The organism is Methyloversatilis discipulorum, from assembly GCF_000385375.1.
Lineage (GTDB): Bacteria > Pseudomonadota > Gammaproteobacteria > Burkholderiales > Rhodocyclaceae > Methyloversatilis > Methyloversatilis discipulorum_A.
Genome location: NZ_ARVV01000001.1, coordinates 2,128,768 through 2,183,241 on the forward strand (window position 1 = coordinate 2,128,768; position 54,474 = coordinate 2,183,241).

Annotated in this window: 60 protein-coding genes (1 of these 60 only partly in view); 44 read left to right on the forward strand and 16 right to left on the reverse strand. The window is 64.0% G+C overall.

From position 1 onward, the window contains the following. The 13 genes from METRZ18153_RS0110050 to METRZ18153_RS0110105 form a co-directional block, all read left to right on the forward strand. Positions 1 to 262, forward strand: partial view of a GspH/FimT family pseudopilin gene (locus tag METRZ18153_RS0110050; protein WP_020164620.1) — the 3' portion only. Its footprint begins 377 nt before the window's first position; the window shows 262 of its 639 coding nt (coding positions 378-639); its start codon lies beyond the left edge, outside the window; it ends in the stop codon at positions 260 to 262. Beyond that, a complete protein-coding gene (gene pilV / locus METRZ18153_RS0110055) occupies positions 259 to 714 on the forward strand; it encodes a type IV pilus modification protein PilV (RefSeq protein WP_020164621.1) in 456 nt (151 codons plus the stop codon). The genes METRZ18153_RS0110050 and pilV (METRZ18153_RS0110055) overlap by 4 nt, the downstream gene beginning before the upstream one ends. Next, on the forward strand, positions 711 to 1,784 hold the full coding sequence (locus METRZ18153_RS0110060; RefSeq protein ID WP_020164622.1) for a prepilin-type N-terminal cleavage/methylation domain-containing protein: 1,074 nt from the start codon (positions 711 to 713) through the stop codon (positions 1,782 to 1,784). The genes pilV (METRZ18153_RS0110055) and METRZ18153_RS0110060 overlap by 4 nt, the downstream gene beginning before the upstream one ends. After that, positions 1,781 to 2,392, forward strand: coding sequence for a pilus assembly PilX family protein (locus tag METRZ18153_RS0110065; protein ID WP_020164623.1), 612 nt, complete (start codon positions 1,781 to 1,783; stop codon positions 2,390 to 2,392). Before METRZ18153_RS0110060 ends, METRZ18153_RS0110065 begins: the two co-directional genes overlap by 4 nt. Before the next feature lie 20 nt (positions 2,393 to 2,412). After that, complete coding sequence (locus METRZ18153_RS0110070) at positions 2,413 to 5,976, forward strand: pilus assembly protein (protein WP_051091678.1); 3,564 nt, start codon at positions 2,413 to 2,415, stop codon at positions 5,974 to 5,976. Positions 5,977 to 5,992: 16 nt separating this feature from the next. Continuing rightward, on the forward strand, positions 5,993 to 6,451 hold the full coding sequence (locus METRZ18153_RS0110075) for a type IV pilin protein (protein WP_020164625.1): 459 nt from the start codon (positions 5,993 to 5,995) through the stop codon (positions 6,449 to 6,451). Between the two features lie 108 nt (positions 6,452 to 6,559). After that, entirely contained in the window at positions 6,560 to 7,180 is a 621-nt protein-coding gene (locus tag METRZ18153_RS0110080) for a GspH/FimT family pseudopilin (protein ID WP_020164626.1), read from the forward strand. Next, entirely contained in the window at positions 7,180 to 7,626 is a 447-nt protein-coding gene (gene pilV / locus METRZ18153_RS0110085; RefSeq protein ID WP_020164627.1) for a type IV pilus modification protein PilV, read from the forward strand. Before METRZ18153_RS0110080 ends, pilV (METRZ18153_RS0110085) begins: the two co-directional genes overlap by 1 nt. Further along, complete coding sequence (locus METRZ18153_RS0110090; RefSeq protein ID WP_020164628.1) at positions 7,623 to 8,615, forward strand: prepilin-type N-terminal cleavage/methylation domain-containing protein; 993 nt, start codon at positions 7,623 to 7,625, stop codon at positions 8,613 to 8,615. The genes pilV (METRZ18153_RS0110085) and METRZ18153_RS0110090 overlap by 4 nt, the downstream gene beginning before the upstream one ends. Then, positions 8,612 to 9,151, forward strand: coding sequence for a pilus assembly PilX family protein (locus METRZ18153_RS0110095; RefSeq protein ID WP_020164629.1), 540 nt, complete (start codon positions 8,612 to 8,614; stop codon positions 9,149 to 9,151). The genes METRZ18153_RS0110090 and METRZ18153_RS0110095 overlap by 4 nt, the downstream gene beginning before the upstream one ends. A gap of 2 nt (positions 9,152 to 9,153) precedes the next feature. Further along, a complete protein-coding gene (locus METRZ18153_RS21105) occupies positions 9,154 to 10,911 on the forward strand; it encodes a pilus assembly protein (protein ID WP_232416020.1) in 1,758 nt (585 codons plus the stop codon). A 122-nt stretch (positions 10,912 to 11,033) separates the two neighbouring features. Beyond that, positions 11,034 to 12,539 carry a pilus assembly protein gene (locus tag METRZ18153_RS21110; protein ID WP_232416108.1) on the forward strand — a complete coding sequence of 502 codons (1,506 nt, stop codon included), beginning with the start codon at positions 11,034 to 11,036 and terminating at the stop codon, positions 12,537 to 12,539. A gap of 14 nt (positions 12,540 to 12,553) precedes the next feature. Further along, the gene (locus METRZ18153_RS0110105; protein WP_020164630.1) at positions 12,554 to 12,874 is read left to right on the forward strand and encodes a hypothetical protein; all 321 of its coding nucleotides are present in this window, start codon (positions 12,554 to 12,556) and stop codon (positions 12,872 to 12,874) included. Between the two features lie 207 nt (positions 12,875 to 13,081). Here METRZ18153_RS0110105 and METRZ18153_RS0110110 read toward each other — a convergent pair whose 3' ends face one another. Next, entirely contained in the window at positions 13,082 to 13,453 is a 372-nt protein-coding gene (locus METRZ18153_RS0110110) for a YidH family protein (protein WP_020164631.1), read from the reverse strand. Positions 13,454 to 13,455: 2 nt separating this feature from the next. Next, a complete protein-coding gene (locus METRZ18153_RS0110115) occupies positions 13,456 to 14,214 on the reverse strand; it encodes a 2OG-Fe dioxygenase family protein (RefSeq protein WP_020164632.1) in 759 nt (252 codons plus the stop codon). Between the two features lie 109 nt (positions 14,215 to 14,323). Between METRZ18153_RS0110115 and hyi the strand changes: the two genes are divergently transcribed. Then, positions 14,324 to 15,094 carry a hydroxypyruvate isomerase gene (gene hyi / locus METRZ18153_RS0110120; protein ID WP_020164633.1) on the forward strand — a complete coding sequence of 257 codons (771 nt, stop codon included), beginning with the start codon at positions 14,324 to 14,326 and terminating at the stop codon, positions 15,092 to 15,094. A gap of 3 nt (positions 15,095 to 15,097) precedes the next feature. Here hyi and METRZ18153_RS0110125 read toward each other — a convergent pair whose 3' ends face one another. The 5 genes from METRZ18153_RS0110125 to METRZ18153_RS0110145 are packed head-to-tail and all read right to left on the reverse strand — an operon-like array spanning position 15,098 to position 18,644. Further along, complete coding sequence (locus tag METRZ18153_RS0110125; protein ID WP_232416021.1) at positions 15,098 to 15,883, reverse strand: molybdate ABC transporter substrate-binding protein; 786 nt, start codon at positions 15,881 to 15,883, stop codon at positions 15,098 to 15,100. Between the two features lie 2 nt (positions 15,884 to 15,885). After that, positions 15,886 to 16,716 (reverse strand): ABC transporter substrate-binding protein, encoded by an 831-nt coding sequence (locus METRZ18153_RS0110130; protein ID WP_020164635.1) that lies wholly within the window; start codon positions 16,714 to 16,716, stop codon positions 15,886 to 15,888. Continuing rightward, positions 16,707 to 17,414 (reverse strand): energy-coupling factor ABC transporter ATP-binding protein, encoded by a 708-nt coding sequence (locus METRZ18153_RS0110135; protein ID WP_020164636.1) that lies wholly within the window; start codon positions 17,412 to 17,414, stop codon positions 16,707 to 16,709. Before METRZ18153_RS0110135 ends, METRZ18153_RS0110130 begins: the two co-directional genes overlap by 10 nt. Next, positions 17,407 to 18,111, reverse strand: a complete 705-nt coding sequence (locus METRZ18153_RS0110140) for an ABC transporter permease (protein ID WP_020164637.1) — start codon at positions 18,109 to 18,111, stop codon at positions 17,407 to 17,409. Before METRZ18153_RS0110140 ends, METRZ18153_RS0110135 begins: the two co-directional genes overlap by 8 nt. Next, positions 18,108 to 18,644 (reverse strand): hypothetical protein, encoded by a 537-nt coding sequence (locus METRZ18153_RS0110145; RefSeq protein WP_043364154.1) that lies wholly within the window; start codon positions 18,642 to 18,644, stop codon positions 18,108 to 18,110. Before METRZ18153_RS0110145 ends, METRZ18153_RS0110140 begins: the two co-directional genes overlap by 4 nt. A gap of 193 nt (positions 18,645 to 18,837) precedes the next feature. Between METRZ18153_RS0110145 and METRZ18153_RS0110150 the strand changes: the two genes are divergently transcribed. The 3 genes from METRZ18153_RS0110150 to METRZ18153_RS0110160 all read left to right on the forward strand — a co-directional run bounded on the left by METRZ18153_RS0110150 (position 18,838) and on the right by METRZ18153_RS0110160 (position 22,801). Next, positions 18,838 to 19,905, forward strand: a complete 1,068-nt coding sequence (locus tag METRZ18153_RS0110150) for a substrate-binding domain-containing protein (RefSeq protein ID WP_020164639.1) — start codon at positions 18,838 to 18,840, stop codon at positions 19,903 to 19,905. 59 nt (positions 19,906 to 19,964) lie between these two features. Further along, positions 19,965 to 21,137: a DUF2863 family protein gene (locus METRZ18153_RS0110155; protein WP_020164640.1), complete on the forward strand. Its 1,173-nt coding sequence runs from the start codon at positions 19,965 to 19,967 to the stop codon at positions 21,135 to 21,137. A 62-nt stretch (positions 21,138 to 21,199) separates the two neighbouring features. Next, positions 21,200 to 22,801 (forward strand): peptide chain release factor 3, encoded by a 1,602-nt coding sequence (locus tag METRZ18153_RS0110160; protein WP_020164641.1) that lies wholly within the window; start codon positions 21,200 to 21,202, stop codon positions 22,799 to 22,801. A gap of 533 nt (positions 22,802 to 23,334) precedes the next feature. Here METRZ18153_RS0110160 and merR read toward each other — a convergent pair. Next, on the reverse strand, positions 23,335 to 23,790 hold the full coding sequence (gene merR, locus METRZ18153_RS0110170) for an Hg(II)-responsive transcriptional regulator (RefSeq protein ID WP_008063290.1): 456 nt from the start codon (positions 23,788 to 23,790) through the stop codon (positions 23,335 to 23,337). A gap of 72 nt (positions 23,791 to 23,862) precedes the next feature. On the opposite strand from merR, the gene merT reads away from it, so the two are divergent. The 7 genes from merT to METRZ18153_RS20110 are packed head-to-tail and all read left to right on the forward strand — an operon-like array spanning position 23,863 to position 27,383. After that, positions 23,863 to 24,213: a mercuric ion transporter MerT gene (gene merT, locus METRZ18153_RS0110175; RefSeq protein WP_008063289.1), complete on the forward strand. Its 351-nt coding sequence runs from the start codon at positions 23,863 to 23,865 to the stop codon at positions 24,211 to 24,213. A gap of 13 nt (positions 24,214 to 24,226) precedes the next feature. After that, positions 24,227 to 24,502, forward strand: coding sequence for a mercury resistance system periplasmic binding protein MerP (merP, locus tag METRZ18153_RS0110180; RefSeq protein ID WP_008063288.1), 276 nt, complete (start codon positions 24,227 to 24,229; stop codon positions 24,500 to 24,502). Positions 24,503 to 24,520: 18 nt separating this feature from the next. After that, positions 24,521 to 24,757, forward strand: a complete 237-nt coding sequence (merF, locus tag METRZ18153_RS0110185; RefSeq protein ID WP_008063286.1) for a mercury resistance system transport protein MerF — start codon at positions 24,521 to 24,523, stop codon at positions 24,755 to 24,757. Position 24,758: 1 nt separating this feature from the next. After that, a complete protein-coding gene (gene merA, locus METRZ18153_RS0110190) occupies positions 24,759 to 26,450 on the forward strand; it encodes a mercury(II) reductase (RefSeq protein ID WP_008063285.1) in 1,692 nt (563 codons plus the stop codon). 17 nt (positions 26,451 to 26,467) lie between these two features. Beyond that, complete coding sequence (merD, locus tag METRZ18153_RS0110195) at positions 26,468 to 26,824, forward strand: mercury resistance co-regulator MerD (protein WP_008063284.1); 357 nt, start codon at positions 26,468 to 26,470, stop codon at positions 26,822 to 26,824. Then, positions 26,821 to 27,057: a broad-spectrum mercury transporter MerE gene (gene merE, locus METRZ18153_RS0110200; protein ID WP_008063283.1), complete on the forward strand. Its 237-nt coding sequence runs from the start codon at positions 26,821 to 26,823 to the stop codon at positions 27,055 to 27,057. Before merD ends, merE begins: the two co-directional genes overlap by 4 nt. Further along, positions 27,054 to 27,383 (forward strand): EAL domain-containing protein, encoded by a 330-nt coding sequence (locus METRZ18153_RS20110; RefSeq protein ID WP_008063282.1) that lies wholly within the window; start codon positions 27,054 to 27,056, stop codon positions 27,381 to 27,383. Before merE ends, METRZ18153_RS20110 begins: the two co-directional genes overlap by 4 nt. Before the next feature lie 18 nt (positions 27,384 to 27,401). On the opposite strand, the gene cadR is transcribed toward METRZ18153_RS20110, so the two are convergent. Then, entirely contained in the window at positions 27,402 to 27,842 is a 441-nt protein-coding gene (gene cadR / locus METRZ18153_RS0110210; protein WP_008063281.1) for a Cd(II)/Pb(II)-responsive transcriptional regulator, read from the reverse strand. A 179-nt stretch (positions 27,843 to 28,021) separates the two neighbouring features. On the opposite strand from cadR, the gene METRZ18153_RS0110215 reads away from it, so the two are divergent. From METRZ18153_RS0110215 to METRZ18153_RS0110240, 6 genes are all read left to right on the forward strand, one after another. Beyond that, positions 28,022 to 30,331 carry a heavy metal translocating P-type ATPase gene (locus tag METRZ18153_RS0110215; RefSeq protein WP_020164644.1) on the forward strand — a complete coding sequence of 770 codons (2,310 nt, stop codon included), beginning with the start codon at positions 28,022 to 28,024 and terminating at the stop codon, positions 30,329 to 30,331. Continuing rightward, complete coding sequence (gene lspA, locus METRZ18153_RS0110220; protein WP_008063278.1) at positions 30,328 to 31,407, forward strand: signal peptidase II; 1,080 nt, start codon at positions 30,328 to 30,330, stop codon at positions 31,405 to 31,407. The genes METRZ18153_RS0110215 and lspA overlap by 4 nt, the downstream gene beginning before the upstream one ends. Before the next feature lie 130 nt (positions 31,408 to 31,537). After that, positions 31,538 to 32,098, forward strand: coding sequence for a recombinase family protein (locus METRZ18153_RS0110225; protein WP_008063271.1), 561 nt, complete (start codon positions 31,538 to 31,540; stop codon positions 32,096 to 32,098). Positions 32,099 to 32,100: 2 nt separating this feature from the next. After that, on the forward strand, positions 32,101 to 35,088 hold the full coding sequence (locus METRZ18153_RS0110230; RefSeq protein WP_008063270.1) for a Tn3 family transposase: 2,988 nt from the start codon (positions 32,101 to 32,103) through the stop codon (positions 35,086 to 35,088). Positions 35,089 to 35,112: 24 nt separating this feature from the next. Continuing rightward, positions 35,113 to 35,448 (forward strand): YnfA family protein, encoded by a 336-nt coding sequence (locus METRZ18153_RS0110235; protein WP_349255540.1) that lies wholly within the window; start codon positions 35,113 to 35,115, stop codon positions 35,446 to 35,448. Positions 35,449 to 35,481: 33 nt separating this feature from the next. Beyond that, complete coding sequence (locus tag METRZ18153_RS0110240) at positions 35,482 to 36,360, forward strand: IS110 family RNA-guided transposase (protein ID WP_051091679.1); 879 nt, start codon at positions 35,482 to 35,484, stop codon at positions 36,358 to 36,360. A 161-nt stretch (positions 36,361 to 36,521) separates the two neighbouring features. On the opposite strand, the gene METRZ18153_RS0110245 is transcribed toward METRZ18153_RS0110240, so the two are convergent. From METRZ18153_RS0110245 to METRZ18153_RS0110270, 6 genes are read right to left on the reverse strand one after another with little or no spacing between them, the layout of a single operon-like run. After that, positions 36,522 to 36,854 carry a Na+/H+ antiporter subunit G gene (locus tag METRZ18153_RS0110245; protein WP_020164646.1) on the reverse strand — a complete coding sequence of 111 codons (333 nt, stop codon included), beginning with the start codon at positions 36,852 to 36,854 and terminating at the stop codon, positions 36,522 to 36,524. Between the two features lie 9 nt (positions 36,855 to 36,863). After that, positions 36,864 to 37,133, reverse strand: a complete 270-nt coding sequence (locus tag METRZ18153_RS0110250) for a K+/H+ antiporter subunit F (protein WP_029143691.1) — start codon at positions 37,131 to 37,133, stop codon at positions 36,864 to 36,866. After that, entirely contained in the window at positions 37,130 to 37,639 is a 510-nt protein-coding gene (locus METRZ18153_RS0110255) for a Na+/H+ antiporter subunit E (protein ID WP_020164648.1), read from the reverse strand. The genes METRZ18153_RS0110250 and METRZ18153_RS0110255 overlap by 4 nt, the downstream gene beginning before the upstream one ends. Beyond that, a complete protein-coding gene (locus tag METRZ18153_RS20115) occupies positions 37,639 to 39,255 on the reverse strand; it encodes a monovalent cation/H+ antiporter subunit D (protein WP_081629087.1) in 1,617 nt (538 codons plus the stop codon). Before METRZ18153_RS20115 ends, METRZ18153_RS0110255 begins: the two co-directional genes overlap by 1 nt. Next, entirely contained in the window at positions 39,252 to 39,605 is a 354-nt protein-coding gene (locus METRZ18153_RS0110265) for a Na+/H+ antiporter subunit C (RefSeq protein WP_019918257.1), read from the reverse strand. The genes METRZ18153_RS20115 and METRZ18153_RS0110265 overlap by 4 nt, the downstream gene beginning before the upstream one ends. Beyond that, complete coding sequence (locus tag METRZ18153_RS0110270) at positions 39,602 to 42,418, reverse strand: monovalent cation/H+ antiporter subunit A (RefSeq protein WP_029143692.1); 2,817 nt, start codon at positions 42,416 to 42,418, stop codon at positions 39,602 to 39,604. The genes METRZ18153_RS0110265 and METRZ18153_RS0110270 overlap by 4 nt, the downstream gene beginning before the upstream one ends. A gap of 174 nt (positions 42,419 to 42,592) precedes the next feature. Between METRZ18153_RS0110270 and METRZ18153_RS0110275 the strand changes: the two genes are divergently transcribed. The 4 genes from METRZ18153_RS0110275 to METRZ18153_RS0110290 all read left to right on the forward strand — a co-directional run bounded on the left by METRZ18153_RS0110275 (position 42,593) and on the right by METRZ18153_RS0110290 (position 45,910). After that, positions 42,593 to 43,816 carry a tyrosine-type recombinase/integrase gene (locus tag METRZ18153_RS0110275; RefSeq protein WP_020164651.1) on the forward strand — a complete coding sequence of 408 codons (1,224 nt, stop codon included), beginning with the start codon at positions 42,593 to 42,595 and terminating at the stop codon, positions 43,814 to 43,816. A 128-nt stretch (positions 43,817 to 43,944) separates the two neighbouring features. Further along, positions 43,945 to 44,235, forward strand: coding sequence for a BufA2 family periplasmic bufferin-type metallophore (gene bufA2, locus METRZ18153_RS0110280; protein ID WP_020164652.1), 291 nt, complete (start codon positions 43,945 to 43,947; stop codon positions 44,233 to 44,235). A gap of 62 nt (positions 44,236 to 44,297) precedes the next feature. Then, positions 44,298 to 45,152: an MNIO family bufferin maturase gene (gene bufB / locus METRZ18153_RS0110285; protein WP_020164653.1), complete on the forward strand. Its 855-nt coding sequence runs from the start codon at positions 44,298 to 44,300 to the stop codon at positions 45,150 to 45,152. Continuing rightward, entirely contained in the window at positions 45,149 to 45,910 is a 762-nt protein-coding gene (locus tag METRZ18153_RS0110290) for an HvfC/BufC N-terminal domain-containing protein (protein ID WP_020164654.1), read from the forward strand. Before bufB ends, METRZ18153_RS0110290 begins: the two co-directional genes overlap by 4 nt. 1 nt (position 45,911) lies before the next feature. Here the strand turns inward: METRZ18153_RS0110290 and METRZ18153_RS0110295 are convergent, their stop codons facing one another. Continuing rightward, entirely contained in the window at positions 45,912 to 46,877 is a 966-nt protein-coding gene (locus METRZ18153_RS0110295) for an NAD(P)H-dependent flavin oxidoreductase (protein ID WP_020164655.1), read from the reverse strand. Between the two features lie 264 nt (positions 46,878 to 47,141). Between METRZ18153_RS0110295 and METRZ18153_RS20870 the strand changes: the two genes are divergently transcribed. The 10 genes from METRZ18153_RS20870 (at position 47,142) to METRZ18153_RS0110330 (ending at position 54,441) form a co-directional block, all read left to right on the forward strand. Then, entirely contained in the window at positions 47,142 to 47,849 is a 708-nt protein-coding gene (locus METRZ18153_RS20870) for a DUF5343 domain-containing protein (protein ID WP_157257225.1), read from the forward strand. Continuing rightward, positions 47,833 to 48,312: a TIGR02391 family protein gene (locus tag METRZ18153_RS20625; protein ID WP_081629088.1), complete on the forward strand. Its 480-nt coding sequence runs from the start codon at positions 47,833 to 47,835 to the stop codon at positions 48,310 to 48,312. Before METRZ18153_RS20870 ends, METRZ18153_RS20625 begins: the two co-directional genes overlap by 17 nt. A 137-nt stretch (positions 48,313 to 48,449) precedes the next feature. Beyond that, positions 48,450 to 49,121: a GIY-YIG nuclease family protein gene (locus tag METRZ18153_RS20875; RefSeq protein WP_198291212.1), complete on the forward strand. Its 672-nt coding sequence runs from the start codon at positions 48,450 to 48,452 to the stop codon at positions 49,119 to 49,121. 1,022 nt (positions 49,122 to 50,143) lie between these two features. Beyond that, entirely contained in the window at positions 50,144 to 50,566 is a 423-nt protein-coding gene (locus METRZ18153_RS0110305) for a hypothetical protein (protein ID WP_020164657.1), read from the forward strand. A 214-nt stretch (positions 50,567 to 50,780) separates the two neighbouring features. After that, on the forward strand, positions 50,781 to 51,191 hold the full coding sequence (locus tag METRZ18153_RS20880; protein WP_157257227.1) for a hypothetical protein: 411 nt from the start codon (positions 50,781 to 50,783) through the stop codon (positions 51,189 to 51,191). 186 nt (positions 51,192 to 51,377) lie between these two features. Further along, positions 51,378 to 52,067 carry a hypothetical protein gene (locus METRZ18153_RS20885; RefSeq protein ID WP_157257228.1) on the forward strand — a complete coding sequence of 230 codons (690 nt, stop codon included), beginning with the start codon at positions 51,378 to 51,380 and terminating at the stop codon, positions 52,065 to 52,067. A gap of 196 nt (positions 52,068 to 52,263) precedes the next feature. Continuing rightward, complete coding sequence (locus METRZ18153_RS0110315) at positions 52,264 to 52,692, forward strand: VOC family protein (RefSeq protein ID WP_020164659.1); 429 nt, start codon at positions 52,264 to 52,266, stop codon at positions 52,690 to 52,692. A 52-nt stretch (positions 52,693 to 52,744) separates the two neighbouring features. Then, entirely contained in the window at positions 52,745 to 53,245 is a 501-nt protein-coding gene (locus tag METRZ18153_RS0110320; RefSeq protein WP_020164660.1) for a hypothetical protein, read from the forward strand. A gap of 203 nt (positions 53,246 to 53,448) precedes the next feature. Continuing rightward, the gene (locus tag METRZ18153_RS0110325; RefSeq protein WP_020164661.1) at positions 53,449 to 53,916 is read left to right on the forward strand and encodes a YciI family protein; all 468 of its coding nucleotides are present in this window, start codon (positions 53,449 to 53,451) and stop codon (positions 53,914 to 53,916) included. Between the two features lie 39 nt (positions 53,917 to 53,955). After that, a complete protein-coding gene (locus METRZ18153_RS0110330) occupies positions 53,956 to 54,441 on the forward strand; it encodes a VOC family protein (RefSeq protein ID WP_020164662.1) in 486 nt (161 codons plus the stop codon). Positions 54,442 to 54,474 lie beyond the last annotated feature (33 nt).

Genomic DNA, 54,474 nt, shown 5'->3' on the forward strand with positions numbered 1-54,474 from the left:
GTCCGACGAGGCGCTGCGAGCGGCCGGCAACCAGATCGCCTTCCGCCCGGACGGTCTGGCGCGCGCACCGGGTTCGCTCGCGCTGCAGACCGCCGGGATCAGCGTATGCGACAGCAGCGGCTCGCTGCCGACGACCGCCAATGCACGCAACGTAAATCTGATTTCCGGCAGCCGCATGGCCGTGACGCGCGGCGGCAACGCGAGCTGTGGCGTCACGGCCGCAGTCGAGACGCCGACGGAAGAAGCGGAGGGAGGTACATGAGCATGTCTGTGAAAGCGCACCGGCAGGCCGGTGTGTCGCTGATCGAAGTGCTGGTTGCGCTGTTCGTGCTTGCCTTCGGCATGCTCGGCATCGCCGGCATGCAGACGATGGCGATGAAGGCCAACCAGAGCGCGTTCGAACGGAACGCAGCGGTGATTTCCGCCAATTCCATCGTCGAGCGCATACGCAGCAACCAGCGCTGGGAGCGTGACGGCAGCTATAACCGCGCGCTGCCCACGGGTGCCTGCACGGCGCCGGAAGGCACGGATCGCGTATCGGTGGATATTCAGCGCTGGCTGGGCGAATTGACGACAAATCTCGGGGATAACGCCTGCGGTGGCATTAACTGCACCGGTAGCCCGGTGTTCTGCCGGATTTCGGTGCGTTGGGACGACAGTCGGGTGCAGGGTGGCGCGGCGGCTCAGATTTTCGAAGTGGACGTGCGCATATGAGCCAGCAAATCAACAGCCAGAGCGGCATTTCGCTGGTCGAGGTGATGGTTGCGCTGGCGCTGGGTCTGATCGTGTCGGTCGGCGCAATGTCGCTGATGCTCGGCAACCGCCAGTCCTACCGCACGACAGAGTCGCTTGCGCGGGTGCAGGAGGCGACGCGCATCACCTTCGACCTGATGTCGCGCGACCTGCGCGCCGCCGGCATCAACGCGTGCAGTGGCGGCGTGCGGGTGATGAACCTGCTTGCCGATCCGGCGACCGCTCGCTGGTGGACGGACTGGAATGGTGGCCTGCGCGGGTTCAACGACAGCGACGTATCGACCGCGGTCGCATTCGGCTCGGCGGCGCAGAACCGGGTCGCCAACACGGACATGATAGAACTGATGCACGCATCAACCAATGCATTCCCGGTCAAGGTGCACAACGCCGCCGCGGCCGATGCAACACTCGCCGGGCTGACCGTGCCGGCCCGGTCCATCGCGTTGGAAAAGCCGGGCGGCCAGGGCCACAGCTTCGTTGCTGGCGACCTGCTCGTGGTCTGCGACTACGAGGACACGACCCTGTTTCAGGTGACCGGCGTGAATGCTGATGCGAACTCCGTTTCACACGCGTCGCGCGCAGACGTGGCCGTAACTCCCGGCAATTGCGCCAACACGCTGGGTTTCCGCCCCCTGTGCACTGCCACGGTCACGCGATCCTTCCAGCCGGGTTCGCAAGTGATGCGCTTCGAGCCTGTTGCCTGGTTCGTCGGCAACAACGGACGCACCGGCAGCGAAAGCAGTCCAACCTCGTTGTACCGCATCCGCGTTGTAAACGACGGTGCGGGCAATGCAGGTCCGGTGATCGAAGAAGTGGTCGAAGGCGTGCGTGGCATGCAGCTGCGCTACATGTACGACCGCGAGGATGCGTATCGCAATGCCGATACGGTAGCTGACTGGCGCCTCGTCACCGGCGTCGAGATTCAGCTCACCATCGAGTCACCGGAATCCGGCACGACCACCAGCACGACGCAGCCGCGTCTGACGCGCACGCTCACGCACGTGGTCAATCTTAGGAATCGTGTGCCATGACAGTCCATCTTCATCCGAGGGCACGTCAGCGCGGTGCGACCCTGCTGATCGCGCTGGTCATGCTGGTCGTAATGACGCTGCTCGGGCTGGCCAGCATCCGCAGCACCAGCATGCAGGAGCGCATGGGGGCCAATCTGTATGACCGCAGCCTTGCCTTCCAGGCTGTCGAATCGGCGCTGCGCGAGGCTGAGGCCCGAATCACCATCAATACCGCGGTTACCAACAGCGCCGGGCTCTATTGCCCACCCAACGGGGTGCCACCCAGCTGCGCAGCACCCGGGCCGTCGGCAACCGAATCGGCCACAGAGAGCGAAACGCCCTCTGCTTCCAGTGCAACCTACGTCGAACGCTGGAAGGACTCCGCGACGACCTGGGCCAGCGCCACCACCTGGTGGGGCAGCGTCGACGACGACATGAAGGCGCGGCTGGGCGGAGCCAGCCGCCAGCCGCAGTACATCATCGAGTATATGGGCATGTCGGAAGACGGCACCGGCTGCGGCCAGCGCGGCGACACCAGCTGCCGCGGGCCGCGCTATCGCGTGACCGCACGCATGCCGCCTATCGACGGGCTGCCCAACGTCGTCCTTCAGACCAACTACCGGCCGTGAATTCACTCGGAGTACGCATCATGAGCGCAATCCCCTCCCGCTTCGGCTGGCGCAAACGCGCACTGAGCACGGCATTGCTCGCTGCGTTTGCGTCGGCGCCGGCAATCGCACAGACCGAGATTTCGAATCTGCCGCTGGTGCTGAACGTGACCGCTGCGCCGAATGTGATGATGATTCTCGACAACTCCGGGTCGATGCTCTACGAGACGCTGCCCGACTACTTCCGGGACATCTGGGATTTCGAACTGGCGATGCGCAACACCGGCAGTACGAGCGTGTACATGCCCGACTATGACGACCTGAACATATTCAATCTGGCGCTCCGGTCATCGTCGCTGAACCGCATCTACTACAACCCCAACGTGACCTACCGTACCTGGACGAACGCGGACGGAACCGGCTATGCCCAGTCCTCGCCGACGGCCGCACCGATCCGTCCCGGCTCGACCACGACGATAGACCTGACGACGGAAAAGACGCACACCTTCCGCTGGCGGACGAACACCTCGGTCACGACCTTCTCCGCAAGTTCTTCTGCGGTGCCGCGCACCTTCTCATGCCCGGACGGCCCTGATGGCAACACGCAACCGGACGACACCTGTGCCCAGACCTACGCGCCGATGACCTTCTTCGTCCATAAGGGCACGGGATCGATCTACGAGCGGGCCAATTACTATCGTTATCGCATCGTTGGCGCTGCCGCCACTCGCAAGGACATGGCGGATGGCACCGAAACCGCAGTAACCAGCTTCAGCTGGGCGGGCGGCATCACGCGCACGCTGGACCAGGAAAAGCAGAACTTCGCCAACTGGTACACCTACAACCGCAGCCGTATCAATGCGGCGAAGGGCGGGGTGAGCTACGCCTTTTCGACGCTGGGGCAGAACTACCGAGTGGGCTTCCGTACCATCAACGGCACGACGGGATGGCTGGATATCCCGACCAACGGCACCTTCTCGGATACGAATCGCAGCAATTTCTTCACCAGCCTGTTCGACGCCGTGGCCGACGGCAACACACCGCTGCGCATATCGCTGTGGAACGCAGGCGCCTACTTCAAAACGGCTGACCCATGGGGCCCGAACGTTGGTGGCGCCCCGCTGAGCTGCCGTCAGAGTTTTGCCATCCTGACCACCGACGGCTATTACAACGACAACAGCACGGTCTACTCGACCGCAGGCAATGCCGACGGCACCAAGGGTCGGCCCTACGCGGATACGCAGTCGGTCACGCTCGCAGACATCGCGATGTACTACTACGACACCGATCTGCAGCCCGACATCGAGGACAACGTGCCGACCACCCCGGAGGACGGCAACAACCGGCAGCACATGAACACCTTCGGCGTGTCCTTCGGTCTTACCGGCTCGCTGAATACGGCAACCGATCTGCCACGCCTGACCTCGGGCGAGATTTCCTGGCCGAGCATTTCCACCGACGCCGGCAAGCTCGACGACCTGTGGCACGCGACGATCAACGGCCGCGGTCAATTCGTCAATGCTGGTGACCCGCAGGAATTCGCCGACGGCCTGAAGGGCGCGCTGGACTCCATCGTCGCGCGCACCGCGTCGTCGTCCAACCTGGGCGTGTCGTCAGCCCAGCTGCGGCAGGGCAGCCGGGTGTTCCAGGCGCGATTCACCAGCGAGGTGTGGACCGGCGACATCTTTTCCTTCCTGATCGGCAGTGACGGCGAAATCCCGATCGTGCCGGAGTGGCGGGCATCGGAACGGGTACCGACCCCGGCCAACCGGAACATCTACACGCGCAATGGCAGCACTGCGGTCCCTTTCGTGTGGGACCAGCTCAGCGACGCGCAGAAGGCCACGCTGGGCAACAACAGCGCCGTGCTCGATTACCTGCGGGGCGTGCGCAGCGGCGAGTCGAGCGAAGGCGGTACCTTCCGCAATCGCTCGTCGCTGATCGGCGACATCGTGCATTCGTCGCCGGTCTATGTCGCGGCGCCGGACGACTTCGCCTACGAGCGTTTTTCGTGGCCCGGCGCTTCGACCTACCAGACACACCGGACGCTGCGTTCGGACCGCACACCGATGCTCTATGTCGCAGCGAACGACGGCATGCTGCACGGTTTCGTCGCGAGTACGGGTGCGGAGCGCTTCGCCTACGTGCCTTCGTCGTCGCTGGCGCAGATGTATCAGCTGACTCGGCCCAGCTACACCCACCAGTTCATCAACGACGGCGCACTGACCGTGGCCGACGTCTATGACGCCGGCACCGCGAACGCGTGGCGCACGCTACTGGTAGGTTCCACCGGCCGCGGCGGGCGTCAGCTGTACGCGCTCGATGTCAGCGATCCGACCATCCCGGCCGACAACCCCGCCGGACGGCGCGTCATGTGGGAATTCTCGGACGCTGACTTTGGCAAATTCACCGGCAGGCCGGTCGTTGGCAGGATGAATAACGGCGACTGGGCGGTGCTGGTGGGCAACGGCTACAACAGCAACGAGTACAAGGGCTTCCTGTTCGTCGTCAATGCAACGACCGGTGCGCTGATACAGAAGATCGACACTGGCGCCTGCCCGGAGACCGACGACCCGTGCGTCAGCAACGGTCTGGCCGAAGTGACCACCTGGGACGAGGACAGCGACGGCGATATCGACTACGTCTATGCGGGCGACCTGCGCGGCAATCTGTGGCGTTTCGACGTCACCTCCAGCACGCCGTCCCAGTGGAAGGTGTCGTTCGGCACCGACACGTCGCCGCTGCCGCTGTTCCGCGCGCGTAACGCGTCGGGCACGCCGCAGCCGATCACCTCCAAGGTCGAGGTGCTGCTCGACCCCTCTACCGGCACGCGCTGGGTGTCCTTCGGTACCGGCCAGTTCCTCGGCGACACCGATCGCGCCAGTACCGCACTGCAGACCTGGTACGGTCTTTACGACAACTACCCGAACGCGGCCACGTCTCCGGTAAGCGGGCGCTCGGATCTGGCGCAGCGCGTGGTTCTGGTCGAAACCGAACAGACCACCACGACGGAGACCGAGAACGCCGAAGGCGAGACCGAAACGACGAGCGAAACTGTCAAGGTGAGGGTCATTTCCGCACAGGGCGACACGACAGGCGGCGACCGGGTCATCGATGCGGACGGCACCTACATCCGCAAGGGCTGGTATCTGGATCTCGTTCCGCCCACCGGCACGGCGGCAGGCGAACGCATGATCTACGGCGTGCAGGCCTTCGGTGGTGCATTGTTCGCGACCAGTGCGATTCCGGCGGACGATCCCTGCACACCGGGCGGCTCGGGCTGGCTGATGGCCATCGACCCCTACACCGGTGGCCGCCTCGACGCCGACCTGTTCGCCAACCGTACCCAGGTGACCGTCACCACCGGTGACTCGAGCACCAATTACTACGTCAGCGCCGTCAGTACCGGATCGATGCCGTCCAGCCCCATCCTCGTGCGCAACGAGGGTGGTTCCGGCAACCAGAGCGGTGGCTCGACCGGCGGAACGACGGTCGGGCGCTCGGACGCACTGGTCAATACGTCCGATCTCGGTATTCTGCGCGAGCGCCTGAACCTGCCCGACCGTTTCGGCCGGATTTCCTGGCGCGAACTGATCGCCGACTGACACGGAATACACAGAGATGAACACTGCCAACAACACTCGCCTGCAGCGCGGCTTCACGCTGGTCGAACTGATGATCGTGGTCGCCATCATCGGCATCCTCGCCGCGATCGCCTATCCGAACTACACCCAGTACGTGATCGACAGCCGGCGCGCGACGGCCGCCGCCTGTCTGTCGGAACAGGCGCAGGCGCTCGAACGCTTTTTCACCACCAATCTGACCTATGTCGGCGGCGGCACCAACCTGAACACGCGCCAGTGCGTCACCGATCTGGCTGGCTTCTACACCTTCGCATCCAACATCGACGACGACACGCCGCGCGCATTCGGTATCACGGCGACGCCGCTCAACGCCCAGCTGAACAACGACAGCAAGTGCGGTTGCGTGCTGACGCTGAACCAGACCGGTACCAAGGGTGCGTCCGGTTCGGCCGCGCGCTGTTCGACCGCGGCGGGTGTGTCCGCCTGCTGGAAGTGAGTGGCAGACACCGAAATTGACACGGAACGGCGTGCCGCCGGCCAGGGGACGCTCAAGCTGCAAGGTGGGCAGGCCGTATACGACTGATCGTCGCTCACCTCGTCTCACATGTCCGGCCCCCATCCACAGTCGGGTTTCACGCTGCTGGAACTGATGATCACGATCGCCATCCTGGCCGTGATCGCTGCGTTCGCGGTGCCGTCCTTCCAGTCCCTGATCATGCTCAACCGGCTGGCCAGCGAGGCGAACGAACTGGTGGCTGCACTCGGTCAGACGCGCACCGAAGCGATACGCGTGAACCGTCGCGTCATCCTCTGCCGCGCCGCGACGGACGGCGCCACGGTGGCCGCCGCCACCGGCTGCGTCGCCGGCGCCGGCCGCTGGGCCGGCTGGATGGTGTTCGTCGACGCCGACGGCAGCGGAACCTACAACCCGAACGCAGCGAGCAACCCGGACGAGGTGCTCATCCGTACGCACGCCTTTCACGGCAACCTCCTTCAGACCGTAGCGGGCAATGCGCTGGCCGGCGCCGGCAACCGCATCGTGTTCCGGCCCGACGGTCTCGCGCGCGCACCCGGCCAGACCCTGCTGCAGACGGCCACGCTGCGGCTGTGCCATGCATCGGCCACGATGCAGCAGAACGCGCGCGACGTCAGGCTGGGCGGTGGCAGCCGCGTCAGCGTCGCACGCACGACCTCTGCCGCCTGCGCGGCGCCGGAGGACGCGTGATGCGCGCCTCTGCAGCGCAGTCCGGCATCTCGCTGATCGAGGTGCTGGTCGCCATATTCGTGCTGGCCATCGGCATGCTGGGCATGGCTGCGCTGCAGATGGCCTCTCTGCGTTCCAATCAAAGTTCCTACGAGCGCAGTGCGGCCGTCATGGCTGCTTACACGATGATCGACCGCCTGCGCGCCGACGTCACCGCGGCGCGTGCCGGTAGCTACAACCTCGCCCTCGACGACGACTGCGCCTCGCCGGGCGGCGCCACTTTTCCGGAGATCCAGCTTGCCGCCTGGCTGGCCGATCTGCAGACCAGCATGGGACCGTCCGCCTGTGGCGGCGTGGCTTGCAGCGCGGGGGCTGCCGCAAGCTGCGTCATCAGCGTGCGCTGGGACGACAGCCGGGTGCAGGGCGGCCTGAGCAACCAGACTTTCAGCATCGAGGCGCGACTGTGAGTACGCGCGGGCAGGGCGGCAGCACGCTGATCGAACTGATGATCGCGCTCACGCTCGGGCTGTTCATCATCGGTGCCGCCATCGCGCTGATGCTGAGCAACCGGCAGACCTACGACACGACCGAAGGTCTGTCGCGCATCCAGGAATCGACACGCACTGCGTTCGAACTGCTCGCCCGCGACATCCGCGAAGCCGGGCTCAATTCCTGCGGCGGCGCGCTGCAGTTCGTCAATGTGCTGACCAATTCGTCGTCGCTTTGGTGGACGCAATGGAATGGCGGCGTGCGCGGCTACGGCGGCAGCGACGCCTTCGCCGGTGCGCCCTTCGGCTCGGGCGCCGGTCAGCGCGTCGCCGGTACCGCAGCACTGCACATCATGCGCAGCGGCAGTCAGCCGCAGGCGGTGGCCAACCACGATACCGGCAGCCAGTTGCTGACGCTGAGTCCGCGCAACAGCGCGCTGTCGGCCGGCGATCTGGCCATCGTCTGCAATTTCAGCCAGGCCAGCCTGTTCCAGGTGTCGGCAGCCGATGACAGCACGGTGTCGCACGGCATCGGCGGCACACCCGGCAACTGCTCGCGCGGCCTCGGCTTCGCCAATCCGCCTGACTGCAGCGAAACCGGTCAGACCTACCGCTTCGAGGCGAATGCCGTGGTGATGCGGCTGGAGTCCCTGGCCTGGTACGTCGGCAACACCGGCCGCACATCGACGACGTCGCGTTCGCTCTATCGCGTGGCCCCGCAGAACGAGGCCGGCACGCTGTCGCTGGTGACCGAAGAGGTGCTCGACGGCGTGATCGACCTGCAGCTCGACTACCTGATCGAAGGCGGCAGCGCCTATGTCGCCGCATCGGCGGTCACCGACTGGAACGCAGTCACTGGTGTCCGCATGCGTCTGACGATAGAGGAACCGGATCGCCCCGCAGCAGTGACCGACCGCGTGCGCCGGACGATGACGCATGTCGTCACGCTCAGGAACCGGATGTCATGACGGCGCATCGGGTGCATGCGCAACGTGGTGTCACCCTTGTGGTGGCACTGATGCTGTTGATCGCCATCACGCTGCTCGGTCTGGCGAGCATGCGCGGGACCAGCATGCAGGAGCGCATGAGCGCCAATCTGTACGACCGCGCGATCGCCTTCCAGGCAGCCGAATCGGCGTTGCGCGAAGCGGAGGCGCTGCTCGCCACCGGCACCGCCGGACCGTTCGACGGCACGGTCAGCGGCCTCTATCCGAAGCCGGCGCCGGGTGCCGAGGATTTCGCCAATCGCTGGGAAGCGACTGCCACCGTGTGGGCCAGCGCCTCGGTGTGGTGGGAAGGGGCCGACGCCGACACGCGCGCCAAGGCGGCAGGGGCGCCGCAATACATCATCGAGGATCTCGGCATCTGGCCGTCCACGCCCGACTGCGATACGGTCACCACCATCGCCGCCGATTGCCTGAAACCGCGCTACCGCATCACGGCGCGCAGCGCACCGGTGTCCGGCCGACCTTCGGTGTTGCTGCAGACCACTTACCGGCCATGACCATGCATCCGCTCCCCGCCTTCTGTCGCTTCCTCGCTGCGCTGCTGCTGGCCTGCCTTGCAGGGCAGCCGCTGCGCGCGGCGGTCGATATCGCTGACGCCCCCATCATGGTGGGCAGCGCGGTCGCGCCCAACCTGATGTTCCTGCTCGACGATTCCGGCTCGATGCAGTGGGAGGTCATGCCGGACGAAAACCTCTATTCCGCCTACTACCTGTTTCCAGTCCCGTTCGGGCTGTATGGCGGCAGCACCTATACCTCGCAGGTGCCGACCTTCCAGGACAACAACATCCACAACTTCTTCAGTCGGTCGCCGGACAACAACGCGGTGTTCTACAACCCGCAGACAACCTACAAGCCCTGGATACGCCACACCGGCGTCAGCTTTGGCGACGTGTCGCCGACGGCGGCACCTTACAACCCGTCCGACACCTCTCGCGGCACGCTCAACCTCACTGCGTCGCAGACGCAATCGGCGTACTGGTTCACCAACACGTCGAACACCAACCAGAATTCCGCGAGCTACGCCTGCGGTCCGCCGTGCAATCAGACCTTCCAGCCGATCACCTTCTTCATCTATCGGGGCAGCGGCTCGCGGGTCAGTGCGGCGAATTACACGAAGTACCAGATCCGCGGCACGCGGGCCTACAAGCGCGACCCGGTCACCGCGGCAGAGGTCGAGATCACCAGCTTCAGCTGGCCCAATGGTGTCACCCGCACGGTTGCGCAGGAAACGCAGAACTTCGCCAACTGGTTCAGCTACTACCGCAGTCGCATCCTCGCGGCGCGCGCTGGCGCGTCGATCGCCTTTGGCCAGCTCGGTACCAATTACCGGGTTGGTTTCCGCACCATCAACGGCGACGGGCAGCTGCTGATACCGACCAGTGGAACCTTCAGCGGCAGCAATCGCGAAACCTGGTTCCAGCGCCTGCTCGAAACCGACATCGGCACCAGCGGCACGCCGCTGCGCACCGCGCTGAACTGGGCCGGCAACTACTTCGAGACCAAGACGGGAACCGACGACCCGTGGAAGGACGCGGCCTACACCAATCCGCTGGCCTGCCGGCAGTCCTTCACCATCCTGACCACCGACGGCTACTGGGGTGACACTTTTTCGCTGCCGGTGGGCAGCCAGAACGCTGACGGCAATGAAGCGCGGCCTTACCGTGACACGCACAGCAACACGCTGGCGGACGTGGCGATGCACTACTACAAGCGCGATCTGCGTACCGGCATCGCCAACAACGTTCCGACCAGCAGCCGTGACCCGGCGAACTGGCAGCACATGGTCACTTTCGGCCTGTCGCTGGGCACCAGTGGCACGCTGGACCCGGCCACCGATCTGCCGGCACTGAGCGCCGGTACCAAGACCTGGCCGAATCCGACGCTCAGTTCGCCGGCCAAGCTGGACGACCTCTGGCACGCCAGCCTGAATGGCCGCGGCGGCTTCGTGAATGCGTCCAATCCGACACAGTTCATCGACGGCCTGTCGGCCATGCTGACCGACATCGGCGAGCGGGTGGCCTCCAGCGGCACCGTATCCGCGACCAGTACATCGGTCACCTCGAACACTCTGCTGTTCCAGGCCCGCTTCGTCGGCGGCAACTGGACCGGCGATCTGTGGGCCACCCGCATCCTGACCGACGGTTCGCTGGCGACCACGCCGAGCTGGAGGCGTCCGAACACCTGCCGACACCGGCCAACCGTTCCATCTACACCTGGTCGGGCACGGCCGGCATCCCCTTCCAGTGGGCGAACCTGACCGCCGCACAGCGAACCACGCTCGGGTCGTCGGCCGTGCTCGACTATCTGCGCGGCGTGTCCAGCGGCGAGGCGCGCAATGGCGGCAGCTACCGCAACCGCTCCTCGGTGCTGGGCGACATCGTGAATTCGGCGCCGCTCTATGTCGGCGCAGTCACCGATCTGCGGCTCGACCGCTTCAGCTGGACTGGCGCCAGCACCTATCAGGACCACCGCGCAGCGGTCGCCTCGCGCCGCGAAATGGTCTATGTCGCGGCCAACGACGGCATGCTGCACGCCTTCGACGCGCGTACCGGTGACGAGCGTTTCGCCTTCGTGCCCAGCGGCGCGCTGGCAACGATGAAAACGCTGTCCAGCGCCGATTACGCGCACAAGTACATCAACGACGGCTCGGCCGTCGTGACAGAGGTGTATTTCGGCGGCGCCTGGCGCACCGTGCTGGTCGGCACCCAGGGCCGCGGCGGCAAGAGCGTGTACGCGCTCGACATCACCAATCCGGACAGCTTCGCCGCGAACAAGGTGCTGTGGGAATTCACGCACACCAGCCTCGGCCAGACCACCGGCACCCCGGTCATCACCCGGCTCAACGACGGCAACTGGGCGGTCATCGTCGGCAATGGCTACAACAGCGCCAACGAGCGCGCCGAGCTTTTCGTGCTCAACATTTCCAATGGCGCGCTGCTCGCCCGCATCGACACGCTGCGCGGCTCCGGCACCGCGCCGAACGGTCTGGCGGCAGTGGAGGGCGTCGATGTCGATCGCGACGGCGATACGGATTATTTCTATGGCGGCGACCTGCTCGGCAATCTGTGGAAGTTCGACCTGAACAATGCCGCACCGGCGCAATGGCGTGTGGCCTACGGCACCGCAACGGCTCCCGATCCACTCTTCACGGCGCGCAGCGCGAGCAACGTGGTGCAGCCGATCACCGGCGGCGTGAGCGTCGGTTTCAATCCGGCCGACCGCAAGCTGTGGGTGTTCTTCGGCACCGGCCGCTATCTGTCGACCGGCGACCTGTCCACCACGGCAACGCAGACCTGGTATGGGCTGAACGACACCGGCACGACCATCGCCAGCCGCAGCAATCTTGCCCAGCGAGTCATTCTGGAGGAGGGCGCGACAGGGCAGGGCGACCGCTACCGCGTCATTTCCAAGCCCGGTGACACGACCGGCGGCAGCACGATGACCAACAAGCGCGGCTGGTACATCGACCTGACATCGCCGACCGCCGGCGCCGAGGGCGAACGCATGGTTTTCGCACCTGTGCTGGGCACCAGCACGCTGTTCGCCAGCACCCTCATCCCGAGCAACGACCCTTGCGAGCCGGGCGGCCGCGGCTGGGTGCTGGGCGTCAATCCATTCACCGGCGGTCGTCAGGATTTCGATGTGTTCGATTTCAACCGCGACGGCGGGATCGATGCCGGCGACCAGGTCAATCTGGCCAATGCCGACGGCAGCAACCGCAAGGTGGTCGGCAGCGGCTACAGCACCGACAGCCTGCCGGGCAGTCCGCTGCAACTTGGCAAGCAGCAGATCGTCGGCGGCTCGGATGGCAATGCGCAGTCACGCCGGGTGTCGGACGGTCTGCGTTCCGGGCGCGTATCGTGGAAAGAGATACTGAGGGACTGACGATGAAATCCTTGATGGCCGGACTGATATGCCTGGTGACCGGCGGCGCGTACGCCGCCGAACCCTTGTCGCCGATCGCCAATCCATCGCTGTACGAATCGCGCGGCACGGTCGGCAACGTGGACAGCGCCTCCGGCACGCTGATGATAGGCGGCAAGCGCTACAAGGCGAATGCCAACACCGTCATCTTCATTGATGACGGGCGCGGCAACGTGCGCAAGGCGCTGAAGCTGGCCGACATTCCGCCCAACGTGCCGGTCAGCTTTTCGGCCGGCGAAGACGGACAGGTGACGCAGATCTATATAGGCAGCGGAATCCAGCCGTTCCGGCCGTAGTCACGATGCCGCAGCTACCGGACGGGAACGGCGGATGGACGGCAGTTGTGGATGCTTAAGACGAACCGGACGCACTCATTCGCCCAATATCTGTATTTCTGAAAATTACTGTTTTCAGAACTTACATCAAGGTATGAGTTTTCGGACTCAATACATTGAACCTGAAGGATTCGCCACCCTCTCTTCTGACCTGAAAAAAGCGAAAACTCAGGACGAAGTGAACAGGTGTGCGATCAAAGCAACGCCGATCGCCGCGACCGCAAGTGAGGTCCACGACGCCAGACCGCTCATGTAGCCGTCGGGAATTTCCACCGGTTTCAAGGTCGCCAGCACGCGCCGGTACTGCACGACCGCCAGCGTCACTGAAATCGAGCCCAGTGCGATCAGCGCGACGCCTATCCAGAACGACAGGCCGTGCGGCGCGCCGGCAAGCGTCTTCTGATTGCCCAGCATCGCGACGAACAGCGCAAAGCGCTCGATCGCGAATCCGAACGCCATCAGCGCCAGCGCGGTGCGCGACCATGCGAGCAAGGTGCGCTCGGCGGCGAAAAAGACGCGCGGATCGTTCAGGTCTGACACACTCAGCCTTGCGCCGGCGGACGCCGGCGGTAGGTCACGACCAGCACATCGCGCCAGGCCGGCTTCGACGGATCGAGCGGATGGATGGGCGTCACGCCGTGCAGTGCACGCTGGTCATTCACCAGCGCCGCGTCGCAGGGCGCCGTCAGCGTGAAGCTGTCGAGGCGCTTGCCTTCAGGCGAGAAGATTTCCGTGGTGCCGCTCTCGACGTTCTCCCGCCGCACCATCATGACCAGCACGAAATCGACGCCATCACGATGCACGCCTTCCGGTGTCGGCTTGCCCTCGCCCTCGGCGCGCGCCTCGATGCGGAACTGATGCACCTCGATGTGCGCGTCGTGACCGGGGTGCAGGCGCTGGAACACCGCCAGCCCGAACTGCGCCACCGTCTGCATGGTCGAGCCACCCAGCACCTGCGGCCGTATCGGCTCGAAGTGACGCTCAACGCCGCCATTCAGCGTGTTGTAGTCCAGGCTCTGGTAATGCGGCTGATGCGGTTCGAACTGGATGCGCAATCCGTCGGCCGGCGCACTGAGTACGGCGTAACGGCGGCGACGGTAGCGGCCACCGTCCGCCATATAGGTATCGGTTTCCAGATCGCCCCAGCTGGCGGTAAACACGTCCCAGTCGGCGCGCCAGCCGATGCGCAGGCTGGACAGTGCGTCGCGTACCTGTGCCGACGGCAGGAAACAGAAATCGTGGGCCGCGACGTTCTCGGCGAGCGCGCGGGCAAAAGTGCCGGTATTCAGGGAGGGGGACATCTGTGACAGAACGACGAAAACCGCGAAAGCAGGGACGATACTCCCCTGCTCCCGGCAACGCACGCACCGACCCGATTTAGAATCGGTGCCCCGCCGGAGATCCCGTCACATGCCCCGCTTCTGCGCCAACCTGTCACTGCTGTTCACCGAACACCCCTTTGTCGAGCGCTGGGCCGCCGCCGCGCACGCCGGCTTTCGCGGCGTCGAATGCCATTTCCCGTACGGCGAACCGGCCGCCGTGCTGGCCGAGGAAGTGCGTCGTCACGGGCTGGAGCAGGTGCTGTTCAATCTGCCGCCCGGTGACTGGGCCGCGGGTGAACGCGGCATCGCCTGCCTGCCCGACCGCATTGCCGAATTCGAGGACGGCGTCGGTCGCGCCATCGACTACGCCCGTGCACTCGGCTGCCGGCGCATCAACTGCCTGGCCGGCATTGCGCCGGCCGGCGCCGAGCGCGCCGAACTGCTTTCGGTGATGGAACGGAATCTGCGCTTCGCGGCGCGTGCCCTGGCGCGGGAAAACATCGAACTGCTGGTCGAGCCGATCAACGACCGCGACATGCCGGGCTTTCTGCTGAACCGCTCGGCCGACACGCTGGCGTTGATCGAACGCGTCGGCGAGCCCAATGTGAAGCTCCAGTACGACGTCTATCACATGCAGATCATGGAGGGCGACCTCGCCCGCAGCTTGCAGCGCGAGCTGCCGCGCATCGGCCACGTGCAGATCGCCGACAACCCGGGGCGTCACGAACCGGGCAGCGGCGAGATCAACTACCTCTTCCTGTTCGACTGGCTGGACCGCATCGGCTACACCGGCTGGGTCAGCGCGGAATACATCCCGGCCGGCGACACCGCTGCCGGACTGGGCTGGATGCCGCGCTGAACTTCAGGGCAGCGCGAAGCCGTCGGCCGCGAGGACCTTGCGTGCCGGTTCCGACAGCAGAAATTGAGCGAAGCGCTCGCCTTCGCTGCCGGGCGCCGACAGCACGACCAGACCGTAGTCGGCGCCGACCGCGAGATCGGACGGCAGCTCGACCTCCTGCAGCGCCGGCACCTCGCGGCGAGCCAGTCGCGAGTTGGTGCAGTAGGTGACGAACAGATCCGCCTGCCCGCTTTCGACCACCCACGCATAGACGTTGCGACCTTCCGGCGGCTTCGCCGAATTGGCCGCGCCGGTAAGCTGCCGCCCACGTGCTGCCAGCGCGCGACCGATGCCCGGTCGCAGCGCATCGGCGCGCTGGAACATCTGGACTGCATAGTCACCGGCCGGATCGGCCTTGGGCGTCGACACGCCCAGCTTCAGATCGCGGCGGACCATCGCGTCGAGCGCGTTCGCCGGCGTCACCGTCAGGCCCGGCCGCACCAGCAGGCACAGTTCGTTGCGCGCGAAGCGCTCGACCTTGGCTGCCTTGCCGGCATCGACGAAAGTCTGCGGATGCGTCATGTTGGCCGAAGCGAACACGTCGGCAGTGGCCCCGGCGGCGATCTTCTCGCGCAGCACGCCGCTCGGCCCGAATTCGAAGCGGGGCGCCGCCCCGCCCTGCTCCGCATAGATCTTGCCGAGCTGAGTGAACACCGCCTTCAGGCTGCCGGCGGCATGCACCGATGCCCCGTCGGCCTGCGCCGCACCGGCCAGCAGCGCGGTGCAGGTCGCCACGATGAGCGTACGCATGTTCACTTGGCCGCGTTCGGGAAGAACAGTTGCTGACCGTCGATCTTGTAGTCGGCGATCGCCTTCTGACCGTCGGCCGACACCACCCAGTCGATGAACGCCTGACCGTCGGCCTTCTTCACGTGCGGGTGCTTGTCCGGATTGACCAGGATGACGCCGTACTGGTTGAACAGGCGCTTGTCACCTTCGACCGAAATGGTCAGGTCGGCGCGGTTCTTGAACGACAGCCAGGTACCGCGGTCGGCCAGGATGTAGGCGTTCATCGACGCCGCAGTGTTCAGCGCCGGACCCATGCCGGAGCCGGTGTCGCGGTACCAGGCGCCCTTGCTCGCGTCGAGATCGACGCCAGCCGCTTTCCACAGACGCAGTTCGGCGGCGTGCGTGCCGCTCTTGTCGCCACGCGACACGAAGGGCGCCTGTGCGGCCTGGATGGCCTTCAGCGCTTCGGTGATGTCTTTGCCGCCTGCCACCTTGGCCGGGTCCGACTTCGGGCCGACCAGGATGAAGTCGTTGTACATGACCTCCTGGCGCTTCACGCCGTAGCCCTCGGCGATGAATTTCTCCTCCGCCACTTTGTCATGCACGAACACCACGTCGGCGTCGCCGCGGCGCGCCATGTCCAGCGCCTGGCCGGTGCCGAGCGCGACGACGCGCACCTCGATGCCTGTCTTCGCCTGGAAGATGGGCAGCAGGTGCTTGAACAGACCCGACTGCTCGGTCGAGGTGGTGGACGACACCGTGATGAAACGGTCGGCGGCGTGCACAAAGGGCGCGGCCAGCGTAATCGCGGCCGCCGCGGCGGTGGCGATGAAGGAACGGCGGATCAGGTCCATGAAAGCTCTCCTCTGAGGTATTGCCCGGCCTCGGCCGAGCGCGGTGCGGCGAAGAAGTCGGCCACCGGCGTGTGTTCGGTGATGCGGCCGGTGTCGACGAATACGATGTCGTCGGCCAGGCGACGGGCCTGGCCGAGGTGGTGGGTGACCATGACGATGGAACAGCCGTCGTCGGCGATGACGCGGATGATGCGTTCCACTTCGGCCGCGGCGCCCGGGTCGAGGCTGGCGGTCGGCTCGTCGAGGAAGAGCACGCGCGGTCGCAGCGCCCACGCGCGGGCGAGCGCCACGCGCTGCTGCTCGCCGCCGGACAGCACGCGCGCCGGGCGGTCGGCCAGTGCGGCGAGGCCGACGCGTTCCAGCACGTCGAGCGCGCGCGTGCGGCGTTCCGCCGCCGGCACGCCGGCCAGGTAGAGCGCGTAAGTCACGTTGTCGAGCACGCTGCGACGGAGCATGACCGGGCGCTGGAACACCATGGCCTGCACCGGCGTGCCGCTGCCGCCGTTCCACAGGATGCGGCCGGCGGTCGGTTCGATCAGGCCGTGCATCAGGCGCATCAGCACGCTCTTTCCCGCGCCGTTCGGGCCGAGTATCAGCGTGCGCCGCCCTGCTTCGATGCGCAGCGACACGTCGCGGATGAGCGCGCGGTCGCCCGCCTCGTAGCGCAGCGCGTCCAGCGTGAGCAGTACGTCAGCCATGGCGTCGCACCGCCCATTCGCGTACCGCGTGCGCCAGCGCATTCAGTATCAGCACGATGGAAATGAGGATGAAACCCAGCGCAAGCGCCAGCGGCAGGTCGCCCTTGCTGGTTTCGAGCGCGATGCTGGTGGTCATGACGCGGGTGACGCCGTCGATATTGCCGCCGACGATCATCACCGCCCCCACCTCCGCCACCGCACGGCCGAGGCCGGCCAGCACCGCGGTGGACAGCGAGAAGCGCGTATCGACCAGCAGCGTCAGCGCGGCGCGCGGGGTCGAGGCGCCGAGCGAGCGCAGCTGTTCTTCGTAGTCGCGCCAGGCGTCGGCGACGATCTGCCGCGACAGCGCGGCGATGATGGGCGTGATCAGGACGACCTGAGCGATCACCATCGCCGTCGGCGTGAACAGCAGGCCGAGGGAGCCGAGCGGGCCGGCGCGCGACAGCAGCAGATAGACCAGCAGACCGATCACCACCGGCGGCAGGCCCATCAGGCCGTTCAGGATGACGGTCAGCGGCTTGCGCCCCGGGAAGCGGCCGACCGCCACCGCAGCACCTATCGGCAGTCCCAGACAGGCGGCGAGGAAGACGGCGGTCAGGCTGACCTGCAGGCTCAGCGCGACGATGTGCAGCAGATTGGGGTCGGCGGCGACGATCAGGCGACCTGCGGTGGCGAAGCTTTCGCTCATCGTGCTCATCGCGTCGGCTCCGCGATGATCAGCAGGTCGAGCGCCGGCCCGGCCACGGCGCTGACTTCGAGCGTGTAGCGCAGGCCGGCTTCAAGCCGGTAGATCAGTTCCTTCTGTACCCCTTCGCCGCGCAGGCAGCGCAGCGGGCGCATGTAGACAGGCAGCGGCAGTCCGTCCGGCGACAGCACCTCGATCCAGGCGCGCTCGCTGCTCATGACGCGATAGATGCCGGCCGACGGTACGGTGAAATCGAGGATGCCGGCGTGGCCAGCGGGGCGCCGACCCGGTGCCCGCAGCGCGACCTCGCTCTCCGGCCGCAGGCGCGCAGCCACGCGCCGGGCGGGCGTGATTACCGGCGCCGAAGCGACGTTGTGGCCCGCGTCGACCGACAGGCCGGCTGCGGTCCAGGCCAATTTCAGGTCAGCGACCACGCGCGGCGCGTCGGCACAGGCCTCGTCCTGCGCCACCGCGGCAAGCGACGACAGCGAACACAGGGCTGCGACGACCACACCAGCACGCGGGCGCAGTCCGGAAGTGGACATCCAGTTCGTCACGCGACGGCCTCGTCCGGTACGGATGTCTGCGCGGCTCCGGACGGGCGCGCTGCGACGCAACGAAAGGGCGTCGCAGAAGGGAATGGCATCAATCGGCATCGGAAAACACATAAGATGCGGGAAGCTATCGCACTGAAGCCGCGCGTCCTATATGTCTGAATTTGCAAAAAGCAATCCAAGCTTGCGGGTCGAGTGGGATTTCGGCCCCGACGCACCGGTGGGCATTGGTCGCCTGCTGGCGCTGCTGACGGCCATCGAAGTCAGCGGTTCGATCGCCGGTGCGGCGCGCGCGACCGGCCTGTCGTATCGCAACGCCTGGGGGCTCATCAATGCCTGGCAGGCCTACTTTGGCCAACCCCTGATCACCACCGCGCGGGCGCATGGTTCGACGCTCGAAGCCTTCGCCCGCCAGTTGCTGGAGGTCGATCGCGGTGCCCGTCAGTCGCTGGCGCGTGCGCTCGACGGCGCCAGCCAGCCGATGCGCGCGCTGTCGCTGCAGCCGGCTGAACACGGCGGCGCGGCACTGCGTTTCGCCGCCAGTCACGAACCGCTGCTGAACGACCTCATCCGTCAGTTGCGCAGCGAACGGACCGATGCCGCCACAGTGACGCTGGCCACGCACGGCAGCCTCGAATCGCTGCTCGCGCTGGCCGCCCGCCGCTGCGAGATCGCCGGCTTCCATTGCCCGGTCGGCGAACTGGGACGCGACATCTGGGCGCTCTACCGCGCACAGCACGGTCTGCCGCGGCTGCGCCTGATCGGTTTCGCCCGCCGTCGGCAAGGCCTCATCCTGGCGCGCGGCAATCCGAAGAAGGTGAGCGGCCTGGCCGACCTGTCACGCACCGACCTGCGCTTCGTGCATCGCCAGCCGGGCGCCGGCACGCGACTCGCCTTCGATCTGCTGGCGCGCCGCGCCGGGCTGGACACGCGCGCGCTGAACGAGGGCGATGAAGAACACACGCACGCCGCGGTGGCGGCGCTGATCGCCAGCGACGAAGCCGATGCCGGACTCGGGCTGGAAGCCTTCGCCCATCGCCTCGGACTGGACTTCATCCCGCTGTTCGAAGAGATGTACTTCCTGGCGATGCGCGACGCGCCCGCCTCGCGCGACACGGTGCAGTCACTGTCGGTCCTGCTGCAGCAGCCGGACTGGCGCGCGCGCGCCGATGGGCTGAGCGGCTACTCGCTGGTCGAAGCCGGGGTCGAGTACGACCTCGCGGCTGCCGAGCGCCTGCTGTTCGGCGGCTGATATCCGCGGCGCCTGCGCCGGCCCTTGGTAGAATCGCGCCTCAGTCACCGGACCTTTACATGAAACGCACCCGATTCGCCCGCCGCGGCGGCCTCACCCAGGACGCCGCCCTGCTCACCCGGCTGGCCACCGGCCTGGCGCTGTCCGCCAGCCGCATCGAAGACCGCTACTGGGAAGTGCGGCTGACCGAACAGGTGAGCCGGCTGCTGGCCGACCGCAACGAAGACGCGCTGAACGCCGCGCTCGACCACCTGTGGCGCGAGGACGCGCCGGCCTATGACGAACTGGCCGATTTCATCGAAGCGGGCAGCGAATGCGGTCTGCCGGGCGACGCCAACAAGGACTGGGACGCCGTCGTGTTCGCAGCCCCCCTGCTCGCCTGGTCGCGCTTCTCGATCCCGGCCGGGCCGATTGCCGCGCCGCTGCTGGCCAGCCTCAAGGTTCAGCTGTGCGCGCACGCTTTCGGCACCCACACCAAGGTTGCGCTGGCCGACTATCTGTTCAGCCCGGACCAGCTGCCGCGCGGCTATGTCGAAACGCGCGACCTGGCCGACGACCTCGGCGAAGCCGTGCTCGCCGGGAATGATCTGAAGCTGGAGGCGGAAGCGATGGCGCAGACCACCACCTTCCTGTCGGACACCCGCTACCTGATCGGCATCGCCATCGTGCCGCGCGGTCAGGCGCTGTTCCGCTGGCAGGAGGACGACGGCCAGCGCGAACACGTGGTGAAACAGTGGCAGGCCCAGGGTGGCGCCGTCATCGGCACGCTGATGCAGGGCTGTGCCTTCGAACTGCTGCCGCCCAACGCCTACCACTCGGCCTGCCGTGAAGCCGATCGCGCGTCGCGCGCGTACTCGCTGCGCGCCTCGGTCGCCTTCCTCGAACAGACGCTGGCGGTGCCGGCGAGCGGCCTGCGCGCCATCATCGCGCCCTTCTACGACAAGCAGCTCGAGGAGTACCGCGTCGCCTTCACCACCTCCGACTCCAGCGACGTGGTGCACGGCGTCGTGTGGGCGCTGCTCGGTGCCGAGGACGAGGAAACCGACACCGTTGGCGAGATCGAAGGCGTGCTGCGCGAATGCGGTCTGACCGACACGCTGGTGCTCGACCACCGGATGCCCATGGAGTACTGCGACGACTGCGGCGCGCCGATGTATCCGGACCCCGACGGCCAGCCGGTACACGCCGAACTGCCCGAATCGTCGGACCAGCCGCCCGCTCACCTGCACTGACACGTCATCCTGTTTTCGCGGCCGCGCCTCGCGCGGCCGTTTTCATTTGCTGAAGAACGCTCATGTCGCTTGAAAAAGAAGTCGCCCGCCGGCGCACCTTTGCCATCATTTCCCACCCGGACGCGGGCAAGACCACGCTGACCGAAAAGCTGCTGCTGTTCGCAGGCGCGATCCAGATCGCCGGCAGCGTGAAGGCGCGCAAGGCCGCCCGTCACGCCACCTCCGACTGGATGGAAATCGAGAAGCAGCGCGGCATTTCGGTCGCCAGCTCGGTGATGCAGATGGAGTACCGCGACTGCGTCGTGAACCTGCTCGACACGCCGGGCCACAAGGACTTCTCGGAAGACACCTACCGCGTGCTGACCGCGGTCGATGCCGCGCTGATGGTGATCGACGCCGCCAACGGTGTCGAAGCGCAGACATTGCGCCTGCTCGAGGTCTGCCGCGCGCGCAACACGCCCATCATCACCTTCATCAACAAGATGGACCGCGAGGTGCGCGCGCCGCTCGACCTGATCGACGAACTCGAGCGCACGCTGGGCATGGACGTCGCGCCCTTCACCTGGCCGCTGGGCATGGGCAAGGATTTCGCCGGCGTGTATGAAATGCGCGAAGACCGCATGCGCGTGTTCCGCGCTGGCGAGGACCGCATTTCCGGCGACGAGGAAGTGCTGCTCGGTCTCGACAACCCCGAGATCGTCGGTCGCTACCCGATGCAGTTCGACACCGCGCACGCCGAGATCGACCTCGTGCGCGAAGCCGCACCGCCCTTCGACGAAGCCGAATTCCTGGCCGGCCGGCAGACACCGGTGTTCTTCGGTTCGGCGATCAACAACTTCGGCGTCAAGGAAGTGCTGGACGCCTTGGTCGACCTCGCGCCACCGCCGGGCGGCCGTCCGGCCATCCAGCGCCGGGTCGAGCCGACCGAAGAGAAGTTCACCGGCGTCGTGTTCAAGATCCAGGCGAATATGGACCCGTCGCACCGCGACCGCGTCGCCTTCCTGCGCGTCTGCTCCGGCCACTTCGAGCGCGGCATGCGCATGAAGGTGAGCCGCAACGGCAAGGACATCCGGCCGAACAACGTGGTCACCTTCCTGTCGCAGCGGCGCGAACTGCTGGAAGAGGCCTACGCCGGCGACATCATCGGCATCCCGAACCACGGCACGCTGCAGCTCGGCGACACGCTGACCGAGGGCGAAACGCTGCAATTCACCGGCCTGCCCTTCTTCGCACCGGAATTGTTCCAAGGCGTTGAAGTCAAGGATCCATTGAAAACCAAGCAGTTGCGTGCAGGTCTTGAGCAACTGGGTGAAGAAGGTGCCATCCAGGTTTTCCGCCCGCTGGCGGGCGGTACGCTGCTGCTGGGCGCGGTCGGTCAGCTGCAGTTCGAGGTGGTGATCCACCGCCTGAAGACCGAGTACGGCTGCGACGCCCGCCTCGAAGGCACGCGCTACACGATGGCACGCTGGGTCACCTGCGACGACGAGCGTGAACTGAAGCGCTTCATCGACGCCAACGCCCACCGCATCGCCTATGACGCGGTGAACGCACCGGCCTTCCTCGCCACCATGCGCGCCGAGCTCAAGGTGGCCGAAGAGAAGTGGGAAAAGATCAAGTTCCACGCCATGCGCGAACATGCGGGTCTGATGTTCGCCAGCCACTGAAGCGCGTTTTGCAGGCGCGGCCTTGGCCGCGACGGGGCTGATGCGGTCCGCAGGCTTGAATACCGGCCGCTGTCGGGGTCAGAGGACCCCTCCTACAAAATCCCGGCTCCGACCACGGATTGGGCACGATCCCTGTGGGAGCGGCCTTGGCCGCGACAGGGCCGATGCGGGCCGCCGGCTTCGATCCACGCTGCTGTCGGGGTCAGAAGACCCCTCCTTGTATTGTCTTTGTCTTCCGAGGGGCACCTCGGGACGAGCAGGTGGATGCCGCATCCCTCCTTGGGCTTATCGCCCGTTCTGTAGATTTTGCAGCACCTGCTCACCCTCACGTTCCGATCGAACAGTATCTTTGGCCCGGCTTGGCCGGCAGCCCGCATTCACAAGGTTGATCTCACGAGGTTTTGCATGGAGTTGTTTCATCTGGGTATCGACGTAGCCAAGGCCAAGCTCGACTGTGCGCTGCGCTCACCCGAGGGCAAGATTCGCCACAAGGTCATCACGGGGGCAGCTCACGAAACGGAACAAATCGTACGCTAAGGCATAGCTCGCCCAAGCCGGTCCCCTGCCGACGTGGCGAGGCTCGTTTCGCCTTGCAACGACGCAATCAGCGGACACGAAACATTTCCCTGGCGTGCATGGCAGGCGCACACGAGTTGGGACAGCACGACCTCCATGCGCGCCAGGTCGGCCAGCTTGGCGCGCACGTCCTGGAGCTTGTGCTCGGCCAGGCGGCTGGCTTCGTCGCAGTGGGTGCCATCCTCCAGCCGCAGCAGCTCGGCGATCTCATCCAGGCTGAAGCCCAAGCGCTGGGCCGATTTCACGAACTTCACCCGGGCTACATCCGCCTTGCCGTAGCGGCGGATGCTGCCATAGGGCCGCGCCGGTTCGGGCAGCAAGCCCTTGTGCTGATAGAACCGGATCGTCTCCACATTGACCCCGGCCGCCTTACCGAAGGCGCCGATGGTCAGGTTCTTCAGACCGTTCTCCATCCCGCTTGACTCCGTAGTTGACTACGGCAGTAACGTTACAACATCAAGCGAAGACCCAGAAGGAGAAGCTTTATGTCAGAACCCAAGACCGGTCGTGGCGCGCTGGCCACCGGAGGTGTCGCGGCCATCCTCGCCTCGACCTGCTGCCTCGGCCCCCTCGTGTTGGTCGCGCTTGGCTTTTCCGGCGCCTGGATCGGCAACCTGACGGTGCTGGAGCCATACCGCCCGATCTTCATCGGCACGGCGCTGGTGGCGCTGTTCTTTGCTTACCGGCGCATCTTCCACCCGGTGCAAGCCTGCAAGCCGGGGGAGGTCTGCGCAGTTCCACAGGTGCGCGGCAGCTACAAGCTCATTTTCTGGATCGTGGCCGCGCTGGTTCTGGTCGCGCTCGCCTTTCCCTTCGTCGTGCCATTTTTCTACTGATCAGGAGTTCGCCATGAAAAAGCTGTTTGCCTCCCTCGTCCTCGTCGCCGTTGCTGCCCCGGTGTGGGCCGCCACGCAGACTGTCACGCTGTCGGTGCCCGGCATGACTTGCGCCGCCTGCCCGATCACGGTCAAGAAGGCGCTCTCCAAGGTCGAAGGCGTGAGCAAGACTGCGGTGAGCTTCGAGAAGCTCGAGGCCGTCGTCACCTTCGACGATGCCAAGACCAGCGTGCAGGCCCTGACCAAGGCCACCGCCGATGCCGGCTATCCGTCCGAGCTCAAGAGGTGATCCCTGGATAACCGGACCTTGCTCAAGACCGGCATCACCGGTTCGGTGATCGCCGCCATATGCTGCGCGACCCCCGTGCTCGTGATTGCGCTCGGCGTCCTGGGTCTGTCCGCCTGGGTCGGGTGGCTCGATTACGTGCTGATCCCGGCCCTCGTCGTTTTTGTCGGCATCACGATCTACGCGCTGCGTCGCCGGCGGGCGGAAGCCGCTTGCTGCGCTGTTGGAGTCGGAGAAAACCAGAAGAAGGGGATATGAAATGAATAGCCGTGTTCTGCATGTTACCGGGATGACTTGCGATTCCTGCGCAAACCACGTCGAGAAGGCGCTTCTCACCGTGCCCGGTGTTCATAAGGCGGAGGTGTCCTACCCTGACGCCTTGGCCCGTGTGAGCGGGGAGCCGGCGCTTGATCCGACGATGCTCGTCTCGGCAGTCGCAGCAGCTGGCTACCGGGCCGCGCTCGCCGATGCGCCGCCCGCCGCGATGGGAAGCGGGTTGCTCGGCAAGATGCGCGAGTGGCTGGGCAGTGGCGACAAGGCGGGCGGCGATGGGGGTGGTTTGCATATCGCTGTCATCGGCAGCGGCGGTGCCGCGATGGCGGCGGCGCTGAAGGCCGTCGAGCAAGGCGCGCGGGTCACGTTGATCGAGCGCGGCACCCTCGGCGGCACCTGTGTCAATGTGGGCTGCGTGCCGTCCAAGATCATGATCCGCGCCGCGCACATTGCCCACCTGCGGCGAGAAAGCCCGTTTGACGGCGGGATCGCCGCGGCACCGCCGGCGATCCTGCGCGAGCGGCTGCTGGCCCAGCAGCAGGCGCGGGTCGATGAGCTGCGCCACGCCAAATACGAAAACATCCTGGACGGCAACACCGCCATTACCATGCTGCGCGGCGAAGCGCGCTTCAGGGACGGCCACCACCTCACGGTGCGCCTGACCGACGGTGGCGAGCGCGAGGTGGCCTTTGACCGCTGCCTGATCGCCACCGGCGCCAGTGCGGCCGTGCCGCCGATCCCCGGACTGAAGGACACGCCCTACTGGACGTCCACCGAGGCGCTGGAAAGCGACACGATCCCGCAGCGGCTCGCCGTCATCGGCTCGTCGGTGGTAGCCGTCGAACTGGCGCAAGCCTTCGCCCGGCTCGGGAGCCGGGTGACGATCCTGGCGCGCAGCACGCTGTTCTTTCGCGAGGACCCGGCGATCGGCGAGGCCGTCACCGCCGCCTTCCGTGCCGAGGGCATCGAGGTGCAGGAGCATACCCAGGCGAGCCACGTCGCTTATGCCGCCGGGGAATTCGTGCTGACCACTGGGCACGGCATCGTTGCCGCCGACAAGCTGCTGGTCGCCACCGGCCGCACACCGAACACACGCGGCCTGAACCTCGAAGCGGCGGGCGTCACGATCAACGCGCAGGGCGCCATCGTCATCGACAAGGGCATGCGCACGAGTAACCCGCACATTTACGCCGCCGGCGACTGCACCGACCAGCCGCAGTTCGTCTATGTGGCGGCCGCGGCGGGCACCCGTGCCGCGATCAACATGACCGGCGGTGACGCGGCGCTGGATCTGAGCGCGATGCCAGCCGTGGTGTTCACCGATCCGCAAGTGGCGACGGTGGGCTACAGCGAGGCGAAAGCGCACCACGACGGCATCGAGACTGACAGCCGTACGCTCACGCTCGACAACGTACCGCGCGCGCTCGCCAACTTCGACACGCGCGGCTTCATCAAGCTGGTCATCGAGGAAGGTAGCGGACGGCTCATCGGTGTACAGGCGGTGGCGCCCGAAGCGGGCGAACTGATCCAGACCGCAGTGCTCGCGATCCGCAATCGCATGACGGTGCAGGAACTGGCCGACCAGTTGTTCCCGTACCTGACGATGGTCGAAGGGTTGAAGCTCGCGGCGCAGACGTTCAACAAGGACGTGAAGCAGCTGTCCTGCTGCGCCGGGTGAGGAACAGGAGGTGGTCGATGAACGCCTACACGGTATCGCGTCTGGCCCATGAGGCCGGTGTGAGCGTACATGTCGTGCGCGATTACAAGGTGCGTGGGCTGCTGCGGCCGGTGGCGCGCACCGCCGGCGGCTACGGGGTGTTCGACGCGGCCGCCTTGCAGCGGCTGTGCTTCGTGCGAGCCGCCCTGGAGGCCGGCATCGGCCTCGACCTGCTGACGCGGCTGTGCCGGGCGCTGGACACCGCAGACGGCGATGAAGCGTCGGCGCATCTTGCCGACCTGTGCCACCTCGTCGAGCGCCGACGCCAAGCGCTGACGAACCTGGAAACGCAGTTGACCGAATTGGCGCACAGCACGTCGGAGATCTCGGCATGAACAGCCCGGAGCGCGTTTCCCCCGAGGCGCGCAAGCCGGTCGCCGGCTACCTGTGGGGCCTGCTCGCCGCGCTGACCTGTCCCTGCCACCTGCCGGTGCTCGCCATCGTTCTTGCCGGCACCACCGCCGGTGCGTTCCTCGGCAAGTATTGGGGCATTGCGGCGTTCGGCCTGACCGGCTTGTTCGTCCTGTCCCTGGCGCGGGCGATGCGGGCGTTCAAGGGAAGATCATGAGCGCTACCGAGCCGGATGGCTGGACGGCGGCGCAACTGGCCCAGGCGGCCGAGCATCGGCAGCTTGAGCTGCACTACCAGCCCATCGTCGATCTGCGCCGCGGCCGAATTGCCAGCGCGGAAGCGCTGCTGCGCTGGCGGCACCCGAGCCTTGGCCTGCTGCCGCCGGGCGCGTTCCTGCCACTGGCCGAATCGTCCGGGCTGATGCCCAAAATCGGCGCGTGGGTGCTGGGTGAAGCCTGCCGTCAGATGCAGCGCTGGCTGGCGTTGAATTGGCGGCCGTTTCGATTGGCCGTTAATGGGGTCGCCTCAGAAAACGGAAAATAAAGCACGCTAAGCCCTTACTTACCCAGATGTTTGACTTTTCGTGGCACTTTCACCATGGCAATTGCAATTGCCCAACCCTTGCAAAATGCCGCACGCCTCTACAGATCGAGAGCCAGAACACTTCTCGCGCAAATCAACCAAGTGCCGCTTTAACTGCAACAGCGCGGACACACGCATTTCCACCTGTTGAATATGGGCCTCCAGCAGCGTGTTGACCTCCCCACAGTCCTGCATCGGGTTGTCTCGCAGACCCAGCAATGCGCGAATCTCGCTCAACGTCATGTCGAGCGAACGGCAATGACGGATGAATTGCAAGCGCTCAATGTGCGCCTCACCGTACAGCCGGAAGTTGCCACCGCTTCGCGCTGGCTTCGGCAGTAGCCCTTCCTTCTCGTAGTAGCGGATGGTCACAACCTCGCATCCAGAGCGCTTGGCGAGGTCGCCAATTCTGATTTCCATGCATCAATCTCCTTTATTTCACTTGACTCTATAGTAACTATAGGGTTTGTAATGGAAGTTGTATAGATTTGAAGGAGTTATTTATGAGCGAATGCGCTTCCACGGCGTGTGGCTGCTCGGCTGGGCCGATCATCCAACCCACGACACAAGCCCCAGCGACAACCGGATCGGCTCAAGCGGTGTATCGCATCGAGAACATGGACTGCCCCACGGAAGAGGCGCTGATCCGAGGCAAGCTGGTCGGGCTGGCGGGGGTGGTTGGTCTTGAGTTCAACCTGATGCAGCGTACTTTGGCCGTTCGGCACGAACTGCCTTCGTTGTTTCCCGTTGAGCAGGCGCTAACCGCCATCGGCATGCAAGCCGTGCGCATGGATCAGGCATCGACCGGGCAAACGACCAAGCTGTCCATTACCAAAATGGATTGCCCGACCGAAGAGACGTTGATCCGCAACAAGCTCGGTACCATGGCCGGAGTTGCCGATCTCGATTTCAACCTGATGCAGCGCACGCTGTCGGTACGCCATGCGGACCAGGTTCTGCCGGACGTGCTCGCGGCACTGCAAGCGCTTGGATTCGAGGCGCAGGTGTTGGACACCGCAGAGGCCGCATCGCCATCCGCATCCCTTGTGACCACGCCGACCAACTGGTGGCCGCTGGGCATCTCCTTTGTAACTGCATCGGCGGCCGAGGCGGTCTACTGGCTCCACAACGGCAATCATTGGTCGGTCGTCGTTCTGGCGCTCGTCGCGGTCTTCACCGGCGGTCTGTCCACCTACAAGAAAGGTTGGATTGCGCTCAAGAACCGTAATCTCAACATGAACGCCCTGATGTCGATTGCCGTCACGGGTGCCATGTTGATCGGGCACTGGCCCGAGGCGGCAATGGTGATGGTGCTTTTCGCGCTGGCCGAGGTGATCGAAGCCAAGTCGCTGGATCGCGCCCGCAATGCCATCCGTGGCCTGCTCGACCTGACCCCGGAACAGGCCACGGTGCAGCAGGCTGACGGCACATGGCGCGAGGTGGGTGCAAAGCAAATTGCCATCGGTAGCCGCGTCCGGGTCAAGCCAGGTGAGCGCATCGCCCTGGATGGTGAGGTGCTGGAAGGCCGCTCTGCCGTCAACCAAGCCCCGATCACGGGTGAAAGCCTTCCGGTCGAGAAATCCCCCGGTGATCCGGTGTTTGCGGGCACGATCAACGAATCCGGTTCATTCGAGTACCGCGTCACCGCCGTGGCCAGCAACTCCACATTGGCCCGCATCATTCACGCGGTAGAGGCTGCCCAAGGAAGCCGTGCGCCGACTCAGCGCTTTGTCGATCAGTTCGCCCGCTGGTACACGCCCATTGTTTTCGGTGTTGCCATCGCCGTCGCGTTGTTGCCACCGCTGTTCATGGGTGCGGCATGGCTCGACTGGATTTACCGTGCATTGGTTCTGCTGGTGGTCGCCTGCCCGTGCGCACTGGTGATCTCTACGCCGGTCAGCATCGTCAGCGGCCTGGCCGCTGCCGCCCGCCACGGCATTCTCATCAAGGGCGGCGTCTATCTGGAAGAAGGCCGCAAGCTGCGCTGGCTGGCTCTGGACAAGACCGGCACGATCACGCACGGCAAGCCCGCACAGACCGATTTTGTCACTTGGGGCAATGCACTCGCCGCAAACAGCCGCAGCATCGCTGCCAGTCTGGCGGCTCGTTCCGACCACCCTGTATCCAAAGCGGTGGCACAAGCCGCGCAGACGGATGGGGTTGCCTTACTCGACGTAGCCGAGTTCAGCGCGCTGCCCGGTCGGGGCGTGCAAGGCCAAATCAACGGTGAGACCTACCATCTTGGCAACCAGCGGATGCTCGAAGCGCTGGGGCAATGCACACCAGAACTGGAACAGCGCATCGCGGCGCTGGAAACCATGGGTAAAACTGTCGTGATGTTGGTCAGCGCAAAAGGGGTTCATGCCTTATTTGCCGTAGCGGACACCATCAAGGAAAGCAGCAGGAGCGCCATTGCCGAGCTTCATGCACTGGGCATCAACACCATGATGCTGACCGGCGACAACCCCCACACGGCACAGGCCATTGCCGCACAAGCCGGGATCGACAGTGCGCAAGGCAATCTGCTCCCAGACGACAAACTGCGCGAAGTTGAGCTACTGGCCATAAAGGGCAAGGTCGGCATGGTCGGTGATGGCATCAACGATGCCCCGGCCTTGGCGCGTGCGGACATCGGCTTTGCCATGGGAGCGGCTGGCACCGATACCGCCATCGAGACCGCTGACGTGGCCCTGATGGACGACAACCTGGGCAAGATTCCGACCTTCGTGCGCCTGTCGCGTGCGACGGCGCAGGTGCTGATGCAAAACATTGTGCTGGCCCTTGGCATCAAGGCAGTATTTCTGGTGCTGACCTTCACGGGTCAAGCGACCATGTGGATGGCGGTGTTTGCTGATATGGGGGCCAGCTTGCTCGTCGTTGGCAATGGCTTGAGGCTGTTGCGCAAATGAGCTGGAAATTCTTTCTCTACGACTGGGGTGGTCTAAACATCGCGTTGTTCCAAGCCATCAACATGAGCACACCTGCAGCGCTGGAACCGCCGGTATCGTTCTTCAACCTTGTGATAGGCAACTACTGGACTGCACCACTGATGCTCTTGGCGATGTGGGGATGGTCAAAGTCGGCACCTGACCCAACGCGGGCCGATGCCATCCGGTACAGACTCAGAGTCTTTAGCGTGGCCTTTGCGTTGGCATTTCTCGTCGCCACCATCTTGAAGCTATGGATCGACTTTCCACGCCCGCCTGCCGTTTTTGGCGACATGGTGCGCGTTATCGGGGGCATCGAACGACACTACAGCCTGCCCAGCGGGCATGCCACCTATGCCGCGCTGGTGGTCGGCGCGCTCTGGCCTTTGATAGGCCGTCGTGGCCGCATCGGCTTGGTGTTGTACGCCGCATTGGTCGGTTGGTCACGCATCGCAGCCGGAATGCACTTTCCTGCCGATGTGCTGGCGGGGTGGGTACTTGGATTGAGCTGCACGGCGCTCGCCGGGTGGCTGATGCCGCTGGCCGCCCCTGTGTGGCAATCGGCTCGCCGCACATCGACTTGGGTCTGGTTCGCAGTGGCCGCCAGTTCTGTCATGACAGATCAGCTCGCAAAGTTCGCCATCACCCGCACGTTTGCCTACGGTGAACAGGTCGAAGTCAGCACCTTCTTCAACATTGTCCATGTCCTGAATCCCGGCGCGGCATTCAGCTTTCTGGCGAACGCTGGCGGCTGGCAACGTTACTTTCTCATGGCGCTGGGTCTGGTCGTTTCTGCTTGGCTGGGCCGCATGCTGTGCCAGCAGCGGCCACGCCTTGAAGCGGTGGGCTACAGCCTGATCCTTGGTGGTGCGCTCGGCAATGTCGTGGATCGTGTGCTGCGTGGATCGGTTGTCGATTTCCTCGACTTCCATTGGCAGCTTGTGCACTGGCCCGCCTTCAACCTCGCTGATGTGGCGATAACTATCGGAGCGCTCTGCCTGTTCTTGACGGTTGTACCGAAAAGCAGTAGAGGCACAGAGGCCGATGTGTCCGGTTAAGCTATACCCTAACATGGCGTCAGACCATCCGGCGCGAAAGCGTCAGAATAGAGTCGCCTTCAGAATTGATTGACACGCACCGTCAAGAGTCATAGATTTCTTCCTGACACATTCCCCTCAGGAGGACCCTTTGCACGGTCAGCGCATCGGCTACGTCCGCGTCAGCAGCTTCGACCAGAATCCGGAACGCCAGCTTGAGCATGTGCCGGTGGACAGGCTGTTCACCGACAAGGCATCGGGCAAGGACACCCAGCGCCCCGAGCTAGAACGGTTGCTCGCCTTCGTGCGCGAGGGCGACACGGTGGTGGTGCACAGCATGGACCGCCTGGCGCGCAACCTCGACGACCTGCGCCGTCTAGTGCAGAAGCTCACCCAGCGCGGCGTGCGCATCGAATTCGTCAAGGAAAGCCTGACCTTCACCGGCGAGGACTCGCCGATGGCGAACCTGATGCTGTCGGTGATGGGCGCGTTCGCCGAGTTCGAGCGCGCCCTTATCCGCGAGCGGCAGCGCGAAGGCATCGCGCTCGCCAAGCAGCGCGGGGCCTACCGGGGCCGCAAGAAGGCGCTGTCGCCGGAGCGGGTGGCCGAGCTGCGCCGGCGGGCCGCCGCCGGCGAGCAGAAAGCCAAGCTCGCCCGCGAATTCGGCATCAGCCGCGAAACCCTGTACCAATACCTGAGAACGGATGACTGACCATGCCGCGCCGCAGCTTGCTGACGCCCGCCGAGCGCACCGGCCTGCTTGCCTTTCCGACCACTGACGACGACCTCATCCGGCATTACACCTTCTCCGAACCCGACCTGTCAGTGATCCGCCAACGGCGCGGCAACCACAACCGGCTCGGTTTCGCGGTGCAGTTGTGCTACCTGCGCTATCCCGGCTTCGCCCTGCCGACCGACGCGGAACCGCCCGCATCCCTGCTGAATATCGTCGGCCGCCAGTTGCGCATCGCGCCGGACATCTGGCCGCAGTACGCGCAGCGGCCGGAAACCCGGCGCGAGCACCTGCTGGAATTGCAGGCGTGGCTGAAGCTGACGCCGTTCGCGGCCGCCGACTACCGGCGCTTCGTCCACCAGCTCGCCGAGCTGGCCCAGCAGACCGACCGGGGTATCGTGCTGGCCGAGGCGCTGGTCGAGCTGCTGCGGCAGCAACGTATCATCCTGCCGGCCATCGATGTCATCGAGCGTGTATGTAGCGAGGCGCTCACGCGCGGTACGCGCCAGGTGTACGCGGCGCTGACCGCGCCGCTGGCCGATCACCATCGCCGTGCGCTCGACGGTCTGCTGGCGATCCGCGAGGGCACCAAGGGCAGCGGGCTAATCTGGCTGCGCCAGCCGCCCGGCCCGCCCAAGCCCAAGCATGTGCTGGCCCACCTGGAGCGGCTGAAGACCCTCCGTGACCTGGCGTTGCCGGATGGGCTGGAGCACACCGTCCACCAAAACCGCCTGCTGAAGCTCGCCCGCGAAGGAGGACAGATGACGGCCCAGCACCTGCGCGACCTGGAGCCGAGCCGCCGCTATGCGACCCTGTCCGCGGTGATCCTCGATACCCGCGCCACCCTGATCGACGAGATCATCGACCTGCACGACCGTTTCATGGGCGCGCTGTTCAGCAAGGCCAAGCGCAACCACGCCGACCGCTTCCAGCAGTCCGGCAAGGCGATCAACGACAAGGTGCGGCTCTACTCGCGCATCGGCCGCGCCCTGCTGGAAGCCAAGCAGTCGGGCGGCGATCCGTTCGCCGCCATCGAGGCCATCATCCCGTGGGAGGTGTTCACCGAGAGCATCACCGAGGCCGAGCTGCTGGCCCAGCCGGAAGGTTTCGACTTCCTCGCGCTGGTCGGCGACGGCTTCAACCAGCTCCGGCGCTACACGCCGGCCCTGCTGGAAGCGCTGACCATGAAGGCCGCGCCGGCGGCACGCGAGCTGCTCGCCGCCGTCGATGTGCTCAAAGGGATGAACGAGCGCCAGGCGCGCAAAGTGCCGGACGATGCGCCCACGTCGTTCGTGCGCAAGCGCTGGGAAAGCCTGGTGCGCAACGAAGACGGGTTGGATCGGCGCTTCTACGAGCTGTGCGTGCTGTCCGAGCTGAAAAACTCGCTGCGCTCCGGCGACATCTGGGTGCAGGGCTCGCGCCAGTTCAAGGACTTCGAGGACTACCTGTTGCCGCCACCGCGTTTCGCCGCGCAGCGCGATCAGCGGGAATTGGGCCTGGCCGTCGAAACCGACTGCGAGCGCTTCCTGGAGGCGCGCCTCACGGTGCTGCAAGAGCAACTGGCGACGGTGGAGCGGCTGGCCGCCGCCAACGAGCTGCCCGACGCCGCCATCACCAGTACCGGCCGGCTCAGGATTTCGCCGCTGGACAACGGCGTGCCCGACGAGGCCGAGGCGCTGATGCAACAGGCGTACAGCCCGCTGCCGCACCTGAAGATCACCGAGCTGCTGCTGGAAGTCGATGGCTGGACGGGGTTCAGCCGCCACTTCAAGCACCTCAAGAGCGACGCGGCGGCCGAAGATCAACACCTGCTGCTGACGACCATCCTGGCCGACGCCATCAACCTGGGGCTCTCCAAGATGGCCGAATCCTGCCCGGGCGTGACCTATGCCAAGCTGACCTGGTTGCAGGCGTGGCACATCCGCGACGAGACCTATTCGGCCGGGCTGGCCGAGCTGGTCAACGCGCAGTTCCGTCAGCCGTTCGCCGCCTATTGGGGCGATGGCACCACGTCGTCGTCGGACGGCCAGAACTTCAAGGCCGGCGGTCGGGGCCACGCCGCCGGCCAGGTGAACCTGAAGTACGGCCAGGAACCGGGCGTGCAGTTCTACACCCACATTTCGGACCAGTACGCGCCGTTCCACACCAAGGTCATCAACGCCACGGTGCGCGACGCCACCCACGTCCTGGACGGACTGCTGTACCACGAATCCGACCTGCGCATCGAGGAGCATTACACCGACACGGCCGGCTTCACCGATCACCTGTTCGCGCTGATGCACCTGCTGGGCTTCCGCTTTGCGCCGCGCATCCGCGACCTGACCGACAAGCGCCTGTACATCCACGGCGACGCCAAGCAGTACCCGACGCTCGCCGGCCTGATCGGCGGCAGCGTCAACGTGAAGCACATTCGCGCCCATTGGGACGAAATCCTGCGCCTGGCCGCCTCGATCAAGCAGGGCACGGTGACGGCCTCGCTGATGCTCAGGAAGCTCGGCAGCTACCCGCGACAGAACGGCTTGGCCGTGGCCTTGCGCGAGCTTGGGCGAATCGAGCGCACGCTGTTCGCGCTCGACTGGATGCAGAACGTCGAGCTGCGCCGCCGCGTGCAGATCGGTTTGAACAAGGGGGAGGCCAAGAACGCGCTGGCCCGCGCCGTGTTCCTGAACCGGCTCGGCGAAATCCGCGACCGCAGTTTCGAGAACCAGCGCTACCGCGCCAGCGGCCTCAACCTGGTGGTGGCGGCGATCGTCCTGTGGAACACCGTCTACCTGGAGCGGGCCATCCAGGGGCTGCGGGACTCGGGCAAGGACATCGACGAGAGACTGCTGCCACATCTCTCGCCGCTGGGCTGGGAGCACATCAACCTGACCGGCGACTACATCTGGCGGCAGAACAAACACGTCGAGCAGGGCAAGTTCCGGCCGCTGCGATTGATCGAGCAGGCACCGCTAGCAACGTCTTCGTAAGGTCTATCAACTGTGGAGCTACTGATCTTGATTCTGAAAACGACCGGACTGTTCATCGCAACAGCGCTTGCCGAGATCGTCGGCTGCTTTCTGCCTTACCTGTGGCTGCGCAAAGGGGGGCCAATGTGGCTGCTGATTCCGGCAGCGATGAGCTTGGCGCTCTTCGTTTGGCTGCTCACGTTACACCCAGCCGCCAGTGGCCGCGTTTACGCCGCCTATGGCGGCGTTTATGTGGCTACCGCGCTGGTTTGGCTTCGGGTCGTGGATGGCGTGAAGCTGTCCGCGCTGGATTGGACGGGGGCTGGAGTCGCGCTACTGGGCATGTCAATCATTGTGCTGGGCTGGCACGACAAGGCATAGCGTACGATTTTTTCCGTTTCGTGAGCTGACCCCATCACCAACGACGCAGCCGGCTTCGACCAACTGCAGGCTTTCCTGTCCCGGCAACACGCTTTGACACTGCACGTATGCATGGAAGCCACAGGCGTCTATTGGGAGCCTGTGGCTGAGTTCCTCGCCGCTCTGCCCCACGTCACCGTCAGTGTCATCAACCCGGCGCAGATCAAGGCCTTTGCCGCCTCGCGCATGGTGCGCACCAAGACCGACAAGGTCGATGCCGCACTCATCGCGCTGTTCTGCCATGAACGCTCACCCGAGCCCTGGCAGCCGCCGTCCGAGGCCGAACGCACTTTGCGCGCGCTCGTGCTGCGTCTGGACAGCGTGCAAAGCATGCGCACCCAGGAATCGAATCGTCTGCTCGTTGCGCAAAGCGCGGTACAGCAGGGGATTACTCAGCACATCGAATGGCTGGACGCCGAGATCGAGCGGCTCGCCCGCGCGATCCGGGATCTGCTCGACCAGGATGACGATCTGGACGGCAAGCGTCGTCTGCTCGATAGCATCCCCGGCCTGGGCGAACGCACCATCGCCATTCTGCTGGCCTTCTACGCACGGGTTTCTCGCTTCGACAACGCTCGTCAGGCCACTGCATTCGCTGGCCTTGACCCTCGGCAGCACCAATCCGGCAGCAGCGTCTGCGCCAAACCACGCATGTCCAAGGTCGGCCACTCTTTCCTGCGCAAGTCACTCTACATGCCGGCCATGGTCGCGCTCTATCGCACCGCCTGGGGGAAACTCTTCCGACAGCGTCTGTCCGCTGCTGGCAAGCCGCCGAAACTCATCATCGGCGCAATGATGCGCAAGCTCATCCACGTCGCCTTTGGCGTTCTCCGATCCGGCAAACCTTTCGACCCAACCGCTCACGGGGTTTGACTCGGATAACAGTATCTACAAAATCCCGGCTCCGACCACGGATTGGGCGCGATCCCTGTGGGAGCGGCCTTGGCCGCGACAGGGCCTGTGCACGCCGCAAGCTTCGATACCGGCCGCTGTCGGGGTCAAGACCCCTCCCACAGAACCCCCAGCTCCAACGCTCAGTCCTTCTTCTGCGGATGCCCCGCCTTCGACGGCAGCTTCAGGTGCAGCGCCGCCTTGGCCATCAGATTGGCCGAAACCGGCGCCGTGATGAACAGGAAGAGCGTGATCAGCAGTTCGTGGATACCGAAGCGTCCGTTGGCGGCGCTGTAGATGATGCTGGCGATCAGCACACCGCCTACGCCCAGCGTTGTGGCCTTGGTCGGTGCGTGCAGGCGCTGGAAGAAGTCCCTGAAGCGCAGCATGCCGATGGCACCGACCAGCGCGAAGAAGGCGCCGATCAGCAGCATGACGGTGACGACGATTTCGACCACCGGATTCAGCGTGTCCATCATTGCTCCTTACTCGATCACGTCGCCGCGCGTCAGGTAGCGCGACAGGCCGACGGTGCCGACGAAGCCGAGCATGGCGACGATGAGCGCGGCCTCGAACAGCAGATCGGTGTGCTGGCGCATGCCCAGCACGATGACCAGCGCCACCACGTTCACATACAGGGTGTCGAGCGCGAGGATGCGGTCCACGATCTCCGGCCCGCGCAGTACCCGCCAGCCGCAGATGAGCATGGCGATCACGATGGCACCGACGGTGATGTCCAGAGCCATATCTATCATTCGAAAATCTCCCGCAGCGGTGCTTCGTAACGCGCCTTCATGTCGCGCGCGGCGGCGACCGGATCGTCGCAGTCGAGTGCATGAACGAGGATTTCGCGCCGATGCTCGTCGACGATGCAGGACACGGTGCCCGGCGTCATCGTGATGATGGAGGCGAACAGCGCCACGCCATTCGGGTGTTCGATGTCCAGCGGCACCGGCACCCATGCCGGCTGTGGCAGCCGCGACGGGCTCAGCGCAAGCTTGGCGACGGTGATGTTGGACATGATGATGTCCCACAGCACGATGCCGGTCAGATGCAATACCGTCGCAGCCGCCTTCAGCGTGACGCCCGGCCCGATGAAGCCGCTGACCAGCCGCGGAATCACCAGCCCGAGCACGATGGCGGTCAGCACATTGCCCGGATCGATTGACTGCTGCAGCATGAGCCACCCCGCAGCCACCATGGTCGACATGACCGGGTGTCCGAACCAGCGCCTGCCGTGGGCGGCTTCAGTCGTCGCCATCAGTGAACTCCTTCGCTTGCCGGACGCGGAAACACATAGGGTTGCGTGGTCTGCGCGCCCGCCGCCCCGAGTACCGCCTCCTGATAGGCGCGGCGATCGACCAGCTGCACCGCCGCTGCGTCGGTGTAGCGCTTCAGCGGCGCGGCCAGCGCGCTCATCAGCACGCCCGCACCGATCAGCGACACGGTGGCGAGCACCAGTCGCGGGCTGGCGCCCGACGTGGTGCCGCTGCCGTCCGGTTCCGGACGCACGCTCCAGAACAGCACGCTGCCGGCACGCGCGAGGCCGATCAAGGTCAGGAAACCGACCAGCAGCACGACGGTCCAGATCCAGGCCTGCGCCTCATGGCCGCTCGACGCCTGCAGCACCATCAGCTTGCCGATGAATCCGGGCAACGGCGGCAGGCCGGCAGCCGATGCGGCGCCGAGCAGCATCAGCAGACCGAGCAGCGCCGGCTGCGCCACCGCCGGCCCCGCTTCGAGCCGGTCGGCCGCGTCGCCACGCTGTGCCGCCACCAGTTCGACCAGCAGGAAAAGCGCCGCGATGATGAGCGTGCTGTGTGCCATGTAGTACAGCGCCGCCGACCAGGCGGCCTCGCTGAACAGGCCCAGGGCGGCCAGTATGGTGCCGACCGAGGCGACCGTCATGTAGGCCACCATGCGCGGCAGCGTGTGTGCGGCCAGCATGCCGAACACCGCCAGCACGCTGGTGCCCAGTGCCAGCGGCAGCAGCCAGGGCTCGACCGTCAGTGCCGACGCGCCGGCGTCGGCGCCGAAGATCACGCCATGCACGCGCAGGATGCTGTAGACACCGACCTTGGTCATGATGGCGAACAGCGCGGCGACTGGCGCGCTCGCCGCCGCATAGGTCGAGGGCAGCCACAGATGCAGCGGCAGGATGGCCGCCTTGACGCCGAACACGACCAGCAGGATGAGCGCCGCCGCCTTCAGTACCACCGCGTCGTCACCGCTCACCATCGGCACGCGCTGCGCGAGGTCGGCCATGTTCAGCGTGCCGACGGTGGCGTAGATCAACGCCACGCCGATCAGGAACAGGGCGGAGGCCGCCAGATTGATCGCCACGTACTGCACGCCGACACGGAAGCGCTCGCGCCCCTGGCCGTGCAGCAGCAGCACGTAGGAGGCGATCAGCAGCACCTCGAAGAACACGAACAGATTGAACAGGTCACCGGTCACGAAGGCGCCGTTCAGGCCCATCAGCTGGAACTGGAACAGCGCGTGGAAATGCCGGCCGTGGCTGTCCCAGCCGCCGCTCGCGTAGAACAGCACCGGCAGCGCCACCGCCTGCGTCAGCACCAGCATCAGCGCCGACAGCCGGTCGATCACCAGCACGATGCCGAACGGCGCCGGCCAGTCGCCGACGCGATACACGCGCAGCACGCCGTCGTCCGCTTCCATCGCCAGCTTCAGCGCGAACATCAGCCCCAGCGTCACCGACACCAGCGCGATGCGACGCAGCCGCGGCAGCCTCAGTTCCGCTGGGCGGTCGCCGATCAGCAGCATCAGCATGGCGGTGAAACTGGGCAGCAGCACCGGTAGCACCGCGAGGTGCTGGCGGAACAGCTGCATCATCACATCGGCAAAACTCATATTCATGCTCCGGGCTCCCGGCCGTCGACGTGGTCGGTGCCCGATTCGGCGCGGCTACGCAGCGCCAGTTCGATCACGAAGCCGGTGGTGGCGAAGCCGATCACGATGGCGGTGAGCACCAGCGCCTGCGGCAGCGGGTCGGCCTGCACATCGCCCTGCCCCAGGATCGGCGGCGCCGCGCTCCACAGCCGGCCCATCACGAAGATGAAAATGTTCACCGCGTAACCGAGCAGCGTCAGGCCCAGCACAACCGGGAAGCTGCGTCCGCGCAGCATCAGGTAGACACCGCAGGCGGTGACCCAGCCGATGCCGCTGGCCACCAGGAATTCCATGCTGATGTTCGCGAAAAGACTCATCCGTGCTGCTCCTTGCTCGCTGCACCCAGTACCGACAGCGTCAGCATGGTGGCGCCAACGACGGTGATGTAGACCCCGAGGTCGAAGGCCGCCGCACTGGCCAGCGGCAGTTCGCCCAGCAGCGGCAGCGCCGGGTGACCGTGCGCGCTGGTCAGGAAGGGGCGACCGAACCAGAAGGCGCCGATGCCGGTCAGCCCGGCGATCGCCAGGCCGCTGCCTATCCAGCGCGAGAAGCGACGGCCGGCCGCGCCGTGCAGCAAGGCCTCGGCGCGTGCCTGACCGAGCGCCATGTACTGCATCACCAGCGCCACCGCGGTGATCAGGCCGGCGATGAAGCCCCCGCCCGGCACGTTGTGGCCGCGCCAGAAGATGTAGGCCGACACCAGCAGCGCCAGCGGCAGCACGACGCGCGCGGCGACGCGCAGCAGCAGCGGCTGTTCCTCGAAGGCCCAGCGACGGCCGTCCGGGTCGGCGTCGGGCCGGCGAGTGCGGAAGCCGTCGAGCAGCGCCAGCACGCCGATGCCGGCGATGCCGAGCACGGTGATCTCACCGAAGGTGTCGTAGCCGCGGAAGTCGACCAGGATGACGTTCACCACATTGGTGCCGCCGCCCTCGCTCAGCGACTTGTCGAGGAAGAACCACGAGATCGAATCGTGCGGGCGCGTCAGCATCAGCCAGGTCAGCCCGGCCACGCCGCCGCCGGCGAACACGGCGAGCAGCGCGTCGCGGCCGCGGCGCAGCGCGCCCGATTCGAAGGGCGTGCGCTGCGGCAGCAGGGCCAGACCCATCAGCAGCAGCACCGTCGATACCACCTCGACCGACAGCTGCGTCAGCGCGAGGTCGGGCGCCGACAGCCCGACGAAGGTGAAGGCGGTGACCAGGCCGACGACGCCGGTCAGCACCAGCGCCTGGAAGCGGTTGTGGTGCGTCAGCACCAGCGCGGTGGCAGCCGCCAGCAGCAGCAGCCACACGGCGAGCGCCAGCGGCGAGGCCGGCATCAGTTCGCGCGATCCCGCCGCGGGCAGCGTGTCGGCCGCCCAGAACGGTGTCGCCGCCAGCAGGATTGCGAAGGCGACCATCAGCGCCAGCGAACGCTGCAGCGAGCCGTTCTCGAAGCGCGCCGTGAGGCGGCCGGCAAAGCCGAACAGGCGGTCGATCAGGCAGGTGAAGGTGGCCTTGCCGGAGAAGGTTTGCGGCGTGTAGCCGTGCAGCCGGAACACGCGCTGCAGTGCGAGATACAGCGCGGCGCCGACGACCACCGCGATGCCGCTCATCAGCAGCGGCAGGTTGAAGCCGTGCCACAGCGCGAGGTGATAGTCGGGCGTGTCGCCACCGAGCAGCGCGCGCGCCGCGACCTCGACCAGCGGGCCGTAGGTGAGCGCCGGAATGACGCCGACCACGACGCACAGCACCGCCAGCAGCGCCACCGGCGCGAGCATGCCGAACGGTGGATCGTGCGGGTGCGCGTCGGCCGGCAGATCCTTGGGCGCGCCGTTGAAGAAGGTGTCATGCACCAGGCGCAGCGAGTAGGCCATCGAGCAGACGCCGGCGAAGGTCGCGACCACCGGCACCGCCGCGCCCCAGAACATGGTCGCCTCGACCGCCTCGTGGAAAAACATTTCCTTCGACAGGAAACCGTTGAACAGCGGAATGCCGGCCATCGCTGCCGCCGCCGTCATGGCGAAGGTGGCGGTCCAGGGCATCAGCCTGAGCAGACCGCCCAGGCGGCGCATGTCGCGCGTGCCGCACTCGTGATCGACGATGCCCGCGCTCATGAACAGCGCCGCCTTGAAGGTGGCGTGGTTCAGGATGTGAAACACCGCCGCCACCGCCGACAGCGGCGAATTGAGCCCGATCAGGAAGGTGATGAAGCCGAGGTGGCTCACCGTCGAATAGGCCAGCAGGCCCTTCAGGTCGTGCTTGAAGATGGCTACCCAGGCCGCGAAAGCCACCGTGGCCAGACCGAAGCTGGCAACGATGCCCTCGAACAGGTCGGTGCCGCCGACCGCCGGGTACAGACGTGCCAGCAGGAAGATGCCGGCCTTCACCATGGTGGCCGAGTGCAGGTAGGCCGACACCGGCGTCGGGGCGGCCATCGCTTCCGGCAGCCAGAAGTGGAACGGCACCTGCGCGCTCTTGGTGAAACAGCCGACCAGGATCAGCACCAGCATGAGCGGATACAGCGGGTCCGCCTTGATCACGTCGCCGCTCAGCAGAATGTCGCTCAGCTCATAACTGCCGGCGATCTGGCCGAGCAGCACGAAACCGGCCAGCATCACCAGGCCGCCGCCGCCGGTCACCGCCAGCGCCATCCGCGCGCCAGCCCTCGCCTCTTCCTTGTGGCCCCAGTAGCCGACCAGCAGGAAGGACGAAATGCTGGTCAGCTCCCAGAACACGACCAGCAGCATGATGTTGTCCGACATCACGATGCCCAGCATGGCCGCCATGAACAGCATGAGCAGGGTGTAGAACTTGCCGGCGGGGTCGGACTCGGCCAGATAGAAGTGCGCGTACAGCACGATCAGCGCGCCGATGCCGGTGATCAGCAGCGCGAACATCAGCGCCAGACCGTCGAGGCGCCAGCCTATCGACAGACCGAGCGACGGCACCCAGTCGGTGTGCGCCAGCAGTGTCTGGCCGGCGAACACCTGTGGCGCCAGCGACAGCAGCATGCCGAACGCGGTCAGCGTGACGGCGCCGGCGACCAGCGCGGTCAGCAGACGACGCGCGGGCGAGTTGTCGCGACCGAAGGCAAAACAGAGCAGCGTGCCGGCCACAAGGGGCAACAGCACTATCGTTGCGAGTGGATTCATGGAGGCTGCCGGACTTGTGGCTGGCTGAAACCGGCCGAAGGATACATTGTTTGCCGCCGCCGGATCGACCCGGCGGCGTGCGCATCAGGCGCGCAAGCATCGCAGCATTTGCTGACGCCGACCTGACCGTGCGTGCTGTCTCCAGGTTCCCCGGCGCAGGTAAGATCGCCCACCATGACGACTGCTCCGCTCCCGATTCCACTGCGCCCGCTCGACGAGATCAGCGTGCCCGAAGCGCTCGACGGGCACGACGGCGTGAACCGCGCCGACCGCGCGCGACTGCAGATCGGCGCGCAGACCGACATCGAGGCGATCCGCTGCTTTCTCGCCGAATACGACCGCTCGCCCGGCACGCACCGCATCTACCAGCGCGAGTGCGAACGGCTGCTGCTGTGGTCGCTGGTCGAGTGCGGCAAGCCGCTGTCCAGCCTGAACCGGCAGGACTTCGAAGGCTATCTGCACTTCCTCGCCGACCCGCAGCCGGCCGCGCAGTGGTGCGGCCCCAAGGTGCAGCGCGTGCGCGCGGAGTGGCGCCCCTTCGTCGGGCCGCTGTCGGAGTCCGCCGTACTGACGGCGATCGCCGCCATCAATTCGCTGATGAGCTATCTGGTCGACGCCGGCTATCTCGCCGGCAACCCGCTGGGCCTGATCCGCCAGCGCCGGCGCAAGCTGTCGCTGGAAAAGAACGGGCCGGCGCACGTGATCGCCCAGACCGAGGAAATGCAGAAGGTCGAACGCTTTCTCGACGCCGAAATGTGGCAGGCGGTGACGCAGGCCATCGAGGCGATGCCGCGCGAACTGGACAGCGAACGCGACGAATACGAGCGCGCGCGCTTCATCGCCGCCCTGCTCTACATGCTGGCGCCGCGCGCCGGCGAGCTCGAATCGCACCGCATGAACAGCTTCCGCGAAGAGCGCGGTCGCTGGTGGTGGCATGTCGTCGGCAAGGGCGGCAAGCAGGCCAAGGTGCCAGTGGCCGACGACATGGTCCACGCGCTGGTGCGCTACCGCAAACACCTCGGCCTGAGCGCCATGCCCAAGCGGACCGACCTCACGCCGCTGCTGGTGTCGATCAAGGACCGCAGCCCGATCACTGCGCGCCGGCTGAACCAGATCCTGAAGAAGATCTTCTACGCGGCGGCCGAACTGCTGCCGGAAATATCGGAGCACAAGCGCGAAAAGCTGCGTGCCGCCTCCGCCCACTGGGGCCGCCACACCGGCATCACCGCCAAGCTCGACAGCGGCATGAACGAGCGCTACGTGCAGAAGGACGCGCGCCACACCGACGCGCGCACCACGCAGCGCTACATCCACGAAGAGGAAGAGCGCTGGCACGACGAGGCACAGAAGCAGCAGCTTCCGTGGTCGTCGCAGGAAAAAATTTCTCCGTCGAAGTAAGGGTGCGCCCCCTGCCCGGGTCTAGTGGCGGGAGAGCGTAGTGCGCAGTGTCCGGACACCGGCGGCTGTTCTCGCGAATCCGACGCCGGGGAGGTCCCCGGCCGCACACTATCTTTAGGAGAACATTCATGTCCACGTCCCGTTTCGGCGCCTCGATCGCCGCCGCCGCTGCCGCCTTTGCCCTGTCGGGCGCCGTTTTCGCCGCTGACGCACCGGCCGGCAGCAAGGGCGCTGCCGTCGCCGCCGGCGACAAGGTCCACTGCTACGGCCTGCACGCCTGCAAGGGCAACAGCGACTGCGCCACCACCGAGCACAGCTGCAAGGGTCAGAACGCCTGCAAGGGCCACGGCTTCAAGGCCACGTCGGCCAAGGAGTGTCTGGGCCAGGGCGGCACCATCGGCGATCTGGCCGCCAAGTAATTCTTCCAGCGACCGACTGGCGTGGCACGGGGCCTTCGGGCGCCGTGCCGCGCAGCGCGCCCATGACCACGACCGCCCTCACCACCCCATCGCCCGGCTTCGGCCTGGGTCTGCGTCCCGCCCACTACACGGCGCTGCTCGACGCACGCGCGCCGCTGGACTGGCTTGAAATCATTTCCGAAAACTTCATGGTCGACGGCGGCAAGCCGATGGCCATGCTCGATCGTCTGCGCGCAGACTATCCGATGGCCATGCACGGCGTGGCCCTGTCGATAGGCTCGACCGACGCGCTCGACCGCGACTATCTGAAGAAGCTGAAAGCGCTGGCAGACCGCGTCGATCCGTTGTGGATATCCGATCACTTCTGCTGGACCGGCGTCGGGGGGCAGAACGCGCACGACCTGCTGCCGCTGCCCTACACCGAAGAAGCGGTGCGCCTGCTGGTGAGCCGCATCGGTCAGGTGCAGCACGAACTCGGACGCCGGCTGGTGCTGGAGAACGTGTCCAGCTATCTGGGCTATGCGGTGTCCGACATGACGGAGTGGGATTTCATCCGCACCGTCGCCGACGAAGCCGACTGCCTGCTGCTGCTCGACGTGAACAACGTCTATGTCAGCAGCGTCAATCACGGTTTCGACCCGGTGAGCTATCTGGCCGGTCTGCCGGCCGCACGCGTGCAGCAGATCCATCTGGCCGGCCACTCGACGCACGACGACCACCTGGTCGATACGCACGACCAGCCGGTGTGCGAAGAAGTGTGGGCGCTTTATGACATCGCATGCGGCATGTTCGGCGAGGTGGCCACCATGATCGAGCGCGACGACAACATTCCGGCGCTGCACGAACTGCTGAACGAACTGGCGCGCGCCCGCCGCATCGCGGTGCGTGCCGAAACGATCACGCGGGAGGCGGCATGAACGCTCTGGCCGCCCTGCAGCACGAATTCATGCGCTATCTGCACGAAGCGCCGAACGCCTTCGTCGACACGCTCGCCGCGAGCGAGGGCCTTGCGCCGGCCGCCCGTGCCCACATCTATCGCAATGCCTACCGCGTGCGCCTGCTCGACACGCTGAAGGACAGTTTCGACAAGACCTGGGCCTGGCTCGGCGACGACGCCTTCGAGGACGCCGGGCTGCGCTACATCGCCGACCATCCGCCGACGCAGTTCAGCCTGCGCCCCTTTGGTGACCGCTACGCCGACTGGCTGCACGGCGCCTGGCCCGCCGACCCGGAAGTGGCCGAACTGGCACGGCTGGACTGGGCGATGCGCAACGCTTTCGATGGCACCGACGCACAGCCGCTCGACGGCGCTGCACTCGCGGGCTTGAGCGACGAAGACTGGGCGACTGTCGTGTTCAGCCTGCACCCGGCCGCACAGATGCTGCGCGTGCAGCGCAATACGCTGGACCTGTGGCACGCGATGGACCGCAGCGACACGCCGCCGGCCGTTGTCGATCTGGCGCAGCCGGTGACGGTGCTGGTCTGGCGCAAGGGTATGCAGCCGCATTTCCGATCGATCGACGCGGCAGAGGCCGGCATGCTGAACGCCCTGCAGCGCGGCACGCCTTTCGCCGCCGCATGTGAAACCGTCGAGTCGGACGATGCGCAGGCGCTGATCGGTGGCTGGCTCGCGCGCTGGCTGGAAGACGGCCTGCTCTGCGCCGACCCGCGCTGAATCAGCTCGCTTTCTCTGCCGCGCTCTTCAGCGCGGCGCGGCATTCATCGACCATGCGCGCGATCAGCTCAGCGCAGCTGGGCACGTCGCGGATCAGCCCGATCACCTGACCGGCGGTGATCACGCCGCCATCGACCTCGCCCTGCGCCAGCGCCGCCGCACCGCGCGCGCCGCTGACCAGCGGGCGGATGTCGTCGAAGGTGCAGCCGCGGCTTTCCGCCTCGACCACCGCATCCGACACCGCGTTGCGGAACACGCGCGCCGTGTTGTGCAGGCTGCGCAGGATGAGCCGCGTGTCGCGCTCGCTCGCATTCACCAGCGCCTGCTTGATGCTGTCGTGGATGGGCGCCTCTTTCGTCACGCAGAAGCGCGTGCCCATGTTCACGCCCTCGGCGCCCAGCGCCAGCGCCGCCGCCATGCCGCGGCCGTCGCCGATGCCGCCGGAGGCGATCACCGGAATATCCAGCGCCTGCGCAGCGATCGGAATCAGCACCAGGCCCGGCACGTCGTCCTCGCCCGGATGACCTGCGCACTCGAAGCCGTCGATGCTCACGATATCCACGCCCTTCTTCTGCGCCGACAGCGCATGCCGCACCGCCACGCACTTGTGGATGATCGTCGCCCCGCGCGCCTTCGCCTTGGCGATGAAAGCCTCCGGATTGTTGCCCGCGGTTTCGATGATGCGGATGCCCGCATCCAGCATCGCGTCCAGATAGGCCTCGTAAGGCGGCGGCTTGATCGTCGGCAGTATCGTCAGATTCACGCCGAAAGGCTGATCCGTCATGTCACGACAGCGCGCGATCTCCGCCGTCAGCGCCTCAGGTGTCGGCTGCGTCAGCGCGGTAAGAATGCCCAGCCCGCCGGCATTCGACACCGCAGAAGCCAGCTCCGCCCGCCCCACCCACATCATCCCGCCCTGCACGATGGGGTAGCGGATGCCCAGAAGTTCCGTGATGCGCGTTTTCATGCCTTGTGTCCGGTGACGGGGAACAGGGGGTGATGATGCGCCAGCGGGGTGGAGACAGGGCGTTTCAAACGGCGTGGTCGGGAAAATGGCCGATAGGCAGGCGGGTGATGCGAGCGTTATAGTCGTGCGCGCGCATCTGGACCGGAGGAATACGTGCCTGGTTTCTACGTTCATCCGTGCAGAGTCGGCCTTGTGACGAAACTGTCGTCTACATCTCGTTGGGCGTCTTCGACAACAATGCGACATATCTAAAAAGGGAGCGTCATGGCAAGCAAGCATCCATACACGTCAGGTTCGGCGGGCCTCAATCAGGCAGTTGCTCATCTGCGGCGCACTTTCCCTGCGCAGGTAACGGCCGACACGCTTAAAAAGCTCGGAATTGCGCCAAACAACGAAACCTACGTTCTCAATACATTGAGGTTCATTGGCGTCCTCGACGCCGAAGGCAAGAAGAGTGCGGCCGCCGCTTCTGTCTTCAACAAGCACGATGACTCAGAATTCCAGGTAGCCTTCAGCAAGCTTGTTCAAACCGCTTACGCTGATCTTTTCAGCCTGCATGGTGATTCCGCATGGGCACTCCCGACGGATAAACTGATTTCCTTCTTCCGAAATACTGACCATACGAGCGCAATAGTTGGCCAGCGCCAGGCCACAGCATTCCAAGCACTTGCTGTCTTAGGAGGAAAAATTGACGCCAGCTCTCGTCCCGCAGCTTCGAAAGCGAAGAAGGGCGACTCTCTTGCACCTAAGGCTGTCAAATCGAAAGCAACCTCAAAAATATCCGCTCCGTTGGCAACGACGACACCCCCCCCTGCGAACGAATCGGTTTCAAGCAAATCTGAAAACACCTCTTCTGGTATGGCTCTTACGGTGCGGGTCGAGATCAATCTCCCGGCAGGTGGTGATCAAGTCACGTACGATCGAATTTTCAAAAGTATTCGTGAAAATCTTTTGAATGGCAACGCAGTTTGAAAAGTTCGAGGCGATTGTTCGTCGCGCTAACGCCTTCGATGAGCGAGACGTTCAAGAAAGCTCGACACAGCACCCGTTTGACCGAAGAAACGTTCATGAGCTTTTACCTGAAAAAGTTCGAAACCTATTCGACGACGGACACTACGCAGAAGCAACCTTTGAAGCATTTAAGTTTTTAGATAAAGTCGTTCAGAAGCATTCAAAACTATCAGAGTCTGGCGTCAAGCTGATGATGCAGGCATTCAACGAAACAAAGCCTGCCGTGAGGCTCACCAGTCTTTCTAACGCAAGCGAGATCGATGAACAGAAGGGTTACAGCTTTTTATTTTCCGGCGCAGTAATGGCCATACGCAATCCGCGGGGACATGAAGTAAATGTCTCTGACGACCCAGACGCTTGCCTTGACCATCTCGCCTTCGCGTCATTGCTGTTGAGACGTCTTGAGCAAAGTGGCTTTGTTTAAAAAGACGCCCAACCCTTCAATCGAGCGGACTCCCGTCGGTAGTCCGCGCATGTGAAGCGTTACGCCAACCGTCTCTCACTATGCGCTCCCTTCTCAATCCAGAATCACTGCCGTTCTTTTTCGGGACACACTTTGACGTGGATGTCGCTCTTACCACAGCCAATAGTTTGCCGAATCTTGCAGGTTTATGTGAAAGCGTTGAGCGATCTATTGATGAGGGAGTCGCACATACCGGACTTCATCTCCTTGGCTACGAAGATATAGATACAGGTTTGTCCATCGTTGCCGCTGTCAGTAAACCACATGCTCCAAGCATGGTTTCTTTCTATGCACAGAGCTCACATAGGATCTTTGGTGGCGCGACACTTGTATGTGTTCCTCTGGCTTTTTGCTCTCCGTACTTTGTTCCGAATGGCGAATATGTTGTCTATCGGCATACATATAAGCGCCCTCTCGTAAGCGCAGAGGAGTACGCAACGACAATGCAATCCGGCAGCGATGAAGATAAAATGAGGCTATTCCTTTTGTCTCGCTCCCGGGAAGGCTTTGAGACAATCCCTGGAATGAGCTACGTAGGAATATCAAAGCGCCCTTGGCAACAACGACTGGAAGAGCACATTGAGGACGCTATGGTGAAAAATTCGAAAACGAAGTTTCACGAAGCCATAAGACAAATGCAGGGCCAGATGGTCATACATGTGCACGACGTGTCTGCTTACGGAATCAGCGAAGCGGATGCGCGACAATATGAGTCAAAGCTAATTTCCGCCTCAACCCTTGTGCCTCTGGGCCTGAATATGAAATGTTAAGCGCCGTCCATTTACGATCGGCAAAATTGAGACCAATAGGGGGCAGACCACGTTTTCATTAATCTGAATCTCCTGTGGGTCGATAGAATCGTGGTCTGATCCCCATTTCCCACTCTTTCCGACAAAGCGCTACTGCGAGAGTTCAGCCTAGAAGCAACCACAGAGTTCTAAAAACTCCATAGAGCGGCCGCTAGCGTCGGCGCTAATGTCAGATTTTAAGACGCCAATACTATGTCTTCCCGCGGGCATAATCATCCGGTAGGTTGCACCTGTCGCTTCTGTGAGCCACGCGGCCTCGCCAAGGACACTCAGGTCGTCACAGATCTGATTTCTGTCGTCGGTACGTGCTACAGCTACACAATTCCTATTCCCTGTCCCGTATGCGGCGACGCTGTTTTCCTCTACCGATCTAAGGATGGAGGAAGAGTCTTCTTTGACGAGTTGGGTCCGCCCTGGCCCAAGCACCCTTGCACCGATAGCGCCAGAGCGGCGTTGCTGACAACATCGACCGATACCGACCAAGTACTGCCAACTAGGCGCTATGCATGGAAAGAGGCGGGCTGGCTCCCGATCATTGATGTGATCGTCGAGTCCGCTGGCCCAGCCCATTTAAGGTTACGCGGCCTCCTCAACTCTTGGCCACTCACTATCTACATTCAGATCTCAATGGTCGCGGCAGGCTCCGATCCAATGGCTGAAATAGCGCATTCACCGATCCACGCGAGAAGGACGGTCGACGGAGATTTCGAAGTAGCTTTTCTCAGTCAAGATTTAAGGCCTCGGCTCATTAAGGCTTTTACTCAGCCCCCAAGTACACCATGATGCATGCGAGTGGTGCCTAAACGGTTGCGTAAGGCCCCACCAAAATCAATACCGGCTCATTGTTTCTTTTTCCCGACTCGCGTTTTTGTTAGAAATACAAGCGGTGAAATGGTAAGTGAACTCTTTCCTTCTCGCAGCCTCGACCGATCCTTATTAACAGTGACTTGCCTCGAATCATCTTTCTAACGGTGTGTATCGATATGAATATCGAAGAACGAGATTACCTTTGGCAGCATTTTGTTTTTAACGCCGAGCAGCGCCTCAAGGCCTTTAATTTTTTCGTGGTCTTTTCCGTCTTCGCCAACGGCGGCTTTTTCGCGGCCATAGAGAAGTCATTGGATGGCTTTGTCTTTGTGTTGATCGGAGGGTTTGTTGCAGTCCTTTCGATTGTCTTTGCGCTCATCGATATCCGTAGTCAAAGCTTATTGAAACTTGCGGTCCCGGGGCTCAAGGTATATGAAATTCGATTTCCAGAACACTCCCGGCTTTTCGCTCTAGACGAAAATCGGCATGCTGGAATAGTGCGATATACAATTGCCTTCCGGGTGCTCTTCGGTGTGCAACTGATCTTTGGCCTTGGTACGATAATCTACGGGCTTTTAAAGCATCAATGTTCGCTATGAACAGTACTTAGAGGACCACGTTCTCAATGATTAACCAAAAGGAATAAACCGCGTTTTCGTTTGCTGAGGTCTGTTTTATGCCCGATGATTTAGGTTCATTTCGACCAACCGCAGCGACACGGTCCGCATTTCATAGTGAAAATAGGGGGCAGACCACGATTTTTCCCTCGAATAGCCTTTGACTTTTAACCACGGAATATCTCGACCAGACCCTATGTCTCTTCTGCTGTGTATATGGGCAAGCTGTCGAAGACAGCTGCTCGGCCGGCTCTTGATACTCTGCGCGAGCACGTCCTTTTTTTCGGCACCGGTTTCGTCGCAGCCACCGCAGACGGAGATCCAAGGTTGGTCTTCTGAATGGTTGGTTGGGACAACGCTGGAGTTGGTAAGCGAGACGGACATCCTCCATCTGCGCTTCGCAAGTAAAGATTGGGTCGCGGTGACGACAGGAAAGAAAGATGGCCCAGTCACGGCCCCAATTCTCTCCTGGCACATCAAGAATGGAAAACTGTTCATCGGGCAGCAGGCGTCGGCTGAGGGCGGGATTGAGTTTGTTTCGTTATCCGGGACCACTCTCATCACTTTCCTTGAAGGCAAGAAAATGATTTTTAAGGCATTCCGGTGATCGTGCATTCGGTATTGGGAACAGACCATGTTTCCCGTACACGGAGCTCGGTTCAATATTCGACATTTCAGACCATTGCAGCCGCCGTCATGAGAAACATGGGGAAGGAACACGTTTTCGGTATGTGACAGTTCCATATGCGATCGTTACGCATCGAAATTTATCTGAGACATGGAGGAAATCGATTTGAGTGCATTCCAGATCACGCCGTTCGGTTTTATCATCATCGGAATATATTCATTCGGGATCTGGGTGATCGCACTGGTTTTCAGCAGGATTTTTGCATCGTTTCGCAAGCGTTGGTGGATACTCGGACCGCCAACGCTCGCAATGATAGCGCTGCCATGGGGCGAAGAAATATGGATCGCCTCGCGTTTTAAAGAAGCATGCAGCGACGCGGGAGTGAAAGTATACAGGCAGGTTGAAGTGGACGGTTTCTATGACTCAACGATGCGCAGCGGGTATTCTCTTATCAGGGAAAAAGGGTTTGCATTTATGGAACACCCGTCTAATAAAAAAGGAAAGGTAGATCACATAGAAATAGAACACGGCGAATGGGTAACAAAGACCATCGACCAACCAAGCGCCCGATATCATTTCAAGCATTCTTATCAACCGAAACCCTTTCAGAACTGGGTTTCCATCGGCTGGAGGATAGACAAAATTCAGTATGAAGTCATCGACACCGAAACCGATGAGGTATTGGGTGTCGATGTGCGAATTAAACGTTATCCGAGCTTCGCCGAGTCCCTGTGGCTTCGTTTCTTTGATCCCAGAGGCGTTGGTTGCTCGGGTCCGCTCGATACTTCAAAAAAGCACTCTCAGACAGGTATTCTATACGATCATGTAATAATTCCGAAGAAGGTATTTGATTAAAGGAAGGTTGCATATAGACCATGATTTTCAATGAATGACAGTTCCCTTTGACCTATAGAGTCGTGAAAAGTAGGGGACAGACCACGCTTCCCGGCCACAGAGCTCGGTTTGATATTCGACATTCCAGGTCAATGAAGCCGACCGCCGCTCAAAACTCGGGATTTCATCGTTCATCGCAGAACCCCGGAGCACATTTATGGAAACGCAAGAACTGCATCGCGGTCGCCTCATTGACCACATCCAGCTCGTCGTCAGCGATCTCACGGCCAGCAAGACCTTCTATGGAGCCGCCCTCGGCGCCCTGAACATTCCCCTCGGCGGCTCGGCGGATGACTACTTCTGGGCGGACGAGCTGTTCATCTCGACGGCAACAAGCCTTGCGGCACAAGGCAAGGTCACCGGTCGCTGCCATCTTGCATTCCAGGCACAGGACCGGGCGATGGTGGATGCGTTCTACGCGGCCGCGATGGCGAGTGGCGGCAAGGACAACGGCGCGCCGGGAGAACGGCCTTACCACCCCGGCTACTACGCGGCGTTTGTGCTCGATCCCGACGGCAACAACATCGAGGCGGTCTATCACGGTGAAGCGACCCGATCATGCGCTTCCGTCCGCATCACGTTTTAGTGGAACGCACCTTGGCTGCCGTCGCGGGAGCTGCAACGTCTAGGAGATATCCATGACTATCGCCAGACTTGTCAGTACCGCGAAATCGATCAGTTGGTATATGGGCTTTGCTGGCCTGTCGTTTTTTCTTCTGTACTGGCCTGCATCAAACCTCTATTGGAGCACCGCCATTGGCCTTTTCAAGCTGCACAAATTGTCCCCCAGTGACACTTTTGCTCTTTGGAATCCTGGTGTTCTCGCCATGTTTATGGTTTTCCTGACGCCGCTCTGGGTGTTCGCCATAAAGGGCATCTACTATGCAGCGATCACATTATCCATTCTATCGCTCCGTCCTTATCTGATCCTGCTCTCAGTTGTCGCATGGCTTTCCATGAAAGGATTCATTCCGCACGGTCACATTGTGTGGAAGAGAATCGAGAACGGCGGCGTTGTTTTTGCATTAACAGAAGCCGTCAACTGGAAGTTTCCTTTCCTTTATTCAGCCCTTTGCGTTCTGGTTGCCATAAAGTATTTTACGACGGAAACTGATTCCAACCGGGAACGCCACGGCTAGCCAAATTCCAATAAGTACCAATAAGGGACAGACCACATTTTCCCGCTGACGAAAGCGGATCCGAGGCTAACGGTTCGTCGTCTGTCATGCGTTGGAAGTCCGCTGCGAGTTGGCACTCAGCCCCCTGGCAGGCTGCCCTGTCGAACTGCCGCGCCCCCGTTCGTCGTACCCATCCCTACCCCACTCTGAATGGAGAACAGGCGATGCGATTCATCATCACGGCGCAGTCCGATGCAGCGAGCACGCCATCCGACCCATCGGCGGCGTTCGATGCCGAGCTGTTCAAGGCCTACATGCGCTTCAACGAAGAGATGCACACGGCGGGTGTGCTGATCGCGTCCGAGGGTCTGAATCCGGCGGCGCAAGGCGCGCGGATTGCTGTTGCGGACGGCAAACGCTATGTCGTCGATGGTCCGTTCGCGGAGTCCAAGGAGTTGGTGGGTGGCTTCTACATCATCGAAGTCCCCTCGCTCGACGACGCCATACAGTGGGCGCTGCGCGCGCCGTCGGGACTTGGCACGGACGACATTCTGGAGATCCGGCAACTGACCGGCTCGGATGACCTGCCGGCTGATCTTCTGCAGCTCATCGAGGAAGCGGCGCCGACCTGGAGTGCCGATACCTGGCAGTCGCGAAGCAGCGGGACGACGAAGCATGGCGGTGCGCGCTGAAGCGCCCCGGATTCCGGACAGCTTTGAAGGAGAACGACCATGGTCACACCTGCAAAGAACACCGTCTGCCTGTGGTTCAACGGCGGCGCCGAGGACGCGGCGCGGTTTTACGCCGCTACCTTTCCCGATTCCTTCGTTGGTAATGTGTATCGCGCGCCGGCAGACTATCCGTCCGGCAAGGAAGGCGATGTGCTGACGGTGGAATTCACGGTCATGGGCATCCCCTGCCTCGGGCTGAACGGCGGGCCGGCCTTCCCGCAGACCGAGGCGTTCTCGTTTCAGGTGGCGACGGCGGACCAGGCGGAAACCGACAGGCTGTGGAATGCCATCGTCAGCAACGGCGGTCAGGAGAGCGCCTGCGGCTGGTGCCGGGACCGCTGGGGCCTGTCGTGGCAGATCACGCCGGTGGCGCTGATGAACGCGATCGCCCACCCCGACCCGGCGACGGCGAAGCGGGCGTTCGAGGCGATGATGGGCATGACCAAGATTGATATCGCGGCGATCGAGGCAGCGGTGCGGGGGTGAGCGGCCGGCGGCGGATCAGGTGCGGTGAGGTAG

What these genes read in the sequence shown, in the direction of transcription:
- pilV (WP_020164621.1), top strand. Translation starts at nt 259, where the DNA reads ATGAGCATGTCTGTGAAAGCGCACCGGCAGGCCGGTGTGTCGCTGATC.
- METRZ18153_RS0110060 (WP_020164622.1), top strand. Translation starts at nt 711, where the DNA reads ATGAGCCAGCAAATCAACAGCCAGAGCGGCATTTCGCTGGTCGAGGTG.
- METRZ18153_RS0110065 (WP_020164623.1), top strand. Translation starts at nt 1,781, where the DNA reads ATGACAGTCCATCTTCATCCGAGGGCACGTCAGCGCGGTGCGACCCTG.
- METRZ18153_RS0110070 (WP_051091678.1), top strand. Translation starts at nt 2,413, where the DNA reads ATGAGCGCAATCCCCTCCCGCTTCGGCTGGCGCAAACGCGCACTGAGC.
- METRZ18153_RS0110075 (WP_020164625.1), top strand. Translation starts at nt 5,993, where the DNA reads ATGAACACTGCCAACAACACTCGCCTGCAGCGCGGCTTCACGCTGGTC.
- METRZ18153_RS0110080 (WP_020164626.1), top strand. Translation starts at nt 6,560, where the DNA reads ATGTCCGGCCCCCATCCACAGTCGGGTTTCACGCTGCTGGAACTGATG.
- pilV (WP_020164627.1), top strand. Translation starts at nt 7,180, where the DNA reads ATGCGCGCCTCTGCAGCGCAGTCCGGCATCTCGCTGATCGAGGTGCTG.
- METRZ18153_RS0110095 (WP_020164629.1), top strand. Translation starts at nt 8,612, where the DNA reads ATGACGGCGCATCGGGTGCATGCGCAACGTGGTGTCACCCTTGTGGTG.
- METRZ18153_RS21105 (WP_232416020.1), top strand. Translation starts at nt 9,154, where the DNA reads ATGCATCCGCTCCCCGCCTTCTGTCGCTTCCTCGCTGCGCTGCTGCTG.
- METRZ18153_RS0110105 (WP_020164630.1), top strand. Translation starts at nt 12,554, where the DNA reads ATGGCCGGACTGATATGCCTGGTGACCGGCGGCGCGTACGCCGCCGAA.
- METRZ18153_RS0110115 (WP_020164632.1), bottom strand. Translation starts at nt 14,214, where the DNA reads ATGTCCCCCTCCCTGAATACCGGCACTTTTGCCCGCGCGCTCGCCGAG.
- hyi (WP_020164633.1), top strand. Translation starts at nt 14,324, where the DNA reads ATGCCCCGCTTCTGCGCCAACCTGTCACTGCTGTTCACCGAACACCCC.
- METRZ18153_RS0110125 (WP_232416021.1), bottom strand. Translation starts at nt 15,883, where the DNA reads ATGCGTACGCTCATCGTGGCGACCTGCACCGCGCTGCTGGCCGGTGCG.
- METRZ18153_RS0110130 (WP_020164635.1), bottom strand. Translation starts at nt 16,716, where the DNA reads ATGGACCTGATCCGCCGTTCCTTCATCGCCACCGCCGCGGCGGCCGCG.
- METRZ18153_RS0110135 (WP_020164636.1), bottom strand. Translation starts at nt 17,414, where the DNA reads ATGGCTGACGTACTGCTCACGCTGGACGCGCTGCGCTACGAGGCGGGC.
- METRZ18153_RS0110140 (WP_020164637.1), bottom strand. Translation starts at nt 18,111, where the DNA reads ATGAGCACGATGAGCGAAAGCTTCGCCACCGCAGGTCGCCTGATCGTC.
- METRZ18153_RS0110145 (WP_043364154.1), bottom strand. Translation starts at nt 18,644, where the DNA reads ATGTCCACTTCCGGACTGCGCCCGCGTGCTGGTGTGGTCGTCGCAGCC.
- METRZ18153_RS0110155 (WP_020164640.1), top strand. Translation starts at nt 19,965, where the DNA reads ATGAAACGCACCCGATTCGCCCGCCGCGGCGGCCTCACCCAGGACGCC.
- METRZ18153_RS0110160 (WP_020164641.1), top strand. Translation starts at nt 21,200, where the DNA reads ATGTCGCTTGAAAAAGAAGTCGCCCGCCGGCGCACCTTTGCCATCATT.
- merR (WP_008063290.1), bottom strand. Translation starts at nt 23,790, where the DNA reads ATGGAGAACGGTCTGAAGAACCTGACCATCGGCGCCTTCGGTAAGGCG.
- merT (WP_008063289.1), top strand. Translation starts at nt 23,863, where the DNA reads ATGTCAGAACCCAAGACCGGTCGTGGCGCGCTGGCCACCGGAGGTGTC.
- merP (WP_008063288.1), top strand. Translation starts at nt 24,227, where the DNA reads ATGAAAAAGCTGTTTGCCTCCCTCGTCCTCGTCGCCGTTGCTGCCCCG.
- merA (WP_008063285.1), top strand. Translation starts at nt 24,759, where the DNA reads ATGAATAGCCGTGTTCTGCATGTTACCGGGATGACTTGCGATTCCTGC.
- merD (WP_008063284.1), top strand. Translation starts at nt 26,468, where the DNA reads ATGAACGCCTACACGGTATCGCGTCTGGCCCATGAGGCCGGTGTGAGC.
- merE (WP_008063283.1), top strand. Translation starts at nt 26,821, where the DNA reads ATGAACAGCCCGGAGCGCGTTTCCCCCGAGGCGCGCAAGCCGGTCGCC.
- METRZ18153_RS20110 (WP_008063282.1), top strand. Translation starts at nt 27,054, where the DNA reads ATGAGCGCTACCGAGCCGGATGGCTGGACGGCGGCGCAACTGGCCCAG.
- cadR (WP_008063281.1), bottom strand. Translation starts at nt 27,842, where the DNA reads ATGGAAATCAGAATTGGCGACCTCGCCAAGCGCTCTGGATGCGAGGTT.
- lspA (WP_008063278.1), top strand. Translation starts at nt 30,328, where the DNA reads ATGAGCTGGAAATTCTTTCTCTACGACTGGGGTGGTCTAAACATCGCG.
- METRZ18153_RS0110230 (WP_008063270.1), top strand. Translation starts at nt 32,101, where the DNA reads ATGCCGCGCCGCAGCTTGCTGACGCCCGCCGAGCGCACCGGCCTGCTT.
- METRZ18153_RS0110245 (WP_020164646.1), bottom strand. Translation starts at nt 36,854, where the DNA reads ATGGACACGCTGAATCCGGTGGTCGAAATCGTCGTCACCGTCATGCTG.
- METRZ18153_RS0110250 (WP_029143691.1), bottom strand. Translation starts at nt 37,133, where the DNA reads ATGATAGATATGGCTCTGGACATCACCGTCGGTGCCATCGTGATCGCC.
- METRZ18153_RS0110255 (WP_020164648.1), bottom strand. Translation starts at nt 37,639, where the DNA reads ATGGCGACGACTGAAGCCGCCCACGGCAGGCGCTGGTTCGGACACCCG.
- METRZ18153_RS20115 (WP_081629087.1), bottom strand. Translation starts at nt 39,255, where the DNA reads ATGAATATGAGTTTTGCCGATGTGATGATGCAGCTGTTCCGCCAGCAC.
- METRZ18153_RS0110265 (WP_019918257.1), bottom strand. Translation starts at nt 39,605, where the DNA reads ATGAGTCTTTTCGCGAACATCAGCATGGAATTCCTGGTGGCCAGCGGC.
- METRZ18153_RS0110270 (WP_029143692.1), bottom strand. Translation starts at nt 42,418, where the DNA reads ATGAATCCACTCGCAACGATAGTGCTGTTGCCCCTTGTGGCCGGCACG.
- METRZ18153_RS0110275 (WP_020164651.1), top strand. Translation starts at nt 42,593, where the DNA reads ATGACGACTGCTCCGCTCCCGATTCCACTGCGCCCGCTCGACGAGATC.
- bufA2 (WP_020164652.1), top strand. Translation starts at nt 43,945, where the DNA reads ATGTCCACGTCCCGTTTCGGCGCCTCGATCGCCGCCGCCGCTGCCGCC.
- bufB (WP_020164653.1), top strand. Translation starts at nt 44,298, where the DNA reads ATGACCACGACCGCCCTCACCACCCCATCGCCCGGCTTCGGCCTGGGT.
- METRZ18153_RS0110290 (WP_020164654.1), top strand. Translation starts at nt 45,149, where the DNA reads ATGAACGCTCTGGCCGCCCTGCAGCACGAATTCATGCGCTATCTGCAC.
- METRZ18153_RS0110295 (WP_020164655.1), bottom strand. Translation starts at nt 46,877, where the DNA reads ATGAAAACGCGCATCACGGAACTTCTGGGCATCCGCTACCCCATCGTG.
- METRZ18153_RS20870 (WP_157257225.1), top strand. Translation starts at nt 47,142, where the DNA reads ATGGCAAGCAAGCATCCATACACGTCAGGTTCGGCGGGCCTCAATCAG.
- METRZ18153_RS20625 (WP_081629088.1), top strand. Translation starts at nt 47,833, where the DNA reads ATGGCAACGCAGTTTGAAAAGTTCGAGGCGATTGTTCGTCGCGCTAAC.
- METRZ18153_RS0110305 (WP_020164657.1), top strand. Translation starts at nt 50,144, where the DNA reads ATGAATATCGAAGAACGAGATTACCTTTGGCAGCATTTTGTTTTTAAC.
- METRZ18153_RS20880 (WP_157257227.1), top strand. Translation starts at nt 50,781, where the DNA reads ATGTCTCTTCTGCTGTGTATATGGGCAAGCTGTCGAAGACAGCTGCTC.
- METRZ18153_RS0110315 (WP_020164659.1), top strand. Translation starts at nt 52,264, where the DNA reads ATGGAAACGCAAGAACTGCATCGCGGTCGCCTCATTGACCACATCCAG.
- METRZ18153_RS0110320 (WP_020164660.1), top strand. Translation starts at nt 52,745, where the DNA reads ATGACTATCGCCAGACTTGTCAGTACCGCGAAATCGATCAGTTGGTAT.
- METRZ18153_RS0110325 (WP_020164661.1), top strand. Translation starts at nt 53,449, where the DNA reads ATGCGATTCATCATCACGGCGCAGTCCGATGCAGCGAGCACGCCATCC.
- METRZ18153_RS0110330 (WP_020164662.1), top strand. Translation starts at nt 53,956, where the DNA reads ATGGTCACACCTGCAAAGAACACCGTCTGCCTGTGGTTCAACGGCGGC.